General features: G+C 50.8%; 35 protein-coding genes and 1 tRNA gene. 13 read left to right on the top strand and 23 right to left on the bottom strand.

From position 1 onward, the window contains the following. Positions 1-433: hypothetical protein (locus tag PK629_10785; protein ID HOP11965.1), on the top strand; the 433-nt coding region annotated here is incomplete at its 5' end. A gap of 186 nt (positions 434-619) precedes the next feature. On the opposite strand, the gene PK629_10780 is transcribed toward PK629_10785, so the two are convergent. Next, positions 620-1348 (bottom strand): TrmH family RNA methyltransferase, encoded by a 729-nt coding sequence (locus PK629_10780; GenBank protein HOP11964.1) that lies wholly within the window; start codon positions 1346-1348, stop codon positions 620-622. A gap of 279 nt (positions 1349-1627) precedes the next feature. Next, on the bottom strand, positions 1628-2275 hold the full coding sequence (locus tag PK629_10775) for a class I SAM-dependent methyltransferase (protein HOP11963.1): 648 nt from the start codon (positions 2273-2275) through the stop codon (positions 1628-1630). 154 nt (positions 2276-2429) lie between these two features. Here PK629_10775 and PK629_10770 point away from each other — a divergent pair, with 154 nt between their 5' ends. Then, the gene (locus PK629_10770) at positions 2430-3452 is read left to right on the top strand and encodes an aldo/keto reductase (GenBank protein ID HOP11962.1); all 1023 of its coding nucleotides are present in this window, start codon (positions 2430-2432) and stop codon (positions 3450-3452) included. 149 nt (positions 3453-3601) lie between these two features. Here the strand turns inward: PK629_10770 and PK629_10765 are convergent, their stop codons facing one another. Then, a complete protein-coding gene (locus tag PK629_10765) occupies positions 3602-5449 on the bottom strand; it encodes an ABC transporter ATP-binding protein (GenBank protein ID HOP11961.1) in 1848 nt (615 codons plus the stop codon). Next, positions 5439-7241 carry an ABC transporter ATP-binding protein gene (locus PK629_10760; protein ID HOP11960.1) on the bottom strand — a complete coding sequence of 601 codons (1803 nt, stop codon included), beginning with the start codon at positions 7239-7241 and terminating at the stop codon, positions 5439-5441. The genes PK629_10765 and PK629_10760 overlap by 11 nt, the downstream gene beginning before the upstream one ends. A gap of 382 nt (positions 7242-7623) precedes the next feature. Here PK629_10760 and PK629_10755 point away from each other — a divergent pair, with 382 nt between their 5' ends. Next, a complete protein-coding gene (locus tag PK629_10755) occupies positions 7624-8922 on the top strand; it encodes a thymidine phosphorylase (GenBank protein HOP11959.1) in 1299 nt (432 codons plus the stop codon). A 193-nt stretch (positions 8923-9115) separates the two neighbouring features. On the opposite strand, the gene leuB is transcribed toward PK629_10755, so the two are convergent. From leuB to PK629_10695, 12 genes are all read right to left on the bottom strand, one after another. Then, positions 9116-10189 (bottom strand): 3-isopropylmalate dehydrogenase, encoded by a 1074-nt coding sequence (gene leuB, locus PK629_10750; protein ID HOP11958.1) that lies wholly within the window; start codon positions 10187-10189, stop codon positions 9116-9118. Positions 10190-10310: 121 nt separating this feature from the next. Next, positions 10311-10820 (bottom strand): 3-isopropylmalate dehydratase small subunit, encoded by a 510-nt coding sequence (gene leuD, locus PK629_10745; protein ID HOP11957.1) that lies wholly within the window; start codon positions 10818-10820, stop codon positions 10311-10313. Between the two features lie 12 nt (positions 10821-10832). Next, positions 10833-12095 carry a 3-isopropylmalate dehydratase large subunit gene (gene leuC, locus PK629_10740; GenBank protein ID HOP11956.1) on the bottom strand — a complete coding sequence of 421 codons (1263 nt, stop codon included), beginning with the start codon at positions 12093-12095 and terminating at the stop codon, positions 10833-10835. Positions 12096-12110: 15 nt separating this feature from the next. After that, a complete protein-coding gene (gene cimA, locus PK629_10735) occupies positions 12111-13673 on the bottom strand; it encodes a citramalate synthase (protein HOP11955.1) in 1563 nt (520 codons plus the stop codon). 4 nt (positions 13674-13677) lie between these two features. Next, a complete protein-coding gene (locus PK629_10730; protein HOP11954.1) occupies positions 13678-15186 on the bottom strand; it encodes a 2-isopropylmalate synthase in 1509 nt (502 codons plus the stop codon). Beyond that, complete coding sequence (locus PK629_10725; GenBank protein HOP11953.1) at positions 15183-15512, bottom strand: hypothetical protein; 330 nt, start codon at positions 15510-15512, stop codon at positions 15183-15185. Before PK629_10725 ends, PK629_10730 begins: the two co-directional genes overlap by 4 nt. Beyond that, on the bottom strand, positions 15509-17152 hold the full coding sequence (ilvD, locus tag PK629_10720) for a dihydroxy-acid dehydratase (GenBank protein ID HOP11952.1): 1644 nt from the start codon (positions 17150-17152) through the stop codon (positions 15509-15511). Before ilvD ends, PK629_10725 begins: the two co-directional genes overlap by 4 nt. A gap of 192 nt (positions 17153-17344) precedes the next feature. Beyond that, complete coding sequence (gene ilvC / locus PK629_10715) at positions 17345-18343, bottom strand: ketol-acid reductoisomerase (GenBank protein ID HOP11951.1); 999 nt, start codon at positions 18341-18343, stop codon at positions 17345-17347. 37 nt (positions 18344-18380) lie between these two features. Next, positions 18381-18887 carry an acetolactate synthase small subunit gene (ilvN, locus tag PK629_10710; GenBank protein ID HOP11950.1) on the bottom strand — a complete coding sequence of 169 codons (507 nt, stop codon included), beginning with the start codon at positions 18885-18887 and terminating at the stop codon, positions 18381-18383. A gap of 36 nt (positions 18888-18923) precedes the next feature. After that, entirely contained in the window at positions 18924-20588 is a 1665-nt protein-coding gene (gene ilvB / locus PK629_10705; protein HOP11949.1) for a biosynthetic-type acetolactate synthase large subunit, read from the bottom strand. Between the two features lie 501 nt (positions 20589-21089). Further along, positions 21090-22373, bottom strand: a complete 1284-nt coding sequence (locus tag PK629_10700) for a hypothetical protein (GenBank protein HOP11948.1) — start codon at positions 22371-22373, stop codon at positions 21090-21092. Between the two features lie 126 nt (positions 22374-22499). Then, on the bottom strand, positions 22500-23489 hold the full coding sequence (locus PK629_10695; protein HOP11947.1) for a DUF5050 domain-containing protein: 990 nt from the start codon (positions 23487-23489) through the stop codon (positions 22500-22502). Between the two features lie 165 nt (positions 23490-23654). Here PK629_10695 and PK629_10690 point away from each other — a divergent pair. Further along, positions 23655-23737, top strand: a tRNA-Leu gene (locus PK629_10690). Between the two features lie 255 nt (positions 23738-23992). Next, positions 23993-24847 (top strand): hypothetical protein, encoded by an 855-nt coding sequence (locus tag PK629_10685; GenBank protein HOP11946.1) that lies wholly within the window; start codon positions 23993-23995, stop codon positions 24845-24847. A gap of 63 nt (positions 24848-24910) precedes the next feature. Here the strand turns inward: PK629_10685 and PK629_10680 are convergent, their stop codons facing one another. The 4 genes from PK629_10680 to PK629_10665 are packed head-to-tail and all read right to left on the bottom strand — an operon-like array spanning position 24911 to position 30715. Further along, entirely contained in the window at positions 24911-26290 is a 1380-nt protein-coding gene (locus tag PK629_10680; protein HOP11945.1) for an FAD-dependent oxidoreductase, read from the bottom strand. Then, on the bottom strand, positions 26291-27007 hold the full coding sequence (locus PK629_10675; protein ID HOP11944.1) for an SDR family oxidoreductase: 717 nt from the start codon (positions 27005-27007) through the stop codon (positions 26291-26293). Positions 27008-27052: 45 nt separating this feature from the next. Then, positions 27053-27718, bottom strand: a complete 666-nt coding sequence (locus PK629_10670) for an ABC transporter ATP-binding protein (GenBank protein HOP11943.1) — start codon at positions 27716-27718, stop codon at positions 27053-27055. 15 nt (positions 27719-27733) lie between these two features. Beyond that, positions 27734-30715, bottom strand: a complete 2982-nt coding sequence (locus PK629_10665) for an ABC transporter permease (GenBank protein HOP11942.1) — start codon at positions 30713-30715, stop codon at positions 27734-27736. Between the two features lie 462 nt (positions 30716-31177). On the opposite strand from PK629_10665, the gene PK629_10660 reads away from it, so the two are divergent. From PK629_10660 to PK629_10635, 6 genes are all read left to right on the top strand, one after another. Next, a complete protein-coding gene (locus PK629_10660; GenBank protein HOP11941.1) occupies positions 31178-31768 on the top strand; it encodes a GNAT family N-acetyltransferase in 591 nt (196 codons plus the stop codon). 22 nt (positions 31769-31790) lie between these two features. Continuing rightward, complete coding sequence (locus PK629_10655) at positions 31791-32549, top strand: class I SAM-dependent methyltransferase (protein HOP11940.1); 759 nt, start codon at positions 31791-31793, stop codon at positions 32547-32549. A 24-nt stretch (positions 32550-32573) separates the two neighbouring features. Continuing rightward, positions 32574-33383: a methyltransferase domain-containing protein gene (locus PK629_10650; protein ID HOP11939.1), complete on the top strand. Its 810-nt coding sequence runs from the start codon at positions 32574-32576 to the stop codon at positions 33381-33383. 5 nt (positions 33384-33388) lie between these two features. Then, entirely contained in the window at positions 33389-34369 is a 981-nt protein-coding gene (locus PK629_10645) for a GNAT family N-acetyltransferase (protein HOP11938.1), read from the top strand. 128 nt (positions 34370-34497) lie between these two features. Next, positions 34498-35412, top strand: coding sequence for a diacylglycerol kinase family lipid kinase (locus PK629_10640; protein HOP11937.1), 915 nt, complete (start codon positions 34498-34500; stop codon positions 35410-35412). 54 nt (positions 35413-35466) lie between these two features. Next, entirely contained in the window at positions 35467-37041 is a 1575-nt protein-coding gene (locus PK629_10635) for a peptidylprolyl isomerase (protein HOP11936.1), read from the top strand. Positions 37042-37092: 51 nt separating this feature from the next. Here PK629_10635 and PK629_10630 read toward each other — a convergent pair whose 3' ends face one another. From PK629_10630 to PK629_10620, 3 genes are all read right to left on the bottom strand, one after another. Continuing rightward, entirely contained in the window at positions 37093-38010 is a 918-nt protein-coding gene (locus PK629_10630) for a hypothetical protein (GenBank protein ID HOP11935.1), read from the bottom strand. A gap of 64 nt (positions 38011-38074) precedes the next feature. Continuing rightward, entirely contained in the window at positions 38075-38602 is a 528-nt protein-coding gene (locus tag PK629_10625) for a spore maturation protein (protein ID HOP11934.1), read from the bottom strand. After that, positions 38602-39180: a spore maturation protein A gene (locus tag PK629_10620; protein ID HOP11933.1), complete on the bottom strand. Its 579-nt coding sequence runs from the start codon at positions 39178-39180 to the stop codon at positions 38602-38604. The genes PK629_10625 and PK629_10620 overlap by 1 nt, the downstream gene beginning before the upstream one ends. A gap of 83 nt (positions 39181-39263) precedes the next feature. Here PK629_10620 and PK629_10615 point away from each other — a divergent pair, with 83 nt between their 5' ends. Beyond that, positions 39264-39509, top strand: coding sequence for an AbrB/MazE/SpoVT family DNA-binding domain-containing protein (locus PK629_10615; GenBank protein ID HOP11932.1), 246 nt, complete (start codon positions 39264-39266; stop codon positions 39507-39509). Between the two features lie 11 nt (positions 39510-39520). Continuing rightward, positions 39521-40645, top strand: coding sequence for a hypothetical protein (locus PK629_10610; protein HOP11931.1), 1125 nt, complete (start codon positions 39521-39523; stop codon positions 40643-40645). Positions 40646-40705 lie beyond the last annotated feature (60 nt).

The raw sequence follows: 40705 nt of genomic DNA, 5'->3' as shown, positions 1-40705 counted from the left end.
GAAGCCATTGGCCCGTATTGAGGGGTGCTATAATTTTGTCGATGTGCGCGACGTCGCACAGGCGGTTGTCAAGGTTGCAAGAAATTCAAATCCCGGCAGCGCCTATATTCTCGGTGGAGAGGTCGTCACGGTGACGCAGCTTTTTGAGATTTTATCCCCGCTCTGCGGGCGAAATATTCCAATCAAACTCCCCCTTTGGTTTGTGAATACCTTTTCCGATTTGGGGGTGCTTTATTATAGGGTACGCGGGAAAAAGCCGGTTTTCTCCCGCTTTGCACTCAAAACCCTGAATTCCAACTGCAATTATGATATCTCAAAAGCCAGAACCGAACTCGGCTATTCCCCGCGAGGTGCCGCTGAAACACTGATTGATTCGGCAAAGTGGCTGTATGAAAATAAAGCGGCAAAAGAAAAGGCCTTCGCGAAAGTTTGATATATCAACAAAAGCAACCGGCCCGAACATTTTGTTCGGGCCGGTTGAGTTTTTAAAAGTAAATATGTCATCCTGAGCGAAGACGAAGGATCTCGTTACTATATGGCAGCCACCCGGAGGCCGTTATCTTTCCGAGATTCTTCGACTACGCACGTTATACGTGCTTCGCTCAGAATGACAAATTCTTTAGATTAATCCGTTTTTTCGGGCGAATACATACGTCCCGATGCTGACCGCAGAGGCCAAATTGAACGAGTCGATTTTATCGGTCAGCGGGATTTTGACACTGTGTTCCATTTGCCGAAACCGCGCGTCCAGTCCGGTCGCCTCATTGCCGAATACCAGTGTGAACAAATTGTGGGGTGTTATCTGTTCGGGAGCATATTCCCCTTCCAGCATGAAGGGAAATATCTCGTGCTTTGGGTATGCTTTTGCATATTCTTCGAAACTGTGAAATGACGCATGCCGGATGTGGAACAGCGCGCCCATCGAGGCACGAATGGTCTTCGGATGCCAGATGTCGGCGGCGGGTTCGATCACCGCGAGGTTTTTGACGTTCATACCTGTGATCGTGCGGATGATCGTGCCCAGATTACCCATATCCGACGGGTTGACCAAAACGACATGGGGTTCGTTGTCCCAGAGCGTGTTTACATATTTGCGAAACACGCCGAGGACATAGCTGTTTTCTTTTTGGTTAACACTCGAAAACGCCTTATCCGACCGGATACAGGGAACCTCTTTGGCTTTACATAATGCGGTGATGCCGTCGATGTCCCGGTATTGGGAATGGACATAGACGCAGTCAAGAAGTTTCGGGGCCGTCTTTAACAGTTCAATGGTTGCATATGCGCCGGAAGTATAGGAATATGCGAATTCCTTTTGATAGGATTTGATTTTAATTGTGTTTGTCATATTGGTGACCCGCTTCCTTAATCGTTTTATGGTTTAAGGATGCAGAGCCGGCAAACACCACGGCAAGATTTCAGGCGCTATATTGTATTTACGCCTTTTTCACACTCCATACAGGTCTTGCCGTCTGTTTGACAGACCCTGCATGGAGCACATCATTCACAACGCCGACGCAGACCGCGGCATAAGAGAGATTGATCATACTTCATTTCCTCCTTTCATGTTTGTATAGTTTTATAGCTTTACAGTACTTTGATTGACATTTATAACGCCCTCTGTTTATTACGCTTTCATTGCGGTAAGAATGGTTGTGCCGCCCATACGAAACACCTGTTTTACCTGCGTAAATCCGGCGGTTTGGAGCATTTCCGTTTGATTTTTCACCGTGCAAGGCGTGTCGTAATGACAAAACATGCCGTCAGGAATCCCCTGCTCTTTACGCAGCCGCGCATTTTCGGCATAGTAACGGTCTTCTTCCTCCTGCGTTTCAACCATATAGTCGCATTCGATATAGCGGCCGTCCGGGTTGAGCGCGTCAAAGAGCTTGCGATACAATTCGATTTTAACATCGTGGGAAAAATGGTGGAGGGTTTGAAACGAGACCGCGCAGTCATATTCGGACTTGCCGAGGCCGATATCGAAATAACTGCCGCAGATCAAATTGAGGTGCTTATCGGGGTGTTTTTGCAGTAGTTTATCCAGCATCGCCTGTGTGAGGTCGATTCCGGTGACATAAAGATCGGGAAACAGTTTGAAAATCTCGTCCAGTTCGAGACCCGTGCCGCAGCCGAGGTCGAGCATATTTTTGCAGGACTTCGGCAGCAGCTGCGCCATCTTGATATAGGCCTCTTTGCTGCCCTCGACGTATGTGAGCATATGTTCTTCATAACCGTCAGCGCGGGCGGCGAAGAATTCGTTCATTTTCTCCATGATTTTTTACCTCTTTTATATTCATAGAGGTGATAACGTATTTCTACGCTTTTTCACACTCCTTCGCATTGAAACTGTACATGTAATCCGTTATAATAAAATTAGCCGGCGGACTCCCGCCGTTTGTAGAACAGGAGAGAGAGAGGACATTTTCGTGGAAAAATTTCGTTTGGGAAGAACCGGACTTATCGTCACACGCACCGCGTTCGGTGTGTTGCCGCTCCAGCGCGTGCAGATGGATGAGGCGGTTAAGATTTTGCGCAAAGCTTACGACTATGGCATCACCTTTTTTGATACCGCAAACGCCTACACCGACAGCGAAGAGAAAATCGGGAACGCTTTTGCCGGAGGACGGCGCCAAAATATCGTCATCGCAACCAAAAGCGGTGCTTCGGATAAACAGACGGTTGCAAAGCATATCGAGCTGAGTCTTCGGCGCCTGCGAACCGATTATATTGATCTTTTTCAATTTCACAACCCGGACGTGATACCCGACCCAAACGATCCCGACGGTGCGTTTGCGGCGGCGTTGGAAGCCAAAAAGAAAGGGTATATTCGCCATATCGGACTCACCAACCACCGTATTGCCCTTGCGAAGCAGGCCGTTGAATCGGGAAATTTTGAGACGCTGCAGTTCCCCTTCAGCTACCTTGCCACCGAGGACGAGACAGCGCTTGTACGGCAGTGCGAAAAACTGGACATCGGTTTTATCGCGATGAAAGGCCTTTCCGGCGGGCTGCTAACCAACGCGCGTGCTTGCGCGGCGTTTATGCGGCAATATCCGAACGTCGCGCCGATCTGGGGCATTCAACACGAAGAGGAACTGGACGAGTGGGTTCGGTTAGACGGCGAGGACTTAACGCTGACCGGTGAACTGCAGGCCGTGATAAACCACGACCGCGCGGAGCTTGCCGGATCTTTTTGCCGTGGCTGCGGATACTGTATGCCCTGTCCTGTCGGCATCGAGATTAACAACGCGGCTCGGATGAATATGCTTTTACGCCGCTCGCCTTATCAACGCCTTATCACCGAGGATTATTACAAGAAGATGCATCTGATAGACGACTGTTTAGAGTGCGGCCAATGTAAAAGCCGCTGCCCTTACGGGCTGAACACGCCGGAGCTTTTAAAGGCCATGCTGAAGGATTACGACGAATTTTATGCCGCGCACCACTAAGTCCGCGCCCCGGTAATCTCCGATACTGCGTGATACCAGATTTTTGCATTATCAGCTTTCGGCGAACTTTTTATCGTCCGACAGACCTTTGCGAATCGGTTTAAATCCAAAATGTCTGTCGTTTTTTAATATCGTTATACCTGTTTTTATTAAGTCCGGGCGAAGATTTTGCCCTGCTCTTCGTTTTCGAACTGGCGGCTGTAGAGCGCGTAATAACGGCCCTTTTTACGAAGCAGCTGGCGATGCGTACCCTGCTCGATGATTTTGCCGTCGTCAACCATCAAAATCAAATCGGCATGTTTTATTGTGGACAACCGATGCGCGATGATGAAGGATGTTCGGTTTTCGAGTACGGTTGAGATCACCTTTGAGATCAGCTGCTCGGTCTCGGTGTCGACCGAGGAAGTCGCTTCGTCGAGCACAAATATCCTCGGATTCACGACAACCGCACGGGCGATCGAAATCAATTGTTTCTGTCCGGTCGAGAGCAAATCGCCGCCCTCACCGACGTTGGAATCGTAACCGTCCTTGAGTTTTGAAATAAACTCATGCGCACAGGCGACCTTGGCGGCTTCGATGATTTCCTCATCGGTGGCGTCGGGGTTGCCGTAACGGATGTTTTCCTTGATCGTACCCGAGAACAGATGCGGCTGCTGCAGCACATAGCCGATGGACGAATGCAGCCAGTTGATCGAGCGTTCGCGGTAATCCACACCGTCGATGAGTACTTGACCCTCGGTCGGCTCAAAGAACCGACAGGCCAAATTGACGAGAGTCGATTTACCCACGCCGGTCTCGCCGACGATGGCGATGCAGCTGCCGGACTTGATCTTGAGATTGAAGTGCGACAACACATCAACGTTGCCGTCCGGGTACCGGAAAGTGACATCGTCAAACTCGATATCGCCCTTGATCGGCTCCCAGTTCTCGCGTTTCGGCTCGAAGATGTCGCCGTATTTCTCCACGATCTCCGGTCTGTCCTTAACCAACGGCTCGGCGTCGATCAGGCGGTTGATGCGCTCGACATTGACTTGCAACGCAATCAGGTCGACCGCGAAGTCGGTGATGTTCGAGATCGGATCAATGATCGAAAGCGCATAGGCGATGAACACCGCCAGCGTGCCGAGACCCTCGGGATCACCGGCAAAACCGCTGCCCGACGAGATAACCACTGCCAGAATCATGGTGCCAAGCACCAGTATGATCGGCTGGAAGACCGAACGCAGGCGTCTTGCCCGCAGCGATTTGGTGCGCATTTCAACGTTGATCTTATCAAACGAATGGCAGACACTGTCCTCGACGGCAAGTGTCTTGATGGTCTTTGCACCGGTGATGTCCTCGTTGAACGAGGCAGTCAGTTTTGCGTTGGTTCTGCGTACCTCCCGGTTCAGCCTGAGGATGTTTTTCTCCATCAGCTGGCAGATGACCAGTGCGCCCACCAACACCACCATGACCAACAGCGCCAATTTCCAGTTCAGAATGAACATGGATACCGAACAGAAGATCAAATAGGAAACCGTCCAGACCGTGTCCGCAAGGCCCCAAGCGAGCATACCGCCCAGACTGAACGTGTCATTGAGTACACGCGACAGCAGATAGCCGACCGGTGTGACATTGAAGTAAGAAAGCGACTGGCGCTGCAGTTTTTCAAAGCAGGCATTACGCAGATCCTTACCGACCCGCAGATCCAGGTTCATCGAGTTGCGGATGAAAATGATTGTACCCGTAACCTGAATCAAGATTGCGATTGCATACAGCAGAATGAACCACTGGATACCCTGCGTGGTGTTTCCGCCGACGAAGTTATTGAACGCATACCGTGAAAAATACGGGATCAACGCGTCAACACAAGCTGTGATCATGGTGCAGATCAGCAGCGGAATCAGGTAACGCTTGTGATTGCCGAGGAAAACAAGCATGCGTTTCCATTCTTTGAATTCGAATTTATTGCTGAGGGCGTATTCGTCGAAATTATTCTGGTTGATTTCAGACGCCATTTGCGCCCACCTCCGTTTCCATCTCCTCCTCAAACATGCTCTGGATGTTGAAGATGGAGCTGTAAATACCGTTTAATTTGAGCAATTCCGTATGCGTGCCCATCTCTGAAATCTTGCCTTCCGAAAGCACCATGATCTGATCGGCGTCCATCAATGTCGAGATGCGGTGCGAGATGATGATGGTCGTCGTGTCCTTGGTGCGGCGTTTGAGTGCGGAACGGATTTTGCTGTCGGTCTCGACGTCTACCGCCGAGAGCGAATCATCGAACACCAACACCGGTGCATCCTCGACGAGTGCTCTTGCGATGGCCACGCGCTGCCGTTGTCCGCCCGAGAGCGTGACGCCTTTTTCGCCGATCAGGGTTTCGTAACCCTCCGGAAATTCGAGGATCGAAGAATGAATCTCCGCCGTGCAGGTCGCTGACTCAATCATGTCACGTGTTGTATCCGGTGCGGCTAATTTTAAGTTATTATCGATGGTATCCGAAAACAAGAACGGTTCCTGCAACACCATGGCGATATTGCGGCGCAGGTGCCTGCGGTTGATCTTGTTGATTTCGGTGCCGTCTATGGTGATCTTGCCCTGCCCTTTTTCCTCGTCGAGGTCATACAGGCGGTTCAGCAGGTGCAGCAGCGTCGATTTCCCGCTGCCTGTTCCGCCCAAAATCGCCAGCGTCTGCCCGGCTTTGAGCTCGAACGAGACATCGCGCAAAACTTCGGCGTTTTCAAATCCGAAAGAGACATGCTCATATTTGATGTCGCCTTTGATTTCGGGGAACAGATCGGTATCGTTGTCCTGTTCGGCTTTGACCGACAAAATCTCGCTGATACGGCCGATGGAAACACCGGCTTTGCTCATCTCACCCAGCGTTCTGCCGAGACGGCGCATCGGCCATGCCAGCATACCGCCGTACATCGCGAAGACGATGATTTCACCGGGGCTCATCTCGCCGTGAACCGTCAGTAAAGTGCCGTAAATCAACAGCATTGCCGTCTGAGAGGCGCTGATCAAGTCGCCGATGCTCCAGTACCAACCCAAGAGTTCACCGGTTTTGATCCAAAGGTCCGCAAATTCCGCGTTGCCGGCTTTGAAACGGTCGAGTTCCTGCCGTTCGCGTCCGAACGCCCGCACGACCCGCACGCCGGTGAAGTTCTCCTGTGCAATGGCGTGCATGCGGCCCTCGGCCTCGTCAGCCAACTGAAACCGTTTAGCGATTTTGCCGTAGAAACCGCCGGAATAGCCGATGACGATCGGAACGAACACCAGACAGGCCAACGCCAGTTTGGTATTGATCGAGAACATCAATGTATAGGCGATGACCAGCATGAAGATGATCCGGACGACGTCGGTAAACTGGCCCGACACGAAGTTGCAGACCGTGTCTACGTCCGAAGAACAGCGCTGCATGATGTCGCCGGTCTGAATCGATTTATGCCACGAGAACGGCAGCCGCTGGATATGGTCGAACAGCATTTTGCGCAGTTTGTAAGACAGATGCTGCGCCAGCTGTGCGCCCGAATAGTTGCGGAAATAATTGAACACGGCGGAAAACACCGCGACTGCAAATACCAACAGACCGCAGATAAACAGGTGCGTCAGCAGAAAGTCCCGCCCGCCGAGTTGCGCGACATAATCCGCTAACTTTTGCGGCAGGTTGAAATCCATCTGTCCGATGACCGAGTCGATCGTAACACCGACGATTTTCGGAGAAATATATGACAGGCAGACACTCAACGCCATCGTGACCACACAGACCCAGAAAAAGCGCCAGTTCCCCCGCATAATTTTCATAATAAAGGCAAAATTGCCCCTCTTCTTTATATCCTTATTTTTCAATTTGTACCTCAATAAGACGGTTAAAAAGACCGCAGGCAGTCGATATGATTATAGAGATTGAACTACCGAATCAAAAAAACGCGTCAAACCATAAATATATAAGACGAAACAAACTGTTTCGTCAGCCAAACGAATAAAAGAAGCACCGCCCACAGACCCCTACACCGGTCTGCCTACACCGTTCGGTGCGTCAAACACGACGTATTATAACCGAGCTTTTCCGATTTGTCAACGGGTTTTGTGAAATATTTGCGTTTTACGGAGGAGTGTGCTATCATTTTCGGGCAGAGCGAATAGAATTATAATACGCTTTTGCGCTAAAAAGGGAGATATTTTTATGAGAATGATCGATATTATCGAAAAGAAAAAATACGGCAAGCGGCTGACCAAAGCGGAACTTTCGTTCGTCGCAAACGGCGCGGGCGACGGGTCGATTCCCGATTATCAGCTTGCGGCGTGGCTGATGGCTGTCTGGTTCAACGGCATGACCGATGAAGAGACGGCGCAGTTTACTTTGGCGATGCGCGATTCGGGTGCGGTCGCCGATCTCTCCTCGATCAAAGGAATCAAGGTCGACAAACACAGCACCGGCGGCGTCGGCGATAAAACCACGCTGATCGTCGCGCCGATTGCGGCAAGCTGCGGATTAAAAATCGCTAAGATGTCGGGACGCGGGCTTGGGCATACCGGCGGCACAATCGATAAACTGGAATCTATCAAAGGGCTTACAACGACGATTTCGCCCGACCGATTTACCGAAATCGTCAACCAAAACGGCATGTGCGTGATCGGGCAGTCCAAAGGGTTAGTTCCCGCCGATAAACATTTATATGCTTTGCGCGACGTGACTGGAACGGTCGACTGCATGCCGTTGATCGCCTCAAGCATTATGAGTAAAAAGCTTGCGGGCGGCGCGGACATTATCATCCTCGACGTCAAATACGGCAGCGGCTCTTTTATGGCGACCCGCAAAAAGGCCGTGGAATTGGCAAAGCTGATGGTCGGAATCGGTACCTCCGCAGGCAAAAAAGTCAGCGCAGTTATCACCGATATGGACACGCCGTTAGGGCATAATGTCGGCAATCTTTTGGAAGTTGCCGAAGCGGTTGAAGTGCTGAAAGGCGGCGGTGATTCCGATCTGCGCGAAGTCTGCCATACGCTCGTCAAACAGATGCTGCTGCACGCCGGTTATACCGATTCCGAAGCCGACAAGGCCATTCACAAATCGATAGAAAGCGGTTCGGCTTTACAGAAGCTGGCCGATACCATTCGGCTTCAAGGCGGTGATTCGAGTTGGATTTCAGATCCGGACAAGATGCCGAAAGCGAAATTTCAGCAGACCGTGACCGCTGAGAAGGACGGATATATCCGCAAGACCGATACCAAACTGATCGGCGAAGCGGCGATGTTGTTGGGTGCGGGACGGGCGGTACTCGAGGACAAAATCGACCCCACTGCGGGTATTACAATGCTGAAAAAGACCGGTGACAAAGTGCAAAAAGGCGAAACGATTGCGGTGATGTATACAAGCGATGAGGCCAAATTCGAATCTGCAAAGGCCATGTTTTTATCGGCGTTTCAATACGGCGACACACCCCCTGCACCGATTCCGTTGATTTATAAAATTATTTCGTAAAAACGGCAGCAAGCGACCCGTAAAGCATAAACACTTTACGGGTCGGTGCTTTGTGTGTTGTAGGGGCGGATATTATCCGCCCGCCGAATATAACAAATCGAAATTATCCGCAATGAGTGAAAATCAATCCTTCACATTTGTCAATGTGGTGGTTCGGGCGGATGATATCCGCCCCTACATTCATAATTCCTGTTTATAGTAATGTAATGATCTTTTCAGTCATTTGGATGGTGTTTAAGGGAACAACTTCGGACGAACCGACGATGTCCGCCGTACGGTAACCGGCAGCGAGAACCTGTGAAACCGCGTTTTCGACTGCGTCGGCTTCTTTTTGCAGATTAAACGAATAACGCAGCATCATGGCTGCCGAGAGAATCGTCGCAATCGGGTTGGCTTTTCCCGTTCCGGCGATGTCGGGCGCGGAGCCGTGAATCGGCTCGTAAAGCCCGCGTGTGCCGTCGCCGAAAGAAGCCGACGGCAGCAGACCGATGGAACCGGTCAGCACCGAGGCCTCGTCCGAGAGAATATCACCGAACATGTTCGAGGTGACGATGACGTCAAACTGCCCCGGATTTCGGGCAAGCTGCATAGCCGTATTGTCTACGAGCATATCCGCATATTCGATGTCCGGATGATCTGCGGCGAGCTTGTGCATGGTCTCACGCCAAAGCTGGGAACTCTCCAGCACGTTGGCCTTATCGACACTGTGCAGTTTTTTGCCGCGCTTTGCAGCCAATTCAAACGCCACGCGCCCGATGCGTTCGATTTCGCCGACACCGTAACATTCGGTGTCAAAGGCCTCGGGGCCGTATTTGCCGTCGCGCCTTCCGCTTTGACCGAAATACATGCCGCCGGTGAGTTCGCGCACGAAAACAAGATCAAAGCCCTTTTCCACGATGTCCGCACGCAGAGGGCTTGCGGCTTTGAGCGATTCAAACAATTTGGCCGGGCGGATGTTGGCGTATAAGCCCATGGCCGCACGGATGCCGAGCAGCGCGCGCTCGGGCCGCAGATGACCGGGCAAAGTGTCCCATTTCGGGCCGCCGACCGCACCGAGCAAAACGCTGTCGGAAGCAAGGCAGCCCTTGACAGTATCCTCAGGTAGCGGGATGCCGAATTTGTCGATGGCATTTCCGCCTGCGGGTTGATCGGTATAGTTGAATTGATGGCCGTATTTGACGCCGACCGCGTCCAATACCTTGGTGGCGCAGTCGACGATTTCCGGACCGATGCCGTCGCCTTTGATGAGCGCGATGTTGTAGTTCATAGTGTTGTTCCTTTCCATGTATGTAGGGAACGGTCTTGACCGTTCCGCTCACAGACATCAAAAACGATAATCTTGTTATACACATATTACGACGTCGGAATATTTAAGCCGCACGGAACGGTCAAGACCGTTCCCTACTCCCAATCAAATTTTTCCCGATCGCGTTGATCAGTCCGCCCGCCTCAATGATCGACTGGATGAACTGCGGGAAGGGCTGTGCGGTATAGGTCTTTTTGGCTGTAAAGTCGATGATCTTTCCACTATCAAAATCGATTTCAACCTCGTCGCCCTCAGCGATGGCTTTAGAGGCTTCCGGACACTCGATGATCGGCAGGCCGATGTTGATGGCGTTGCGGTAAAAAATACGCGCGAATGACTCGGCGACCACACAAGCGATGCCCGAGGTCTTGATGGCCAACGGCGCATGTTCACGTGAAGAACCGCAGCCGAAATTACGCCCGCCGACGATGATATCGCCCGCTTTGACGCGTTTGACAAAGGTTGCGTCGATATCCTCCATGCAGTGGGAAGCGAGTTCCTTGGGGTCGGAGGAATTAAGGTAGCGCGCTGGAATGATGACGTCGGTGTCGACGTTATTGCCGTATTTGATAACTGTTCCGTGTGCTTTCATAATGTATTCCCCCTATTCAACTGCTTCCGGCGAAGCTAATTTGCCTAAAATCGCACTTGCGGCGGCGACGGCCGGACTGGCCAGATAGACCTCCGACTCGGGATGACCCATGCGCCCGACAAAGTTGCGGTTGGTGGTGGCAACGGCGCGCTCGCCTTTGGCCAGAATGCCCATATGACCGCCCAGACAAGGTCCGCAGGTCGGAGTCGAAACCGCACAGCCCGCATCGATAAATGTCTTTAAATAGCCCTTTTCCATGGCCTCAAGCCAAATCCGCTGCGTGGCCGGAATCACGATACAGCGCACGCCTTTCGCGATTTTTTTACCTTTTAAAATCTCTGCGGCGACTGCCAAATCTTCGAGCTGTCCGTTGGTACAGGAACCGATCACGGTCTGGTCGATTTTCACTTCTCCGACATCGTCAATGGTACGCGTATTCTCCGGCAGATGCGGGAATGCCACGGTCGGACGAAGTTTGGACAAATCAATCTCATAAACCGCGTCGTATGCGGCGTCGGGATCGGCTTTATAAATCACGGGTTTGCGGTTGCTGTGTTCTTTGATATAAGCAAGCGTCTTGTCATCGGCTTCGAAAATGCCGTTTTTGCCTCCGGCCTCGATGGCCATATTCGCCATGGTCAAGCGGCTATAGACCGAGAGTTGCGAAACGCCGTCTCCGGTGAATTCCATGGACTTATACAATGCGCCGTCCACGCCGATTTTACCGATGATGTGCAGGATAATATCTTTTCCCGAAACCCATTTAGCGGGTTTATTTTTGAGTACGAATTTGAGCGCCGAGGGTACTTTAAACCAGAGCTTACCGGTCGCCATCGCACAGGCCATATCGGTCGAGCCGACGCCGGTCGAAAACGCACTGAGCGCCCCGTAGGTGCAGGTGTGCGAATCGGCGCCGACCACGAGATCACCCGCGACGACAAGGCCTTTTTCGGGCAGAAGCGCATGCTCCACGCCCATCTCACCGACGTCGAAATAGTTTTTCACGTTCATTTTGCCCGCGAATTCGCGCACATATTTGCACTGTTCGGCCGCTTTAATATCTTTGTTCGGCGCAAAATGATCCATGACCAGCGCCACTTTGTCGCAGTCGAACACGCAGTTTTTATTGAGTTTTGAAAATTCGTTGATGGCCACCGGCGCGGTGATGTCGTTGCCGAGCACGAGGTCGACATCGGCCAAAATTAATTGCCCGGCCTCTACCTTGTCCATGCCGCAGTGCGCGGCGAGAATTTTTTGAGAGAGTGTCATTGGCATTATCTCACTTCCTTTTTACCCGTTGATTAATTTATATTCGAGCGAATCGACCAATGCGATCCAGCTGGCCTCGATGATGTCGGTTGCGACGCCGACCGTCGTCCAAACACGCTCGCCGTCCGACGATTCGATCAGAACACGCACCTTTGCCGCCGTGGCGTCCCGATCGCCGAGCACGCGTACCTTATAGTCGGTCAGATGGACTTCTGCAAGCTGCGGATAAAACACCGACAACGCCTTGCGCAGCGCCGAGTCGAGCGCGTTGACCGGTCCGTTTCCGGTCGAAGCCGCGGTCTCGGTCTTGCCGTCCACGCGGATCTGAATCATCGCATAGGCCGTAGTCGCACCGTCCGGCACGGGATATTCACCCGTGGTCTTGTATTGAATCAGCGAAAAATACGGCTGATACCGCCCGAGCAGTTTTAAAATTAAGAGTTCGAAACTTGCGTCCGCGGCCTCAAACTGATAGCCGTCGTTTTCGAGTTCTTTGAGCTTTTCGACGATCTGCGCCGTCTCGGGTGAGTTCTTTTTGAGTTCGGGCGCGATGACTGCTGCTTTTTCCAGAACCGTCGTTCTCCCCGATACCTCAGAAGTCAGAAACCGCCTTTGATTGCCGACCGACGCCGGGTCGATATGCTCAAACGATTTGGAGAGTTTGCTGACGCCGTCGATGTGCATGCCGCCCTTGTGCGCGAATGCGCTTTTCCCGATAAACGGCCTGTCGCCGGAGATGTTCAGGTTGGCGATCTCCGCGACATGAATCGCGGTCTCGCTCAATGTTTCGATTTTGATGTTCGGCATCTCATAGCCGCGTTTTAATTTTAAATTGGCGATCACGGCGGAGAGGTCGGCGTTGCCGCAGCGTTCACCGAACCCGATAAAAGTCCCCTGAACCTGCACGGCACCCGCTTCGACCGACAGCAGCGAATTTGCGACCGCACAGCCCGAATCGTTATGACAGTGAATTCCGACGCGCATATCCGAAAAAACCCCGCAGACGCGCTTTACGGCGTCGTAGAGGGCAAGCGGAGCGGTGCCGCCGTTGGTGTCGCAGAGACATAGGGCATCTGCCCCTCCGTGCTTTGCCGCTTCCAGCACTTTGAGCGCATAACCGGGGTTTGCAGCGTATCCGTCGAAAAAGTGTTCGGCGTCAAAAATCACCTCGCGGCCGTTTTCTTTTAAAAACCGCACTGTGTTTTCGACGATGGTCAGATTTTCTTCCAATGTCGCACGCAAAATCTCGGTGACATGCAGATCCCATGCTTTGCCGAAAATGGTGATGGTCTTGGTGTTGGCTTTCAATAAAGCCCCGACGTTATCATCGTCTTTCGGCGCAACGCCTTTGCGGCAGGTGCTTCCGAAGGCGCAGAGCTTTGCGTTTTTTAGTCGCAGACCCTGTACCCGCTCGAAAAACGCCGCATCTTTCGGGTTCGAGAACGGATTGCCCGCTTCGATGTAGTCAACGCCGAAATCGTCGAGCGCTTTGACGATATTTAATTTGTCCTGCACCGAAAACGAGATGCCCTCGCCCTGTGCGCCGTCGCGCAGCGTGGAATCGAAAATCTCAACGCTTCTCAAGCGCTCACCCCAATTCTAAAATTTTATTGACGCCGTTGATATAGGCCAGTAAGCTCGATTCGAGAATGTCGGTCGAAAGTCCCCTGCCCGTCACGGTTCGATCGCCGTATTTCAATTTGACGACAACTTCACCGAGTGCGTCGCGGCCGTCGGTGACCGAGTGGATTTCATAGTTGACCAGCGAATAATCGTCGCGTTTGACGATTTTATTGATGGCGTTGTAAGCCGCGTCAATCGGACCGTTGCCGAGCGCGACTTCCTCGACGCTCTCGCCGTTATATTGCAGCTGTACCACGCAGTTTGCGGTGGCGTAGTTGCAGGAGTGCACGTCGTAGCGTTCGAGCTGATATGCTCCCGCGTGTTGCGATAAACCACTGGTCACAATCGCCTCAAGATCGAGGTCGGTGATCTCTTTTTTCTTGTCACAGAGCTCTTTAAAGGTCTGGAAATAGCTCTCCAACTCGTCTTTATCAAACCGGTAACCCAGTTCGGACAGGCGGACTTCCAGCCCGTGTTTACCCGAATGCTTACCGAGCACCATTTTGTTCTTCGGCAGACCGATGGATTCGGGTGTCATGATCTCATAGGTCGTCCGCTCGGCCAATACGCCGTGTTGGTGGATGCCCGACTCATGCGCGAATGCGTTTGCACCGACGATGGCTTTGTTGATCGGCGCGGTCTGCCCGATGATGTTGTAGATCAGACGGCTGGTACGGTAAATCTGGGTCGTGTCGATACCGCATTCGCAGTTCATGGTCTGACCCCTGGTACGCAGCGCCATGACGACTTCTTCAAGCGCCGTGTTTCCCGCGCGTTCGCCGAGTCCGTTGACCGTACATTCGATTTGTGCGGCGCCCGCGCCGACAGCGGCCAGTGAATTGGCGACCGCCATGCCGAGGTCGTTGTGGCAGTGGGTTGACAGACGGATTTTTTCCGCGCCCGGTGCATGGTCAAGCAGATAGCGGATCATCGCGGCCATCTCCTCGGGAGTCGTAAAGCCGACTGTATCGGGGATATTAACCACAGTCGCACCCGCTTTGACAACGGCGGAAACCACCTTCGCCAAGAATGCGGGTTCGCTGCGCATGGCGTCCTCCGCCGAGAATTCGACATCGGCACAATAATTCTTCGCGTATTTGACCATCGCGACGGCTTGCTCCAGTACCTTTTCCGGTTCCATGCGCAATTTATACTGCATATGCACCGGCGAAGTGGAAATAAACGTGTGAATCAAAGGCGAAACCGCGCCTTTGACCGCGCCCCATGCCGCGTCGATATCTTTGGTCAAAGCCCTGGAAAGCGATGCGACTTGACAGTCCTTCACCGTTTCTGCCACGCGCTTCACCGACTCGAAATCGCCGGGCGAAGAGATTGCAAATCCCGCCTCGATGATATCGACCTTCAACCGCTCTAGCTGGCGGGCCACCTCCAATTTTTCTTCGAGATTCATGCTGCAGCCGGGCGACTGTTCGCCGTCACGCAGTGTGGTGTCAAATATTGTGATTTTTCTCATATCAATGGCCCCCTTTCGTAGATTTTGGGATGTTTTATCCGGTTTGGCGAAGCCAAATTTGCGCCCTGCTGTTGGCGCAAAAGGAGAAAACTCCTGGATTTGAAGAATTTATTTTTCAAATTTGTGACCACTCCATTTCCGTTATATTTTTTGCAGTACAATGTAGTGTCTAAAAATTGATCTGTTTCAATCGTCTTTGCGAGGGGCTTTGCCCCGCGGCAATCCAGATTGCCTGGGTTTCCGGATTGCTTCGTCCAGCGCGGGAAACCCGCGCTGACTCCATCGCAATGACGGAACTGAATTTCCTGTGGTTCGGTTTCGCTCATTCGACCACCGCGCCTTTATCAGCCGAGGCCACCATGCGCCTGTAGCGTTTGAGATAGCCGCCGATTTCTGCGGGTTCTTTGAGCTTCATGGTCTGTTTGCGTTTGGCGAATTCGTCCTCCGAGATCTCCAGCGTCAGCGTCTGTTGCGGGATGTCTATCGCTATTATATCACCTTCGCAAACATAGGCAATCGGTCCGCCCGCAGCGGCTTCCGGTGAAACATGCCCGATGGCTGCACCTCTTGTTGCGCCCGAAAAACGCCCGTCGGTGATCAGTGCGACTTCTTTATCGAGTCCCATGCCCGCGATGGCCGAGGTCGGGGACAGCATCTCCCGCATCCCCGGGCCGCCGGACGGTCCTTCGTAGCGGATGACCACTACGTCGCCCGGTTTGATTTTTCCGTTGTATATCGCCGTGATGGCTTCGTCTTCGCTGTCAAACACCCGCGCAGGGCCTTTGTGAACCTGCATCTCGGGTGCGACCGCACTGCGTTTGACCACGCCGCCGTTCGGCGCAAGCGACCCGAATAGGATCGCAAGCCCGCCGCTCTCGGAATACGGCTCTTGAACGCTTTTGATCACAGTTCCGTCCGCTTTCGTTCCGGCAAGATTCTCTCCCAAGGTCTTACCGGTCACAGTCGGAAGCGAGGTGTCCAGCAGTCCGGCGGAAGCCAGTTCCGCCATCACCGCGCGCACACCGCCCGCCGCGTTCAGGTCCTGCATATGGTGCGGACCTGCGGGAGCAAGGTGGCACAGATTCGGCGTTTTTCCGCTGACGACATTGATTTGGCGCAGGTCGATTTTTACACCGGCCTCGTGCGCGATGGCAGTCAGATGCAAAACCGAGTTGGTCGAGCATCCGAGCGCCATATCCACGGTGAGCGCATTTTGAAACGCTTTTTCTGTCATGATTTGCCGCGCCGTAATATTTTTTGCGACCAGTTCCATGATCTGCTCGCCCGCCGCTTTCGCAAGCCGGGTACGCGCTGCATAGACCGCCGGGATCGTCCCGTTACCGGGCAGACCCATGCCTAATGCTTCGGTAAGGCAGTTCATCGAGTTGGCGGTGAACATGCCCGAACAGGAACCGCAGCTCGGACAGGCGCTTTCTTCGAGGCAGCCGAGGTTTTGCTCGTCGAGCAGTCCCGCTTTATAGGCGCCGACCGCTTCGAACACGCTGTTCAGGTCTTTGCCGTCGAGTGAGAGCATCGGGCCGCCGGAGACGAAAATCGAAGGCAGATTCAGCCGCGCCGCAGCCATCAGCATGCCGGGGACGATCTTGTCGCAGTTCGGGATGAATACCAGCCCGTCAAAGCTGTGCGCCATCGCCATGCTCTCGACGCTGTCCGCGATCAGTTCGCGCGAGGCCAATGAGTATTTCATGCCCGTATGGCCCATCGCAAGCCCGTCGCAGACGCCGATGACGTTGAACTCCATCGGGGTGCCGCCGGCAGCCAGAACACCGTCTTTTGCCGCGCGGGCGATCTGGTTGAGGTGGACATGTCCCGGGATGACCTCGTTGAACGAGTTGACAATACCGATCAGCGGTTTTTTGATCTGATTATCGGTATAACCCATCGCCTTCAGCAAGCTCCGGTGCGGTGCCCGTTCGACGCCTTTTTTGATGTTATCGCTTCTCATCATGGCTTCCTTTCATAAAAGGTTTTATTTAATGAATGCATATTCTTTTCATGCAACGGGTACCGGAAACGGAACGGTCAAGACCGTTCCCTACAGTGTCAGGCATCCGTATCTGATTTGGACTTTAAAGTATAAATTATATTTTTTATGAGAAGTTTGTTGCGCCGGAAACAAACTTCATGGCTGAAAAATTTATTTTTGGACTTTTTGCCAAGACATCTTTTCGCGGAGTTCCTTGCCGACGCTCTCGACCTGATGTTCGCTCTCCATGCGGCGCAGCGCGTTAAACGACGGTCTGCCGGCTTGATTCTCCAAAATCCAGTTACGCGCGAAGGTGCCGTCCTGAATTTCGGTGAGCACTTTTTTCATCTCTTTTTTGGTCTCGTCGGTTATAATGCGTTTCCCGACGCTGTAATCGCCGTATTCTGCGGTGTCGCTGATGGAGTAGCGCATATACGAAAGACCGCCCTGCACCACCAGATCAATGATCAGTTTCATCTCGTGAACGCACTCAAAATAGGCGCTCTCGGGCTGATAACCGGCCGCGACCAAGGTCTCAAAGCCCGCTTTCATCAGCGCGGAGACACCGCCGCACAGCACCGCTTGCTCGCCGAACAGATCGGTCTCGGTCTCCTCTTTAAAGGTGGTCTGCAGAATGCCGGCTCTTGCGCCGCCGATGCCCGCGGCATAAGCCAATGCGGTTTCGAGCGCTTTTCCGCTCGCGTCCTGATACACGGCCACGAGATCGGGCACACCTTTGCCCTCGACATACTGGCTGCGGACGGTGTGTCCGGGGCCTTTCGGCGCAACCATGATGACGTCGACGCCCTTGGGGGGTACGATCTGGCCGTAGTGGATATTGAAACCGTGCGCGAACGCCAAGGTCTTGCCTGCGGTCAGGTTGGGTTCAATGTCTTTTTTATAGAGCGCCGCCTGTTTTTCGTCGTTGACGAGAATCATGATGATGTCGGCGGCTTTGACCGCGTCGGCGGTCAGCTTGACTTCGAGACCCGCTTCACGGGCGCGCTGTGCAGAGGTAGAACCCTCATACAAGCCGACGACGACTTTGACGCCGCTGTCGTGGAGGTTGAGCGCGTGGGCATGTCCCTGGCTGCCGTAGCCGATGACCGCGACGGTTTTCCCGTTCAGTGCTTTCAAATTACAATCCTTTTCGTAATAAATTGTTGCCATGTTGCATTTCTCCTTTAATTTTTAATTTTAATTTTGATTATTCGCCGATGGTCAAGGTGGAATCACCACGGCCGAGTGCCGTGACGCCGGTGCGGCACAGTTCAAGGACACCGTATTGCCGCATGTATTTGATAAATCCGTCCAGTTTGGTCTGTTCACCGGTGATCTCGATGCTGATCGATTCGGTTGACAGATCGATAATTTTTGCACGATAGACATTGGCAGCTTCGATGATGCCTGCTCTGTTGGCGTCGTCCGATTTGACTTTAAGCAGAACCAATTCGCGGGTGACCGTATCGTCCGGTTCCATCACCGCGATCTTTTTGACATCGTGCAGTTTTTCAAGCTGTTTGACCATCTGTTCGCGGACATATTCGTCGCCCGTGACGGCGATGGTCATACGGGAGACGGCGGGGTTTTCGGTCTCACCAACCGTCAATGAGTCGATGTTAAAGCCGCGCCGTGCAAAAAGACCGGAAACACGGGTCAAAACGCCGAAATGGTTGGAGACCAATACCGCAATCACAAATTTTTCGCTTTTCATAATATAACTCCTTTCGTATAATATTTTTTATTCCTTTTATTTTAGAATAATATTGTCGACCGAACCGCCCGGCGGGATCATCGGCAAAACCATCTCATCGGTGTCGATTATGCAGTCCACGATGACCGGTCCGTCACAGGCATAAGCCGCTTCCAATACCGCATCCATCTCATCAAGGCTGCTTATCCGCATTCCCGCTGCGCCAAACGCCTCAGCCAATTTCACATAATCGGTTTTCCTGTCGAGGGTGGTCTGAGAATAATGCCCGTCGTAAAAGAGTGTCTGCCACTGACGCACCATTCCCAGAACACCGTTGTTCATGACCACGATGACGATGGGGAGATTATGCGTGACGGCGGTTGCCAACTCGTTCAAATTCATGTGGAAACTGCCGTCGCCGGTGATCAAAACGGTTTTCTTTTTCTGCTTTCCGAAACAGGAACCGATCGCGGCACCCATTCCGAAGCCCATCGCGCCGAGCCCGCCGGAAGTAACAAAATTACGGGGTTTGGCAAAATCATACCGCTGCGCCGTCCACATCTGGTGCTGCCCGACATCGGTTACGATTGCCGTGTTGTCGTCGGCCAAAGCCTGCAGTTTCGAGATCACCGCATAAGGGTGCAGACGGTTGGTCGGGAATTGGCACAGGCGCTTTTCGTCGTTTTTGAATTTCTGCACCAACTTTCGCCAATCGGGATGTTCCGCCGCATTCATCTGCCGCATTAAAGCGGTCAGCACGTCTTTGATATCGCCTGTCACGCTGGCGCTGATGCTGATGTTCTTGCCGATCTCTGCGGGATCGATGTCAATGTGCAGAATTTTTGCTTTTTTTGCGAACTTGTCTTTGCTGCCCGTGGTTCGGTCACTGAACCTGGTTCCGACGGCGACGATCAGATCCGCCTCGGCAATGGCTTTGGTGGCGGAATAGTTGCCGTGCATGCCGATCATGCCCAAGAAGCGCGGATTGCTGCGCGAAATCGCCGATAACCCCATCATACTGGAACTGATCGGTGCGTCGATGTACTGCGCAAAATCCGACAGTTCCTTTGACGCACCCGAGAGAACCACGCCGCCGCCCATATAAATGCAGGGGCGTTTTGCGGATTCAATCAGTTTTACCGCCTGCTCAAGCTCTTTTTCACGGGGCGGTTTATTGGGTGCTGCCGGAACCGGGCTTTGCGGCTCAAAATCGTATTTTGCAAGCTGTATATCCTTCGGGACATCTACAAGCACCGGACCCGGACGGCCCGATTTGGCGATGACAAACGCCTCACGCAGGGTATCGGCCAGATCCTCGATGCGCTCGACGAGATAATTGTGCTTCGTGATCGGCATGGTCATTCCGGCGATGTCCACGTCCTGAAAGCTGTCCTGCCCGATCATGGCCAATGCTACTTTGCCCGTGATGGCCACGATCGGCGATGAGTCGAGATAGGCGTTTGCGATGCCCGTGACGAGATTGGTCGCCCCCGGTCCCGAGGTCGCAAGCACGACCCCGACTTTTCCGGTCACGCGCGCATAACCGTCGGCGGCATGCGCCGCGCCCTGTTCGTGGCTTGTGAGCACATGATGGATGCGGTCGCTGCAGTTGTAAAGCTCTTCATAAAGATTGACAACCGTGCCGCCCGGATAGCCGAATATGGTATCGACACCTTGTTCGATCAAGGTCTCAATAACAATTCTCGCACCTTTCATCTCCATTTTTCTTCATCCTCTCTGTTCAAATATCAAATCGATTAACGGGTTATAAAGAATCAGGCCCCCGGTGTGGATTCACCGAAGGCCTGCTTTCACGTTGCTTTATCGTGTCCTACAGTTTCCTATTTTCGGTGAATCCGCTTTCTCTACGCAAATCAGCCCTAGTACAATGACTACGGCAATAATAATGCTGATAATGGCTGCGGTATTCACAAGGACTGCTGACATATTGTTTTCTCCTTTACTTGATATAAATATAGGGCCCGCGGTGAATCTCACTGCGGACCCTTTTGCTTAACCTTCGGTCAGTTATCTGTTTGCAGTTAAATTCTCGTATGCAATTTTAATCGGACTAATAATAATTAGACCAATAATGCCTACAAGAACTACGATTGTCGAAAACAGAACTGTCATAATAAACCTCACAAAATTCGCTCGGGTTTTTTCTATTATATTCATACGAAATGCCGTTGTCAACCGTTTTTACGAAATTTTATGCAATTTTTATCCGTTACACGCTGAAATCCGCTTGGCAGGTTGAATACAAACTTCTTTTTCCCGGTAATATTTATACATTTCTTCGGTTGCGAGTGCAATCTTTGTGACGCTGAACCGGTCGCCCTGCGGGTAGCAATACCAAGTGTCTTTGAGCGTATTCAAATCGACACAATCGCCGAATTTGCCGAGATATTCATATTCAATATGACACGAATACAGCGACTGCGGGCTTTTTTCCATCGAAAACGGTTTACCGTCATATTCGCCTTTGACCGTGAACCCATCCATATTATGTACAAATTCGGCGAGGCCGAGCTCGATATATCCCTTGGTATTCGGCAGCGATTGTACAATGACCTTGTCTGAAAAACAGTATCTGCCCTCTTCGATTTCCGCTCGAACCTGCTCCCGTTCCCACTCATACCAATCCGGAATGTGCGTGAATTCGGTCTCGCCGTCTTTTGCCTTCAATTCGCCCAGCTCGCTCATCTCCCAGACCTTGCCGCAGGCTTTGCAGATGAGTTCGCTGCCTTTTGAGTCCATTTGATATTCCGCTTTGCAGTGCGGGCATTGATACAGCACCTTATGTAATCCTTCGGCGCGGTCTTCGTTTATAATCCGAACGCCGTTTTGCTTCTGCCATGCGAAATCATCGTAGAAAAACGCCCGCTCGATTTTTCCGTTGATCTCCTCGGCGGTGAGCTTCCCTAGTTCCTCTTTGGATATCAATCGGGTCATATGCGCTTCGGTTTGGACGCCGCGGCTACCCAAATGCCAAAACGGAGAGTCGATGTGATGCCCTTTGGTAATCAACGTCACGACGTCAACACCTAACAGTTTGACCAGTTTCCCCAGAGAACCCGGTAAAATTGCGTTGGTTCCGCAAAGAGAATAGCGTGCTTCCGGATAAACCACGGCGATATTCTTATTTTTAATCACCTTCATCAGGTTACGAATTAACGATACGTCGTTGGTGAATTTGCGTTTTCCGATGCAGCCGACCGCACGCAGCAGCCATTCCCGCTTTAAAAAGCCGTCGATGGCAACCACATTGTTGGTCCGGTGCGGAAAAACGGCGACCGAAGCGATCTTGAAATCCAAAAAGGCATTGTGATTGCACAGCAACAGGTATGGGGGTTTGATGCCCTCCATATCCGTTTTAATAATTTTGGCTTTATGAGACCAATAGCCGGGAAAACTCATCAACCAGATCAAGGGCATGAGCAACGGGAGCTGCTTTCTGGGCGCTCTGTTCAGATCAAATCGCTTAATGGTTTCAAGATCCGGCATCTTCTACCCGCTTTCCTGTCGATTTTATTCGACATAATTTTTAGTTTTCAATCAATTCGGATAACCGACCCGTGCCAATCAGCCGAGTCGCCGTCTATTATATGACAGGCAGTGCCTGTACTTTGATTACATATATAAGAAATCGCTTGCGGAATTTTTACCGATCTCCATCAAACGCAGATCGCCGCTCCGCATATCGGTATAAAGCATATAATCTCCGATGACGTTGATGCTGTTTGCGCGGTCATAATTCACCAATACCTTGCTGTTTCCGTTACAATCGATTCTGATGATGTTGTAACCGATTTCAATGCTGACGAAATAAAGCATACCGTCAGCAATCAGAAGGTTTTCACTTGTGCCGCTGTAGAGTTTGCGCAGATCCGTACCGTCGGTTCTGACTTTATAGACAAGGGATGAATCGTTGACGTTCAAATAATAAATCCAACCGTTATTGACGACGATCGAATAGGCGAAGACACCCTCAATCGGCGTTGCCGTACCGTCGGTGAGCACACAAACTTGATTTTCGTCCGTGATGATATAGGTCGTGCCGCCGTCAAAATAAAGGCCGGTGCATTTTCCGCTATAAAGTACGGATTTTCCGGTTCCGTCGGATGCAATCGTATAAAGTTCGGAATCGGTCAGGCAATAGAGTTTCCCCTCGTAAACCAACAATTTGTTAACTGTCTCCTGCGTCAGCTGCGTGATACCGCTCCCGTCGGTGTTCATCGAATAAACAAATTTATCAGCGTTTTTGATATAAAAGAGACGACTGTTATAATAATTCAAATAATCGGTTCTGAATTCGGTAACCTGACTGTGTTCTTCAGTAGCGAAATCATATTTCCAAAGCCGGTATTCTTTCGCGTCTACCGAGTAGTAGTCCAGACGGGAATAATAGATGCAGTTCCCGTCCGTGACCGCTCCGCCACCGATGCTGAGATTGCTCGGATAAGTTCCGTAAGCCGAAGCGTCGAAATCGCTCAGCGTACTCTCGACCATCTCGGGCGTTTCGGAAGTGACGGACGACGTTTCTGAGGACGTCGTGCCACACGCAGCGCAAGTAAATCCAAATAATATTACCATTAAAACGGAAACAAACTTTTTCATCATTGTTTTTGCTCCTTACGCATCTTTCGGGGAAAGAGGTCTATTTATCTCATTGATTATATCAAAACTGCCCGGGAATGTAAAGTGAGTTTTTCGTGAGAACGAAAGTCGCTTCAAATCGATTTTCCGGTTGCGGATTTTAATAAGTTATGTTAAAATATGCACGTTGCGGGTATGGCGGAATTGGCAGACGCGCCGGATTTAGGTTCCGGTGGGAAACCGTGCAGGTTCAACCCCTGTTACCCGCACCAACGGCGAATCGCCGCACACAAACGCGTCCACACTTGATGTGGGCGTTTTGCTTTATATCGCGCGCTTCCAACCTCAATGACTCATAAAATCAAAGGCAAAGATTTTTTTCACATACGCACGCTGCTTGAATGCAATTTTGCATGATGTTTTACTGCAAAAACATGCTGCTCTTTTAAAAATTGTTATCAACATCGGTAATAATTTCATATGATGTGCTGTAGGATTCCCTACAAATCCCGTTTGGAGGAAGAAACATGCCACCCTTCACCAATAAAGCAACACTTTCCTATAATGATACCGTCATAGACTCCAATACCATTAACGGAGAGCTGCTCGAAGTCCTCTCTGCCACCAAAACGGCCGTCATGGACACCTATGTAGCGAAAGATGATGTCACCTATGTCATCAGCATTATAAATACCGGTCCGCTTCCTTTCACCGGACTTACCATCACCGATAATCTCGGCAGATATATGTTCGGTCTCATTCCGCTTTTCCCGCTGACCTATACCCCCTTATCCGTCCGGTATTATGTAAACGGCACTTTGCAGTCCGCTCCGGGTGTTGTGGCCGGTCCGCCGCTTGTGATCAGCAACATTACCGTCCCCGCAGGAGGCAATGCTACGATCATCTATGAGGTTAAAGCCAATCAATATGCCCCGCTGGGCGTCGGTGACAGCATCGAAAACACGGCAACCATCAGCGGCGGCGGGCTGTCTTCAGACGTCATCGCAACAGAAACCATCTACACGGAAGACAGTGCCAGTCTGGCAATCAGCAAATCAATCTGCCCGCTTACCGTCACCGAAAACGGACAGATCACCTATACCTTCATCATCGAGAATTTCGGGAACACTGCGGCACTCGCAGGAGACAATGTCGTATTGACCGATACCTTTAACCCGATTCTGAGCGCGTTAACTGTCGACTTCAACGGCGCACCGTGGAGTGAACTCACCAATTACACGTACGATCCTTTAAGCGGCGATTTTGCCACGATCGCGGGACAAATCACCGTACCTGCCGCAACGTATACCCAAGATCCCATCGTCGGAAACTGGATCGTGACCCCGGGTGTCAGCGTTCTGACCGTAACCGGTACCGTGTAATCCGCCTATAAAATCAGAGAATCGCAAGGTAAAATTAACGCCAGCCGAAAAGCTGGCGTTTTTCTATTGAATCAATTCGTCTTTGATGTTAATTTCAAAAATGGGTTCCGGATTTACGTTTTCCAATTCGATTCCCCGCTCTGCCGCCTGAATCACCGCCAGCGCCGCCGATTCGCCCAGTGACAGCATTGTCCGGCTCAGCCGGCACGAAGATGCCGCAAGATGGCTAAAAGAGGCGCCCCGGCACGCGACAAGCAGATTCGATATTTCATTCGGAAGCAAGCAGCTGTACGGAATCCCGTATGGATTGTCCACTTTGGCACAGATGCCGTTTTCGCCGTGAATGTCCATCGGGTGGTCGGCGATACTGATAAAATCCGCCCGATTCGGATGCTTTCTGAAATCGATTAAAATATCGTTTTGGGTCAAAACCGTTTTCCCGACGAGCCGCCAATGTTCGCGGATACCCGGAAACGGGAAAATTTTTGACAGATGATACCCTTTGAACGCTGGATGTTCCGTCAGATACTCCGCATAACGATAAACCCGTTCAAGACAGTTTTGCCGGGCGGCCTCCCCGTCGGCAAAATATTCATCTCCCGCCATTGTGGGCAGCATGTTCACATTCAAATCCCCGTCGGGTTTGGTCACAATAAATGAGCAAAAACCGCAGGCTTTCGCTTCCTTCAGCCACTGTTCGGTTTGATCCGAAAAACTTGAAAGAGGATTTTCTAATTGTTTTTCAAGGCTTTTTGAGAGTTGAAAGACATAGGTAACGCCGTTGAGTTTTTCGGCGGCTTGATCGGGAGCTGAGGGCTCGTTATAAACGTCCCGACTCTCGGCAAGCTTAGTGGCTTTACAGCCGCTTTTTCGGGCAAGCTCAATTTCCCCGCCGGCATCGATGAACCGGCGGGCGGTTATTTCCAAAACCGTGCCGTCTTTTCGGTGGCATCGGATGGTTTCGATTCGGTGATTGCGTACATCGCAATCCGCAAATTCGGTGTCCGTCAGCAATGTGACCCGATCGGATTTAATCAAGTTGCGCAGTTCGGTTTCCATCGCCTCGTCGTCAAAGACAAAACGCCGCCATTCACCGCGCGTCAAACCGGAACGCCGCAGGGTGGCTTCATAGCCGTCTGCGCTTTTCACCGACAGACCCCAAAACTCCCCGGTCTGCGCACACGGGAGTTCTTTGACCGACTCCTGAACCTGACCTTTGCCCGCCGCTATAAGCCGTTCGGCCAGCAGACGATGGCATTCACCCGCACTGACGCCGGGTTCAAAATTATTCACGCCGGCGGCGACCGCCGTTCCGCCGATTCTGCCCTGCTTTTCAATGACAACGGCAGTCAAACCGCTTTTCGCCAAAACGGCGGCGGCTCCGCACCCGGCCATGCCGGCGCCGACAACGGCGACATCGGTTTTAATCCGTTCGACTTTCATTTACAGCGGATTGACCTCCTGATCGATCCCCCAAATCGTGATTTCTTCCACCACGACATGATTCGGCATCTTGCAGATGTCGTAGGTGAGTTCCGCGATATCCTCCGGCTTCAGCAGGCGGGGAACTTCTCCGATTCCGGCGCTGCCGTTGAAACCCGTATTCGCCGCAGCCGGTATCAATGTCGTCACCCGCACGTTATAAGGTCTCAATTCCACATAAAGCCCTTTTGAAAAGTTCAATACGCCGCTCTTCGCCGAAGCATAGACCGACCACGCCGACCACGCCTCTTTGGCGCAGACCGAGGACACGTTGAGAATCGTGCCGCTCTTTTGCGTTTTCATCATCTCCGCAAAAGCCCGGCTTCCGTAAATCACACTGTTCAGGTTCAGTTTGATCGCTGTATCAATCTCTTCAATGCTCTGCTCGGTGACCTCTTTGATCGCAACACCGCCGCCGGCATTGTTGATCAACACGTCCAGACGCCCGTATTTTTCTTCGATAAACTTTTTTACCCGTTCCCAGTCGGCAGGAGAAGTGACGTCCATCGAAAAAAGTTCCGCGCATCCGGTCTCTTGCTTTGCCGCTTCCAATTTACCGAGGTTTTTTGCGGCGATGATAACGGTCGCGCCGCCTTCTACAAATCTTTTCGCCATGGCTTTCCCGTATCCTTGGGAACCCCCTGTAATTAAAACGATTTTATCCTTCATGGAATACATAGTTTCGTTCCTTTCGGTGTATTTGAATACAATTATAAGCGATTTTTAAACCGAAATCAACCTGCCGTCCGCGATTCGGTAAACCGTGTCGGCACGTTCCATCACGGTCAAATCATGCGTTACGATGATGATGCATCTGCCGTCTTTGTGGGCAAGCTCCGATAAAATATCGATGATAGCGGCGCTGTTTTCGCTGTCCAGATTTCCGGTGGGTTCGTCGGCAAGGATCAATTTCCGATCCATCGTCAGCGCCCTTGCGATTGCGACGCGCTGCTGTTCGCCGCCGCTGATTTTCGACGGATACCGGTCAAAGAGTTCATCGGGCAATGCGACTTTCCGCGCAAGTTCCGCAGCCGTTTTTTTGGCTGTTACGGCATCCGTGCCGCACAGTTCCAGCGGATACATGATGTTTTCCAAAACCGTCAGCAGCGGGAACAAGCTGAAGTCCTGATAAATAATGGCGATTTTTTGACGCCGGTAGAGGTCTCGGTCCAATCGGTCCGTCGGTTCGCCCTCAAACAGCACCTGCCCCGCATCGGGCAGATCCAGCCCCGCCATCATGGAAAGCAGCGTACTCTTGCCGCTGCCCGACCTTCCGGCAACCGCGTAGATTTTCCCGCACTCGAAGGTACAGGACACATCGCAAAGGACATTATCCCGCTCGTTGGCGCCGTACCCGTAACTGACGTTTTTCAATTCGATGATCGCCATATCGTTCCCTCCCGATTATTCGTCTTTTCGTGTCAATAAAATCGCCTTGTCCGCATTGAGCCGGGCGATAGAAACCGCAGAACCCGCCAGCCAGCAAACCGCAAATCCGGCGGCAAGCAGCAGCGATATGATATCAAACCCGCTAAGTAAAACAGCGGCTCCCGCCATAATCAATACCGTCGGCAGGCATAAAATCATCTGTTCGGCAAACAGCGATAAAAACGCTTTTCGCTTCGGCGTTCCCAGAGACCGCATGACCGCCAGTTCGTCCCGACGCATCAAAGCCATGATATAGGCCGTCACAAACCCGAGCAGCTCCGTCAGCGCACAGGTCAGTGCAAACAATGTGTCGGTATATCGGATTCGCTGCTGAAGTGATCGCGCGGTGTTCAGCAGCACCCGGTCGTCCAGAACGACAAAGCACCGAACCGCTCCGATGTGATTCACGGTGGAATATCCGGCGTTTGAAAGCCAAGTCTTGAACGCCGTCAGTTCGGCGCTGTCTTTGACAGTGAACGACACACTGTCAAAAGTATACGCATAATATTTGCTGTGTTCCGCCTCGCCAGATGTATCGAAAATCTCTGCGGGAGATATGTAAAACGCCAACGGGCAATAGATGTTATCTTTGACCCCGTCCTTGACGTAACTGCCGATCACGATCATATCCACCATCACCGGATCGCCGTCCGCAAACACCGCAATCCGAATGATATCCCCGAGATAAACACCGTATTGCGCCATCAAATCCGTGGAGACCATGCACGGCATGTAATCGCCGCTCAGTTCCTGCGCAAAAACCGAGGCATCGTATCCGTCCGAAAATTCGGTATTCACCAGCGAGCTGTAATAGAATTCCGGAGCGCTGTAAAAATCATTGGTCATGATCAGAAGAGGACCCTGCTTCATATTGTTCATGAAGGTCTCGTATGAATAACTGGTTTTGGACGGTATCACAAGTTCCTTGATTTCGACCGCTTCGCCGTTGACCGTCACGGGACACACAAACGAGAAATTCATCCATTTGGTGACGCAAAGGTCGGAAACATAGTTTGAGCGATTTAATTCGTTGACGATATATCCCTCGACCGATAATCCTTTTAATTCGGTCCCGTTGATATCGGTAAATGTGCCGCTGACCGTCGTACTCTCATAAATATCCGCCAGCTGCGTTTTATTCGTATTCGATATATGGATCAGCCGAAACATCAGTAAAACCGCACAGGCCGCCAACAACACCGGCACAGCAGATCGGAATCCGCCCCGAACGATCGAAAGCCCGGCGTATTTTAAAGCGCCGCCCGAAAGAGCCGCAGAACGTCTCGGACCGGCTGCGGTGCGGTTTGATTTTTTCTTTTTATGCGGGTGCGCCAACGCCGCCGCGGCAAATCCGAAACAGGCGATCACCGACAGCAGCAGCACGCAGCCGCCGACAGCCGCGAAAATCCACGGGTCCGTATCGGAGGTGAACGCCAGCGTTTTGGAGAGCGAGAGATTGCTGTTGCTGTATAGCAGTTCGGAATAAGCGCGGTTTTCGGCCAATCGGCTGACGATGGCGGCGCTTCTGCCCGACAGCAGCCAACTCGCAAGCCCTCCGGCAAGACAAGCCGCTGCCGCCGTCAGACCCGCACCCCAAACCAGATAGGCGTATACGTTTTTCCGGCCTGCGCCGAGGCGTATCATCACCTCAGCCGCTTTTTTCTGCCGCTGCACAAATAAAAATCCGAGCAATACAATCACCGCAAGCCCCACTGCGGCACAGACGCTTGTGATAATGACGGCGGTATGCAGAATATCGGAAAACGGCTTTGTCACGGCGGCATAGCCCTGGTCATAGATCAACAGCCGCACCCTATCCGGCAGATTTTGCGAAAACCGCGCATAAAATTCGTCGGCGCTGTCGTTATCAATGACCGCCTGTCCCAATGCGTAGATAAAATATCCGTCCGTCATCCCGAGCGTATCATTTTTCGGAATAAAGACATAATGGCGCATATCGTTTTGCGTGTTGGTCAGCCCGACAACGGTATAAATTCGTTCGCTGTCGAATCCGTCGACGCTCCAATAGCTGTCGTAAAGGCTGCAATTTTCCGCCGCCGCGATCGAGAGATCGATCGTATCGCCGACCGAGATCCCGAGCTTTTCGGCGACATATTCCGAGACGATGCAGACGTCTGCACCGCTGTCGTATTCCTCCTGCGTAAACGCCCTGCCCTGCGTCAATGAGAGTTTTTGCTGGTTGAACGGATAGAGCGAATCCAGATCGGAGGTCGCAAACACGGTCACGCTGTTATTGACGGTGCGGTAGGTCTCGGCGATATCAAATAAAATGCTCTCTTCGGGCAGCGTATACCCGCCGTCCGCGTTCGTCACGTCCTTGCACAAGTCCCCGATGCCGACGGATATCCCGCCGCTCCCGTTTTCATACGGGATCAGCGTGGCATGTTTATAGGAGGTAACGCCTAAACGATATTCGCTGTGCAGCAGATAATAATGGCCCTCGGTCAATTCAATGTCGCTCGTGATAATGATCCCGATATTGGCCCTGTTATAATAGGAATACAGGCATTCGATGACGATGGCGTCGTATGTGCCGGTGGAATTGCGCCCGATGACTCTGACGACCGAGACGTTTCTGGTGCGGTACGCGACCAAATCGTCAAAGCGGGTATATCCCTCGACGTAACCGAGTGCACCGGAGGCGCTGTCCCATTTCTCGACATAGGGGCTGCTTTCGATGGCCGCAGTGTCCAGCTGCGCAGCCGCATCCGCCGTACCGGGATCATAGACCGTGTCATCGGGGTATTCGGTGCCCATATATTCAAAAAGGCCGATTGTTGTATAGCCGGTTCTGCAACTCTCGAGATATTCGGAAATGCTCGACGAGACGCTGATTCCCAAACAGAGGATCAGCGTGATGAAAAACAATATGAGAAACAGCGAGACCGATTTCTTTTTTGAACGGAAAATATGATGGAACGCCTGCCTGAAAAACAATACTTTCACCGCCCTATTAATGAAAATTTTAACAAATTATTTAAATCATTTCAATACTCTGCCGTAATATATTAATCTACTTGCGGTTGAAATTTTTGCATCGCATCAATATTATACTTGAATTTTTATTAAAAATCCTTTATACTGGAATCGAAATTCCTAAGGGGGACTTAACATTGTTTTTTGCAACTGTTTTCAGGGCCGATACACTGGCCTGCTCCGTCCAAGTGGAGAATGTCCGGCAAGACGTTGTGCGGAGCTGAATCAAGAGAAGAATCTCTGAGGTTTGCCGGCAAGATCATGCAAAAGCAGTGCTTTTTAAGCGCTTTGTTTTGTGTTCTGTCTTGCCGGTAAAATAAAGATTGAGCTTATAGACCGCGGACGCTTTGTCCGCGGTCTTTTCATTTACATATGAGGGGCAGAATTTACTCCCTCAATATTTATTTAAGAAGGATGGTAAATATGAATTACATCATCAAATATGTCACAACGGAACAGGAACTTGATGCGGCGTTGGAATTTAATATGAAGATTTTCGGTACCCGTTCCGATGCGCCCGACTACACACGCGAAAAATGGCTGGAACGCATCAAAACATACGACGACTTAATGCTGTTTGCCGAATCGGACGGCAAGGTGATCGGCATTGTGTTCGGCAGAGTGGAACGCGGCGTCAGTGTCACGGTAGGTCCGGTGGCCGTCGACGAGTGTTTCCGCAAACACGGTATTGCCCGAAATATGATACTGCTGCTTGAAAAGCGGGCACTTCGCCACGGGATTCACCATCTCTGTCTCGGTGCTGCAGAAACCGCAGAGGGCTTTTACGAAAAGCTCGGTTATACCGGCACATTGTTGATACAATCCGAAGAAAACAGTATTGAGAAACTGCTCTCGCTAAATACAAAATACCGAGTTCATCACACAAATGTATATGGCGGGACAATCAATCAGGTTTATCTCGAACTGCCCGCTGCCGACCGGGAGTTGCAGCGCAGATATGAAAACACGCTTCCCGGCTGTTATACCCAGATGGTATTTGAAAAGAAAATATAAAAAGTTACGGAGGAATTTATTTATGAAAGACAATATCGGAAATTACGCAAAACACGCACAGTATTGGGATTGGGGCAATCTCGATCACGAGCGGGCGCCGAATGACGAAAGCAGCTATCACTTCGCGAAGCAATATGGGAACAGCATCCTCCTCCCGATGTGCGCGTGGGGGCATTTGGGTGCGTACATGGCACAACGCGGTATGAGAGTGACCGCTTTTGACATCACGCCCGAAATGATCGAGGAAGGCAAAAAACGCTTCGGCTCCATTAAGAATTTGAATCTGTTCGTCGGCGACGCAACCGATTTCAATTTTGATATTGAGCCGGTTGACGTCTGCGCTTTTGCCGAAATGGGATGGATTCATTCGATGGACGAAGTGAAAAAAGCGTTGATTTGTATCAACAATCATCTGCGCGACGGCGGATATTTAATCCTCGAAGAGTTTATCGGTGCGTATGACAGCCAAACGGGATTGGAGACATTCCGCGTCAAAAACAATCCGTATCCCGACCGAACGGTATATAAAACAGGGATCACCCGCAATGAAGCGAAAACCAGGCGGTGTTACATCTCGCAAACCGTTTATACCGAATATAACGACGGCAGGAAGGAGCAGTTCGATCATAATTTTTATTTGCAGAGATATTCACGGGCGGAATGGCTTTCCGCACTCCGAGAATGCGGCTTCGAAGTCAAAGCCGAATACAAAAACCGCGATAAAGAGCCGTGGAGGGAGGACGACGGACATTGGATTGTCGTAGCAATCAAATCAAAATAAACATAATAAATAGGAGATAAAAGTATGCCAGAGAAAAACAAAATCAGCTGGAACAAAGGCGCTGCGGCGTACTCGGCGCTCAACCACTCCGAGAAATTCATGAACCGCATTCTTACAAATCCCGCAAACGCATTTCACCATACGACTTGGGAGGTTATCAAAAAATATGTTCCAAACTTGCGCGGGAAACGCATCTGCGTGCCGTCCAGCGGTGACAATCACGCGGTGTTCGCGTTTGCCATGCTTGGGGCAACAGTGACTTCCTGCGACATCTCGGAAAACCAGCTTGCCAACGCCGAACGCGTCGCAAAACAATATGGGTGGGATAAATCCATTGAGTTTGTCTGCGCCGACACCATGAAGCTGGACGGCATTTCGGACAGTACTTATGATTTCGTCTACACCTCGAACGGTGTGCATGTCTGGATCGATGATTTGAACAGCATGTATCGCAACATTTACCGCATTCTGAAACCGGGCGGAATTTATATCATGTACGAGATTCACCCGTTTCTGCGTCCGTTCGATGCCCAGGTAAAAATCAAAAAGCCCTACGACGCCACCGGTCCGTTTGAGAGCGAGGAAGAAACCACCTTCGGCTGGCGGGTGATGGACATCCAAAACGCCATACTCGACGCGGGATTGCGTCTGACGCACGTCGAGGAGATGTACGCCGAAAAGGATTACGACTGGCCGTTCTGGATCAGTTTGGAGGATAAATTGAAAGGTGTAACCGCGACCCGCGAAGAGGTCGACCGCATGTTTGACTGGCACAACAACCCGATGGCGGCGCTGCCGAATTGGATTTGCCTTGCGGCGAAAAAGAAGGGATGAACGTTATGAGTATCATCAAATCACATGACATCACCCTTTACGGGGGGAATGACGACGCAATCATCCTACATCCCCTGACCGACGAGCATTTGCCCTGCTTATACAAATGGAACGCCGACCCGGAGGTACTGTATTGGACCGAGGGTGGAACAGACAACCGCAGTCTCTCCTACGGACCTGACACCGTACATAAAATTTACGGCGGCGTATCACAAAACGCCTTTTGCTTTCTCGTAGAGGTGGGCGGCATTCCGATCGGCGAATGCTGGCTGCAAAAGATGAATCTTCCGTATGTAAAAGCAATGTACTCCGAAACCACCGACGTGCGCCGCATTGATATGGCGATCGGCGAAAAAGCGTATTGGAACAAGGGCATCGGAACCCAATTCATCGGCATGATGATCGATTTCGCTTTTAATGGCGAGCATATCGATGTTCTTCACTGCTTCTGTGAGGATTATAATGTCCGCTCCCGCCGCATGTGGGAAAAGCACGGCTATACGCCGGTTTTATCGGAGGATTTACCGCAGCCCCAAAAAGGTAAATATCAGTTTCATTACCGGCTGACCCGTCAGGAGTATTTCGAGCGAAAACGGTATAAACCGGACAATGAATTAGTTTTCGATTTGCCGCTTGCAAAACTTCAACCCAGTCAGCTCTGGGTTAGCGAGGGTAAATTGCGCAATGTTCAAGAGTGGTTCGATCCGAAAAGTCGGGAGAACTTTAACCCGATTCCGGTGATTGAATTGGATGGACGTACCGTCATGACTGACGGACATACCCGTACCGTTGCCGCACATCTCGCGGGATGGGAGACCGTTCCCGTTTACCGGGATACAGACATGCTTGATTTCTCAGCGTATCGAATGGATATCGGATGGTGCGATGAAGAGGGCATTCACAGTCCATCCGAACTTGCAAAACGTATTGTTCCGCACCGGGATTACGAGCGGTTATGGCGAAAACGATGCCTTGAATTTAATTAAAGAAGATGTGCGGGAATTATGATATTGGATATTCCCGCACATTTGCTTTTCGACCTTTTGTCATTGTTGCAAAAAAAAATCCACTATGCTATAATTCCACTTAATTCATGCGCGGAGGTCGTAAAAAAGTGACCCACTATTTTATTATCAACCCGACGGCGGGAAAAGGCCGTCCGGTTAAATTGATTCCGAAGATTGAAGAGGCCTGCAAAAAAGCAAAAGCCGATTTTGTCGTCCATCTCACCGAAAGCAAACAAAGCGCGATCAATTTCGTGAAAAATGCCACTTCAAAGGGTGAAAAAAGCCGGGTTTATGCCGTAGGCGGCGACGGTACGCTCAACGATGTACTCGCCGGCATCGCCGATTTCGAAAACACCGAAATCTGCTGCGTACCCTGCGGAACCGGAAACGATTTTATCAAGACGTTGAAAATTCCCCGCGAACAACTGCTTGATATCGATCAAATACTGACGTTCCCCTCCAAAAAAGTGGATTTTATGATTGTGGATGACCACCGCTGCCTGAACATCTGCAATATCGGCATTGATTCTGTCGCTGCGTACTATATGCAGGAGTTCAAACGCCTGCCCTTGATGAAGGGTTCTATGCCCTACCTGTTCGGCGTTTTAAAGAGCTTGTTCGGAAAGCTCGGAAATGAGCTGAAAATCCGTCTGGACGGCAAAAAAGACGTGGCCGGAAATTATATGTTGATTGCCATCGCAAACGGCCAATACTACGGAGGCGGTTATAAAGCGGCACCGCTTGCCAAAGTTGACGACGGACTTCTCGACATCTGCCTTGTCAATAAGGTATCGAGAGCGAAAGTACTGAAGCTGATCGGCAAATATAAAGACGGAGTTCATCTGACACATCCTGCTTTTAAAGGCATTTTAACCTACCAGAACGTCAAAGAGATTGAGATCTTCTCTGAAGAACCGCTGCGCATCTGTATTGACGGCGATATTTTCACCGAGAAAACCATAAAGATACACATCGAACCGTTGAAATTAAACTTCGTCGTCCCTGCAAATGCCATCACTTAAGAATCACAATCTTCACTTATAATCTGTGCGTCCATTACTGAAAGGGGCTTGTATATGTTTAAAAAACCCAAGAAAACAGAAGAATCGGTTATTGAAGGTCAGGTTACCAATCCCGAAAACACTGACGCTAATAACGGATTTTCAAATGACCTGAAAAACTACGGTCCCCAAAAACCGAAAAAGAAACGTCAGGCGGCTCTTTCAAAAGCCCAGCGCACTATGATCACCGTGGTCAGCTGTGTGCTGGTCGTATTGCTCGCCTTCGGCGCAACGCTCCTTTGGAGTCCGTCGTGGTATTTTGCGAACGCCACCGCTATGACGGTCAACGGCATAAAAGTCCCCGTGTCCGAATACAACTTTAACTACTGGACAACCGTTCAGTATTTCTATCAATATTACGGCAGCTACCTAGACTCGGATACGCTTGATACCACAAAAGACCTTGCCAAACAGCAATGTCCGTCCTCGTTCACCACCGATGAAGATATGACTTGGCAGGACTATTTTATCGATCAGACCGATGACTATGTCGAGACCATTATGGTGGCCTATCAAAAAGCCGTGGAAATGGGCTTTACACTGACTGAAAGCGACCTACAGGGCATTGACAGCTTTTTCGAAGATACGATCGCAACAAACGCCCAAGATAACGGCGTCAGCGATGAGCAATTTATTCACCTGATGTTCGGCACCAGCTGCAATAAAGAGAATCTGCGTACCGCCCTTGAACACATCTACATTGCCGACCATTACAACGATTATCTCCTTAACAGCTACACCGTAGAACAAACCGAGTTAGACGACTGGATGGCTGAATATAATGATCAGTTCTGGGGCGCCTGCTATAATTATTACGGATTTGAAGCGGCTTCCGACTCTGAAACCGATGTCGGTGCTGCAAAAAAACTGGCCCATGATTTCCTCGATCAAGTCACCGATCAGGCGTCTTTTGCCGACTTGGCTTATGAGACCGCTGCGGAGGCCGACAAATCCAGTTACGAGTCCGAAACCGCAACCCTGCGGTATTACTTCACTGCCGACGAGATCAACGATGCCGATATCTCCAACTGGCTGTTTGATGAATCGAGACAGCCCGGCGATAAAGAGGTTATTTACAGTGTAACTGACGGCACCGCCTATGCCATCTATTTCGTCGACGCCAATTACCCGCCCACACTGGCGACAAACCTCTACAGCATTTATTTTGGTATCGGCGATAAATATGCCACTCAGAGTGAAGCTCAGGCAGCTGCCCAAGCCGTACAAGCCAAATTCATCGAAGGCGGAAAAACCGCTGAGCTCTTTAAAACGCTTGCAGCGGAATATTCCGACGATGCTGCGGCGGAAGAAGACGGCGGGTATATTGAAAACTTCCTGCCTAAAGACATGGATCAGGATGTTGCGATCTGGTGTTATACCACCGGCCGTAATGCAGGTGAATATTCAATCATCGAGAGCAGCTACGGCGGTTATTACTTCATTTATCTCGACAGCTGGGGTGACTTTGTCTGGCGTGTCACAGCTATTGAAGATATCCAGAATTACCACTACGCGCTCACACAGGACGAAACCTTCTCCAATATTCAATCCGAGGCTTTTCCGATAAGAGAATATATGGTCTCGAAATAATTTTTAAGAAAACGCGCGATACGGAAAATCCGTATCGCGCATTTTTTGCTTTTATTGAATGATGATCGGTTGTGTCCAAGAGATGTTTCCTTCTTTATCGACACAAACGGCCTGAACATATTCACAGCCGGGATGAAGTTCCCACTCGGCATGTGTATAATATCCCCCGTTTTTATCGTAAAACGATTTCCACGAGCCGTTGGACTTAAAGTATACGCTCTCGCAGGGGGAACAGTCGAAAAACACTCCGCCGTCTCTGATATAAAAATCACGGATTGTCGGAGCGGTTCTGCCCAACCGCGAATACGAAGCGAAAAAGCTGCCCTTTTCCATTGCGTCAAACAGAGCATCATAAGTCAGTTTTTCACACTTGACCGTGATAAAGCCGCCGAACATGTCCCGCTCCATATTGTGAAGATCGTCAGCGGCGACACACATCATATTGTTTTTATCCCAGAGAAAATGGTCATAGAAGAATTCCGCGTTTCCGCAGTGCCACATCATCTGACAGGCGTAATTCATGATCTCCATCGCGAACAACCCGCGCAGCGGTTTTACGGTTGCATAATCGACCTTCGACCAATGCGGATGGCACAGGATGGCCAGATTACCGTGGGCATTGACCTCATCGATGACTTGCTGCGGCGTCAGGGAGCGAATCCGTTCTCTGTCAAAACGGAATTCGTGTTGATATTTTGTCCGATCCGGATGACCCACGGCGACGATATGATGGATCCCATTGACCATCGTATCCAATTCCGTACCTGGGAGAATCAGAAAATCTTTGGAATTGAACGCGATATCGAAACCGTATATTTGGTGATCGGTCAGCGTTAAAAACGAATAGCCGGCATTTTGATAGGCCTTTACGACTTCGGACGGAGAACCTCCTCCGTCGGAGATGGTGGTGTGTGTGTGCGTATTGCCCTTATAATAATTCCCGTCTTTGTAAAGCGTTCTCAGTTCCATTTTTCTACCCCGTTCTTTTTATAATCTCATGACCTTATTTATTTTAACATAAATGTGAGATTTTTCAACCGCCGAAAAACAGGCGTGAGAAAAAACATGCTGTGATTAGTGCCGTCAGATCAGCAAACAATGCACAAAAAAGCGTTTGCCGCGTTTTTTTTATACCAATGGAGGCAAAATAGAGCGAGAATACATAAAAAGTGGTTTCGTTCGCACCTTCGATCACCGAAGCCAGTTTCCCGACAAAACTGTCGGGGCCATCCTTAGAAAACAAATCTTGCAAAAGCGCAAAGGCTCCGCTTCCCGAGAGCGGACGCATGAGGGCGATCGGTAATACTCCCGTGGGAATGTTGAGCAGGTTCGCCACCGGGTCAAATAACGAGACCATTGCGTCGAGAACTCCGCTGGCCCGCATCACCATCACCGCCACAACCATTCCGATATAAGTCGGGAAAATCGATGCAGCGGTGTCAATGCCGTTTTTCGCACCGAGGCGGAAACTCTCAAAAACCCTGACCCTTTTAAAAATGCCGAATAAAATGACAGCCGCCAGAAACAGCGGCAGAATCAGGACACTGATATATTGGAGCATCAGGGCGGTCTCCTTTCAAACAGAGCGTTGCTCAGTTGTCCGGCCACAACGGCCGTCAGCGATACACACAGCATCGGAAGCATAATGATGTAGGGTTCCTTGCTTCCGTAGAGCTGTCGGATGGCCGCCAGAGTCGTCGGAATCAACTGTACCGCCGAGGTGTTGACCAACACGAATCGGATCATATAGGGAGAAGCGTCTTCCCCGTAATTCGACTGCGCGGCCAATTCGTGCATTGCGGCCAGTCCCATGGGGGTTGCCGCACTGCCAAGTCCTAGAAAATTTACTGCCATATTCTGGGCAATTAACGGATATGCGGGGTTCTCCTTTTTCATTCTCGGAAATAGGATTTTCATAAACGGCGTCCATATTTTTGCGATGAGAAGATCGAGTTTGCTGTCGCGTGCGATTTGTAAAATTCCGCTCCAAAAGCACAAATTTGCCAATAATGTCAAAAAAAGCGTCGCTGCCTCTTTACAACCGCTTGGAATGGCAGAGGCCACTTCGCTTACTTTACCGGTAATAATGGCGTATATGATGGAGCCCACCATCATGATGACCCATATCCAATCCGACATTTTTCCTCCTGAAAAATTTTTCGTTGACATTTTACAATTGATTTGTTAAAATAAATACACAAATCTTGGTGAGGTGTGGAAGTATGAAAGAAACAGGCATCATCAGAAACTTAGACGAACTCGGAAGACTGGTCATTCCGATCGAATCCCGCAGGTCTTTGAACTGGAAAGTGCATGATCCTATCGAAATTTATGTTGACGACGGCGCGATTATTCTGAAAAAGCACATGAACTCCTGCGTGTTCTGCGGAAGCCAGAGCGATCTGAGCGAATACGAAGGTCTGAACGTTTGCAAAAAGTGCATCGAGCACTTGGGTAATCTCAAGTAGGATTTTCGTATATGACAAACAGGGAACGAGCTCTTGCGGTTCTGAATTACGGAAAATATGATCGACTTCCCTGTGTGGCATTCGGCTATTGGGGAGAGACGGTTCAGAAATGGGCCGACCAAGGACATATTACCCGGGAAATGGCCGATAACTATTGTAAATACGGCGACAACGGAAGCGGAGACAAACAAATTATGTCTCAGCTTGGTTTTGATTTCAACTGGAGCAACACTTACGGCGGCAACACCGTTTTAATGCCTCCTTTTGAAGAAAAGCTGCTTGAAGAAAAACCCAATGGTCAAAAATTAATTCGCAACAGCGAAGGCCTTTTGGTCATGATCAAACCCGGAACCACTTCCATCCCCTCTGAAGTCGGCACCTCGCTGACTGATCGAGAGGCGTGGGAGGAACTTTATTTGCCGCGTTTACAATACAGCGCCGATCGCGTTGACGAGAAAGCCGTGCGCGAACAGGTTACCAACTGGAATCCGGATCTTCCGAAAGCACTCAGGCTCGGAAGTTATATCGGTATCATGCGCAATCTGCTCGGCGTCGAGCATTTCTCCTATCTGCTGGCTGACGATTATGATCTCTATGTCGAAATCGCCGACACGCTTTGCAATCTCTGTTACAAGGTCACCGAAAAGGTGCTTTCCTTTAATCTTCCGGTGGATTACGCCCATTTTTGGGAAGATATCTGCTTCAAGAACGGGCCGCTGGTCATTCCTTCGGTCTTCGAGGAAATCATCGGACCGCACTATAAAAAGGTCACCGACCTTTTGCACAAGTACGGCGTAAACATTGTTTCGGTCGACTGTGACGGAAAAATCGACGCTCTCCTCCCCATCTGGCTCGAAAACGGCGTCAATACCATGTTCCCCATCGAAGTGGGCACTTGGGAGGCCTCCATCGCTCCTTGGCGTGAGAAGTACGGAAAAGAACTTCGCGGCGTCGGCGGCATGGATAAACGTGTTTTTGCGCAGGACAAAGCGGCAATTGATCGGGAGATTGAACGTCTGAAGGCACTGGTTGCCTTGGGCGGTTATATCCCCTGCCCCGATCATCGTATCGCTCCGGATGCCAAATACGAACTCGTGGCCTATTACTGCGAACAGTTCCAAAAAACGTTTAGGTAAAAACCAAAATAAATATCCCCCGGTAAAACCGGGGGTTTTTCATAGACGGGCAAAGCCCTA

Source organism: Oscillospiraceae bacterium (assembly GCA_035380125.1).
Taxonomy (GTDB): domain Bacteria; phylum Bacillota; class Clostridia; order Oscillospirales; family JAKOTC01; genus DAOPZJ01.
This window is presented reverse-complemented; position numbering and strand designations above follow the sequence as displayed.

Bases quoted from the DNA above. Each gene is read 5' to 3' on its own strand.
- PK629_10625 (HOP11934.1), bottom strand. From the start codon at position 38,602: ATGCTCCAATATATCAGTGTCCTGATTCTGCCGCTGTTTCTGGCGGCT.
- PK629_10775 (HOP11963.1), bottom strand. From the start codon at position 2,275: ATGGAGAAAATGAACGAATTCTTCGCCGCCCGCGCTGACGGTTATGAA.
- ilvB (HOP11949.1), bottom strand. From the start codon at position 20,588: ATGGAGATGAAAGGTGCGAGAATTGTTATTGAGACCTTGATCGAACAA.
- PK629_10650 (HOP11939.1), top strand. From the start codon at position 32,574: ATGCCAGAGAAAAACAAAATCAGCTGGAACAAAGGCGCTGCGGCGTAC.
- PK629_10685 (HOP11946.1), top strand. From the start codon at position 23,993: ATGCCACCCTTCACCAATAAAGCAACACTTTCCTATAATGATACCGTC.
- PK629_10660 (HOP11941.1), top strand. From the start codon at position 31,178: ATGAATTACATCATCAAATATGTCACAACGGAACAGGAACTTGATGCG.
- PK629_10615 (HOP11932.1), top strand. From the start codon at position 39,264: ATGAAAGAAACAGGCATCATCAGAAACTTAGACGAACTCGGAAGACTG.
- PK629_10765 (HOP11961.1), bottom strand. From the start codon at position 5,449: ATGGCGTCTGAAATCAACCAGAATAATTTCGACGAATACGCCCTCAGC.
- PK629_10670 (HOP11943.1), bottom strand. From the start codon at position 27,718: ATGGCGATCATCGAATTGAAAAACGTCAGTTACGGGTACGGCGCCAAC.
- PK629_10730 (HOP11954.1), bottom strand. From the start codon at position 15,186: ATGAGAAAAATCACAATATTTGACACCACACTGCGTGACGGCGAACAG.
- PK629_10695 (HOP11947.1), bottom strand. From the start codon at position 23,489: ATGATGAAAAAGTTTGTTTCCGTTTTAATGGTAATATTATTTGGATTT.
- ilvC (HOP11951.1), bottom strand. From the start codon at position 18,343: ATGGCAACAATTTATTACGAAAAGGATTGTAATTTGAAAGCACTGAAC.
- leuC (HOP11956.1), bottom strand. From the start codon at position 12,095: ATGCCAATGACACTCTCTCAAAAAATTCTCGCCGCGCACTGCGGCATG.
- leuD (HOP11957.1), bottom strand. From the start codon at position 10,820: ATGAAAGCACACGGAACAGTTATCAAATACGGCAATAACGTCGACACC.
- PK629_10680 (HOP11945.1), bottom strand. From the start codon at position 26,290: ATGAAAGTCGAACGGATTAAAACCGATGTCGCCGTTGTCGGCGCCGGC.
- PK629_10755 (HOP11959.1), top strand. From the start codon at position 7,624: ATGAGAATGATCGATATTATCGAAAAGAAAAAATACGGCAAGCGGCTG.
- PK629_10630 (HOP11935.1), bottom strand. From the start codon at position 38,010: ATGGAACTGAGAACGCTTTACAAAGACGGGAATTATTATAAGGGCAAT.
- PK629_10635 (HOP11936.1), top strand. From the start codon at position 35,467: ATGTTTAAAAAACCCAAGAAAACAGAAGAATCGGTTATTGAAGGTCAG.
- PK629_10655 (HOP11940.1), top strand. From the start codon at position 31,791: ATGAAAGACAATATCGGAAATTACGCAAAACACGCACAGTATTGGGAT.
- PK629_10610 (HOP11931.1), top strand. From the start codon at position 39,521: ATGACAAACAGGGAACGAGCTCTTGCGGTTCTGAATTACGGAAAATAT.
- PK629_10620 (HOP11933.1), bottom strand. From the start codon at position 39,180: ATGTCGGATTGGATATGGGTCATCATGATGGTGGGCTCCATCATATAC.
- PK629_10725 (HOP11953.1), bottom strand. From the start codon at position 15,512: ATGAGCGAAACCGAACCACAGGAAATTCAGTTCCGTCATTGCGATGGA.
- PK629_10700 (HOP11948.1), bottom strand. From the start codon at position 22,373: ATGCCGGATCTTGAAACCATTAAGCGATTTGATCTGAACAGAGCGCCC.
- PK629_10675 (HOP11944.1), bottom strand. From the start codon at position 27,007: ATGTATTCCATGAAGGATAAAATCGTTTTAATTACAGGGGGTTCCCAA.
- leuB (HOP11958.1), bottom strand. From the start codon at position 10,189: ATGAACTACAACATCGCGCTCATCAAAGGCGACGGCATCGGTCCGGAA.
- PK629_10760 (HOP11960.1), bottom strand. From the start codon at position 7,241: ATGAAAATTATGCGGGGGAACTGGCGCTTTTTCTGGGTCTGTGTGGTC.
- ilvN (HOP11950.1), bottom strand. From the start codon at position 18,887: ATGAAAAGCGAAAAATTTGTGATTGCGGTATTGGTCTCCAACCATTTC.
- PK629_10645 (HOP11938.1), top strand. From the start codon at position 33,389: ATGAGTATCATCAAATCACATGACATCACCCTTTACGGGGGGAATGAC.
- PK629_10780 (HOP11964.1), bottom strand. From the start codon at position 1,348: ATGACAAACACAATTAAAATCAAATCCTATCAAAAGGAATTCGCATAT.
- ilvD (HOP11952.1), bottom strand. From the start codon at position 17,152: ATGAGAAGCGATAACATCAAAAAAGGCGTCGAACGGGCACCGCACCGG.